At 70.6% G+C, this 55,946-nt stretch carries 55 protein-coding genes (2 of these 55 running past the window's edge); 32 read left to right on the top strand and 23 right to left on the bottom strand.

The features are described from left to right. Positions 1-613: the 5' portion of an ATP-dependent 6-phosphofructokinase gene (locus tag NW895_RS12385; RefSeq protein ID WP_289935480.1), read on the bottom strand. Its footprint begins 413 nt before the window's first position; 613 of the gene's 1,026 nt are visible here — the first part of the coding sequence; it begins with the start codon at positions 611-613; its stop codon lies off the left edge, out of view. Between the two features lie 304 nt (positions 614-917). On the opposite strand from NW895_RS12385, the gene pta reads away from it, so the two are divergent. The 3 genes from pta to pyk all read left to right on the top strand — a co-directional run bounded on the left by pta (position 918) and on the right by pyk (position 5,733). Continuing rightward, positions 918-3,011 carry a phosphate acetyltransferase gene (pta, locus tag NW895_RS12380; RefSeq protein WP_289935479.1) on the top strand — a complete coding sequence of 698 codons (2,094 nt, stop codon included), beginning with the start codon at positions 918-920 and terminating at the stop codon, positions 3,009-3,011. Beyond that, positions 3,008-4,228: an acetate kinase gene (locus NW895_RS12375; RefSeq protein ID WP_289935478.1), complete on the top strand. Its 1,221-nt coding sequence runs from the start codon at positions 3,008-3,010 to the stop codon at positions 4,226-4,228. The genes pta and NW895_RS12375 overlap by 4 nt, the downstream gene beginning before the upstream one ends. Before the next feature lie 74 nt (positions 4,229-4,302). Further along, on the top strand, positions 4,303-5,733 hold the full coding sequence (gene pyk / locus NW895_RS12370) for a pyruvate kinase (protein WP_289935477.1): 1,431 nt from the start codon (positions 4,303-4,305) through the stop codon (positions 5,731-5,733). Between the two features lie 79 nt (positions 5,734-5,812). Here the strand turns inward: pyk and NW895_RS12365 are convergent, their stop codons facing one another. The 4 genes from NW895_RS12365 to NW895_RS12350 all read right to left on the bottom strand — a co-directional run bounded on the left by NW895_RS12365 (position 5,813) and on the right by NW895_RS12350 (position 10,162). Next, positions 5,813-7,027: a hypothetical protein gene (locus NW895_RS12365; RefSeq protein ID WP_289935530.1), complete on the bottom strand. Its 1,215-nt coding sequence runs from the start codon at positions 7,025-7,027 to the stop codon at positions 5,813-5,815. Between the two features lie 94 nt (positions 7,028-7,121). After that, positions 7,122-7,715: a DUF6114 domain-containing protein gene (locus tag NW895_RS12360; RefSeq protein ID WP_289935476.1), complete on the bottom strand. Its 594-nt coding sequence runs from the start codon at positions 7,713-7,715 to the stop codon at positions 7,122-7,124. Positions 7,716-7,902: 187 nt separating this feature from the next. Next, on the bottom strand, positions 7,903-8,544 hold the full coding sequence (locus tag NW895_RS12355; protein WP_289935475.1) for a DUF6230 family protein: 642 nt from the start codon (positions 8,542-8,544) through the stop codon (positions 7,903-7,905). 646 nt (positions 8,545-9,190) lie between these two features. Continuing rightward, positions 9,191-10,162 carry a tetratricopeptide repeat protein gene (locus NW895_RS12350; protein WP_289935474.1) on the bottom strand — a complete coding sequence of 324 codons (972 nt, stop codon included), beginning with the start codon at positions 10,160-10,162 and terminating at the stop codon, positions 9,191-9,193. A 234-nt stretch (positions 10,163-10,396) separates the two neighbouring features. Between NW895_RS12350 and NW895_RS12345 the strand changes: the two genes are divergently transcribed. Further along, entirely contained in the window at positions 10,397-11,056 is a 660-nt protein-coding gene (locus tag NW895_RS12345) for a TetR/AcrR family transcriptional regulator (RefSeq protein WP_289935473.1), read from the top strand. 46 nt (positions 11,057-11,102) lie between these two features. Here NW895_RS12345 and NW895_RS12340 read toward each other — a convergent pair whose 3' ends face one another. The 3 genes from NW895_RS12340 to NW895_RS12330 all read right to left on the bottom strand — a co-directional run bounded on the left by NW895_RS12340 (position 11,103) and on the right by NW895_RS12330 (position 13,790). After that, positions 11,103-12,803, bottom strand: a complete 1,701-nt coding sequence (locus tag NW895_RS12340; RefSeq protein WP_289935472.1) for a methylmalonyl-CoA mutase family protein — start codon at positions 12,801-12,803, stop codon at positions 11,103-11,105. A gap of 76 nt (positions 12,804-12,879) precedes the next feature. Further along, complete coding sequence (locus NW895_RS12335; protein ID WP_289935471.1) at positions 12,880-13,218, bottom strand: DUF3817 domain-containing protein; 339 nt, start codon at positions 13,216-13,218, stop codon at positions 12,880-12,882. A gap of 62 nt (positions 13,219-13,280) precedes the next feature. Further along, complete coding sequence (locus NW895_RS12330) at positions 13,281-13,790, bottom strand: MarR family transcriptional regulator (RefSeq protein ID WP_289935470.1); 510 nt, start codon at positions 13,788-13,790, stop codon at positions 13,281-13,283. 517 nt (positions 13,791-14,307) lie between these two features. Between NW895_RS12330 and NW895_RS12325 the strand changes: the two genes are divergently transcribed. From NW895_RS12325 to NW895_RS12295, 7 genes are all read left to right on the top strand, one after another. Continuing rightward, on the top strand, positions 14,308-15,435 hold the full coding sequence (locus NW895_RS12325; protein WP_289935469.1) for a SchA/CurD-like domain-containing protein: 1,128 nt from the start codon (positions 14,308-14,310) through the stop codon (positions 15,433-15,435). A 60-nt stretch (positions 15,436-15,495) separates the two neighbouring features. After that, complete coding sequence (locus NW895_RS12320; protein ID WP_289935468.1) at positions 15,496-15,960, top strand: cupin domain-containing protein; 465 nt, start codon at positions 15,496-15,498, stop codon at positions 15,958-15,960. Continuing rightward, positions 15,957-17,225, top strand: coding sequence for a beta-ketoacyl-[acyl-carrier-protein] synthase family protein (locus tag NW895_RS12315; RefSeq protein ID WP_289935467.1), 1,269 nt, complete (start codon positions 15,957-15,959; stop codon positions 17,223-17,225). Before NW895_RS12320 ends, NW895_RS12315 begins: the two co-directional genes overlap by 4 nt. Continuing rightward, the gene (locus NW895_RS12310) at positions 17,222-18,469 is read left to right on the top strand and encodes a ketosynthase chain-length factor (protein ID WP_289935466.1); all 1,248 of its coding nucleotides are present in this window, start codon (positions 17,222-17,224) and stop codon (positions 18,467-18,469) included. Before NW895_RS12315 ends, NW895_RS12310 begins: the two co-directional genes overlap by 4 nt. A gap of 82 nt (positions 18,470-18,551) precedes the next feature. Then, positions 18,552-18,809 carry an acyl carrier protein gene (locus NW895_RS12305; RefSeq protein WP_289935465.1) on the top strand — a complete coding sequence of 86 codons (258 nt, stop codon included), beginning with the start codon at positions 18,552-18,554 and terminating at the stop codon, positions 18,807-18,809. Between the two features lies 1 nt (position 18,810). After that, positions 18,811-19,290, top strand: coding sequence for an SRPBCC family protein (locus NW895_RS12300; protein ID WP_289935464.1), 480 nt, complete (start codon positions 18,811-18,813; stop codon positions 19,288-19,290). A gap of 30 nt (positions 19,291-19,320) precedes the next feature. Next, positions 19,321-19,656: a TcmI family type II polyketide cyclase gene (locus NW895_RS12295; protein ID WP_289935463.1), complete on the top strand. Its 336-nt coding sequence runs from the start codon at positions 19,321-19,323 to the stop codon at positions 19,654-19,656. A gap of 72 nt (positions 19,657-19,728) precedes the next feature. Here the strand turns inward: NW895_RS12295 and NW895_RS12290 are convergent, their stop codons facing one another. Both NW895_RS12290 and NW895_RS12285 read right to left on the bottom strand, forming a co-directional pair. Then, positions 19,729-20,712, bottom strand: coding sequence for an amidohydrolase family protein (locus NW895_RS12290; protein ID WP_289935462.1), 984 nt, complete (start codon positions 20,710-20,712; stop codon positions 19,729-19,731). A gap of 14 nt (positions 20,713-20,726) precedes the next feature. Next, positions 20,727-22,370, bottom strand: a complete 1,644-nt coding sequence (locus tag NW895_RS12285) for an FAD-dependent monooxygenase (protein ID WP_289935461.1) — start codon at positions 22,368-22,370, stop codon at positions 20,727-20,729. 234 nt (positions 22,371-22,604) lie between these two features. On the opposite strand from NW895_RS12285, the gene NW895_RS12280 reads away from it, so the two are divergent. Both NW895_RS12280 and NW895_RS12275 read left to right on the top strand, forming a co-directional pair. After that, positions 22,605-23,864: a cytochrome P450 gene (locus NW895_RS12280; RefSeq protein ID WP_289935460.1), complete on the top strand. Its 1,260-nt coding sequence runs from the start codon at positions 22,605-22,607 to the stop codon at positions 23,862-23,864. A gap of 1 nt (position 23,865) precedes the next feature. Continuing rightward, positions 23,866-24,222, top strand: a complete 357-nt coding sequence (locus NW895_RS12275) for an antibiotic biosynthesis monooxygenase family protein (RefSeq protein WP_289935459.1) — start codon at positions 23,866-23,868, stop codon at positions 24,220-24,222. Here the strand turns inward: NW895_RS12275 and NW895_RS12270 are convergent. Both NW895_RS12270 and NW895_RS12265 read right to left on the bottom strand, forming a co-directional pair. Further along, a complete protein-coding gene (locus tag NW895_RS12270; protein WP_289935458.1) occupies positions 24,167-24,472 on the bottom strand; it encodes an MTH1187 family thiamine-binding protein in 306 nt (101 codons plus the stop codon). The two genes, NW895_RS12275 and NW895_RS12270, sit on opposite strands and share 56 nt — an antisense overlap. After that, positions 24,469-24,813, bottom strand: coding sequence for a DUF3817 domain-containing protein (locus NW895_RS12265; RefSeq protein ID WP_289935457.1), 345 nt, complete (start codon positions 24,811-24,813; stop codon positions 24,469-24,471). Before NW895_RS12265 ends, NW895_RS12270 begins: the two co-directional genes overlap by 4 nt. Before the next feature lie 189 nt (positions 24,814-25,002). Between NW895_RS12265 and NW895_RS12260 the strand changes: the two genes are divergently transcribed. The 4 genes from NW895_RS12260 (at position 25,003) to NW895_RS12245 (ending at position 27,653) form a co-directional block, all read left to right on the top strand. Beyond that, positions 25,003-25,635, top strand: coding sequence for an AIM24 family protein (locus NW895_RS12260; RefSeq protein ID WP_289935529.1), 633 nt, complete (start codon positions 25,003-25,005; stop codon positions 25,633-25,635). 1 nt (position 25,636) lies between these two features. Then, the gene (locus NW895_RS12255; protein WP_289935456.1) at positions 25,637-26,287 is read left to right on the top strand and encodes an AIM24 family protein; all 651 of its coding nucleotides are present in this window, start codon (positions 25,637-25,639) and stop codon (positions 26,285-26,287) included. After that, positions 26,284-27,081 carry an AIM24 family protein gene (locus tag NW895_RS12250; protein ID WP_289935455.1) on the top strand — a complete coding sequence of 266 codons (798 nt, stop codon included), beginning with the start codon at positions 26,284-26,286 and terminating at the stop codon, positions 27,079-27,081. Before NW895_RS12255 ends, NW895_RS12250 begins: the two co-directional genes overlap by 4 nt. A 95-nt stretch (positions 27,082-27,176) precedes the next feature. After that, positions 27,177-27,653, top strand: a complete 477-nt coding sequence (locus tag NW895_RS12245; RefSeq protein ID WP_289935454.1) for a MarR family transcriptional regulator — start codon at positions 27,177-27,179, stop codon at positions 27,651-27,653. A gap of 12 nt (positions 27,654-27,665) precedes the next feature. Here NW895_RS12245 and NW895_RS12240 read toward each other — a convergent pair whose 3' ends face one another. Both NW895_RS12240 and NW895_RS12235 read right to left on the bottom strand, forming a co-directional pair. Further along, on the bottom strand, positions 27,666-29,096 hold the full coding sequence (locus NW895_RS12240; RefSeq protein WP_289935453.1) for a HAMP domain-containing sensor histidine kinase: 1,431 nt from the start codon (positions 29,094-29,096) through the stop codon (positions 27,666-27,668). Next, a complete protein-coding gene (locus tag NW895_RS12235) occupies positions 29,093-29,761 on the bottom strand; it encodes a response regulator transcription factor (protein WP_289935452.1) in 669 nt (222 codons plus the stop codon). The genes NW895_RS12240 and NW895_RS12235 overlap by 4 nt, the downstream gene beginning before the upstream one ends. Positions 29,762-29,878: 117 nt before the next feature. Here NW895_RS12235 and NW895_RS12230 point away from each other — a divergent pair, with 117 nt between their 5' ends. Further along, positions 29,879-30,535, top strand: a complete 657-nt coding sequence (locus NW895_RS12230; RefSeq protein ID WP_289935451.1) for a PepSY domain-containing protein — start codon at positions 29,879-29,881, stop codon at positions 30,533-30,535. 351 nt (positions 30,536-30,886) lie between these two features. Here NW895_RS12230 and meaB read toward each other — a convergent pair whose 3' ends face one another. Together meaB and NW895_RS12220 are read right to left on the bottom strand one after the other, a co-directional pair. Further along, on the bottom strand, positions 30,887-31,846 hold the full coding sequence (gene meaB, locus NW895_RS12225; protein WP_289935450.1) for a methylmalonyl Co-A mutase-associated GTPase MeaB: 960 nt from the start codon (positions 31,844-31,846) through the stop codon (positions 30,887-30,889). A 45-nt stretch (positions 31,847-31,891) separates the two neighbouring features. Beyond that, complete coding sequence (locus NW895_RS12220) at positions 31,892-33,097, bottom strand: acetyl-CoA C-acetyltransferase (RefSeq protein WP_289935449.1); 1,206 nt, start codon at positions 33,095-33,097, stop codon at positions 31,892-31,894. A 148-nt stretch (positions 33,098-33,245) separates the two neighbouring features. Here NW895_RS12220 and mce point away from each other — a divergent pair, with 148 nt between their 5' ends. The 7 genes from mce to NW895_RS12185 all read left to right on the top strand — a co-directional run bounded on the left by mce (position 33,246) and on the right by NW895_RS12185 (position 43,011). Beyond that, on the top strand, positions 33,246-33,686 hold the full coding sequence (gene mce / locus NW895_RS12215) for a methylmalonyl-CoA epimerase (protein ID WP_289935448.1): 441 nt from the start codon (positions 33,246-33,248) through the stop codon (positions 33,684-33,686). Positions 33,687-33,920: 234 nt separating this feature from the next. After that, complete coding sequence (gene scy / locus NW895_RS12210) at positions 33,921-37,835, top strand: polarized growth protein Scy (protein WP_289935447.1); 3,915 nt, start codon at positions 33,921-33,923, stop codon at positions 37,833-37,835. Between the two features lie 183 nt (positions 37,836-38,018). After that, positions 38,019-38,954 (top strand): cellulose-binding protein, encoded by a 936-nt coding sequence (locus tag NW895_RS12205; protein WP_289935446.1) that lies wholly within the window; start codon positions 38,019-38,021, stop codon positions 38,952-38,954. 102 nt (positions 38,955-39,056) lie between these two features. After that, positions 39,057-40,007 (top strand): ABC transporter ATP-binding protein, encoded by a 951-nt coding sequence (locus tag NW895_RS12200; RefSeq protein ID WP_289935445.1) that lies wholly within the window; start codon positions 39,057-39,059, stop codon positions 40,005-40,007. A gap of 2 nt (positions 40,008-40,009) precedes the next feature. Further along, positions 40,010-40,780, top strand: a complete 771-nt coding sequence (locus NW895_RS12195; RefSeq protein WP_289935444.1) for an ABC transporter permease subunit — start codon at positions 40,010-40,012, stop codon at positions 40,778-40,780. 141 nt (positions 40,781-40,921) lie between these two features. After that, positions 40,922-42,142, top strand: coding sequence for an ABC transporter ATP-binding protein (locus NW895_RS12190; protein ID WP_289935443.1), 1,221 nt, complete (start codon positions 40,922-40,924; stop codon positions 42,140-42,142). Beyond that, positions 42,139-43,011 (top strand): ABC transporter permease subunit, encoded by an 873-nt coding sequence (locus NW895_RS12185; protein WP_289935442.1) that lies wholly within the window; start codon positions 42,139-42,141, stop codon positions 43,009-43,011. The genes NW895_RS12190 and NW895_RS12185 overlap by 4 nt, the downstream gene beginning before the upstream one ends. A gap of 7 nt (positions 43,012-43,018) precedes the next feature. Here NW895_RS12185 and NW895_RS12180 read toward each other — a convergent pair whose 3' ends face one another. Further along, a complete protein-coding gene (locus NW895_RS12180) occupies positions 43,019-43,351 on the bottom strand; it encodes an ATP/GTP-binding protein (RefSeq protein WP_289935441.1) in 333 nt (110 codons plus the stop codon). Positions 43,352-43,593: 242 nt separating this feature from the next. On the opposite strand from NW895_RS12180, the gene NW895_RS12175 reads away from it, so the two are divergent. Further along, complete coding sequence (locus tag NW895_RS12175) at positions 43,594-44,622, top strand: LLM class flavin-dependent oxidoreductase (RefSeq protein WP_289935440.1); 1,029 nt, start codon at positions 43,594-43,596, stop codon at positions 44,620-44,622. 103 nt (positions 44,623-44,725) lie between these two features. On the opposite strand, the gene NW895_RS12170 is transcribed toward NW895_RS12175, so the two are convergent. Continuing rightward, positions 44,726-45,118, bottom strand: coding sequence for an SCO5389 family protein (locus NW895_RS12170; RefSeq protein WP_106412402.1), 393 nt, complete (start codon positions 45,116-45,118; stop codon positions 44,726-44,728). A gap of 244 nt (positions 45,119-45,362) precedes the next feature. On the opposite strand from NW895_RS12170, the gene nucS reads away from it, so the two are divergent. After that, entirely contained in the window at positions 45,363-46,034 is a 672-nt protein-coding gene (nucS, locus tag NW895_RS12165) for an endonuclease NucS (protein WP_289935439.1), read from the top strand. A 218-nt stretch (positions 46,035-46,252) separates the two neighbouring features. Here the strand turns inward: nucS and NW895_RS12160 are convergent, their stop codons facing one another. The 4 genes from NW895_RS12160 to NW895_RS12145 all read right to left on the bottom strand — a co-directional run bounded on the left by NW895_RS12160 (position 46,253) and on the right by NW895_RS12145 (position 51,199). After that, complete coding sequence (locus NW895_RS12160; RefSeq protein ID WP_289935438.1) at positions 46,253-48,787, bottom strand: ATP-binding protein; 2,535 nt, start codon at positions 48,785-48,787, stop codon at positions 46,253-46,255. A gap of 290 nt (positions 48,788-49,077) precedes the next feature. After that, positions 49,078-49,401: an STAS domain-containing protein gene (locus tag NW895_RS12155; protein ID WP_289935437.1), complete on the bottom strand. Its 324-nt coding sequence runs from the start codon at positions 49,399-49,401 to the stop codon at positions 49,078-49,080. A gap of 161 nt (positions 49,402-49,562) precedes the next feature. Next, a complete protein-coding gene (locus NW895_RS12150) occupies positions 49,563-50,411 on the bottom strand; it encodes a 3-hydroxyacyl-CoA dehydrogenase family protein (RefSeq protein WP_289935436.1) in 849 nt (282 codons plus the stop codon). Positions 50,412-50,557: 146 nt separating this feature from the next. Then, a complete protein-coding gene (locus tag NW895_RS12145; protein WP_289935435.1) occupies positions 50,558-51,199 on the bottom strand; it encodes a TetR/AcrR family transcriptional regulator in 642 nt (213 codons plus the stop codon). 79 nt (positions 51,200-51,278) lie between these two features. Between NW895_RS12145 and NW895_RS12140 the strand changes: the two genes are divergently transcribed. From NW895_RS12140 to NW895_RS12130, 3 genes are read left to right on the top strand one after another with little or no spacing between them, the layout of a single operon-like run. Next, positions 51,279-52,061 (top strand): ATP-binding cassette domain-containing protein, encoded by a 783-nt coding sequence (locus tag NW895_RS12140; RefSeq protein ID WP_289935434.1) that lies wholly within the window; start codon positions 51,279-51,281, stop codon positions 52,059-52,061. A 16-nt stretch (positions 52,062-52,077) separates the two neighbouring features. Further along, on the top strand, positions 52,078-52,827 hold the full coding sequence (locus NW895_RS12135; RefSeq protein WP_289935433.1) for an ABC transporter permease: 750 nt from the start codon (positions 52,078-52,080) through the stop codon (positions 52,825-52,827). Between the two features lie 13 nt (positions 52,828-52,840). Continuing rightward, positions 52,841-53,413, top strand: coding sequence for a cob(I)yrinic acid a,c-diamide adenosyltransferase (locus tag NW895_RS12130; RefSeq protein WP_289935432.1), 573 nt, complete (start codon positions 52,841-52,843; stop codon positions 53,411-53,413). Positions 53,414-53,447: 34 nt separating this feature from the next. Here NW895_RS12130 and NW895_RS12125 read toward each other — a convergent pair whose 3' ends face one another. Next, a complete protein-coding gene (locus NW895_RS12125) occupies positions 53,448-54,035 on the bottom strand; it encodes a hypothetical protein (protein WP_289935431.1) in 588 nt (195 codons plus the stop codon). 152 nt (positions 54,036-54,187) lie between these two features. Here NW895_RS12125 and NW895_RS12120 point away from each other — a divergent pair, with 152 nt between their 5' ends. Further along, positions 54,188-55,372: a histidine kinase gene (locus NW895_RS12120; protein ID WP_289935430.1), complete on the top strand. Its 1,185-nt coding sequence runs from the start codon at positions 54,188-54,190 to the stop codon at positions 55,370-55,372. Further along, positions 55,369-55,946: the 5' portion of a response regulator transcription factor gene (locus NW895_RS12115; RefSeq protein ID WP_289935429.1), read on the top strand. The gene runs 73 nt beyond the window's last position; the window shows 578 of its 651 coding nt (coding positions 1-578); it begins with the start codon at positions 55,369-55,371; the stop codon falls past the right edge of the window. The genes NW895_RS12120 and NW895_RS12115 overlap by 4 nt, the downstream gene beginning before the upstream one ends.

Raw genomic sequence — 55,946 nt, 5'->3', positions numbered from 1 at the left:
CCATCTTGACCAGGTCGGCGGGGTCGAAGGGACGCTCGGGCAGGCAGATGCCGTGCGCGCCGGCCGCCATGCCGGACTCCAGGGCGATCCACCCGGCGTGGCGGCCCATGACCTCGACGACCATCACCCGCTGGTGGGACTCGGCGGTCGTCTTCAGGCGGTCCATCGCCTCCGTGGCGACCCCGACCGCCGTGTCGAAGCCGAAGGTGCGGTCCGTGGAGGAGATGTCGTTGTCGATCGTCTTCGGGACGCCCACCACCGGCAGGCCCGCGTCGCTGAGCATCCTGGCCGCGGTCAGCGTGCCCTCGCCGCCGATCGGGATCAGCGCGTCGATGCCGAAGTCGCTGACGATGTCGGCCGCGTTCTCGCAGGCCTCGCGCAGACGGTCCCGCTCCAGCCTCGACGACCCCAGGATCGTGCCGCCGCGGGCCAGGATGCCGCTGACCCCGTTGAGGTCGAGGGTGCGGTAGCGGCCGTCCAGCAGACCCGCGTAGCCGTCCTCGAAGCCGATGACCTCGTCGTCGTACTGGGCCACCGCCCGGTGCACGACCGACCGGATCACGGCGTTCAGGCCGGGGCAGTCGCCGCCTGCGGTGAGAACTCCGATACGCATCGTGCTGTGTCTCCTGCTCGCTGTTGATACCGGTGAGCCAGTCCGATTCTTTCACGTCCCCCAAGGCGGTGCCGCTTCCGCGCCCTCCGCTCCGGCGCACCTCCACCACCCCCCGAGACGGGTGGGCGCCTTATCCATCGGCGGAGGTATTGTCAAGAGGGTTCTGCTCACCTCGGTGGGCGATTTTTGTGCCCCCGCGGGGGGAACCCGGATGCCCTCTCAGGGGACCCTGAAACCGGCTGAACCGGTCTGCATCCCCCGAAGGCCGCACGGACCATACCGACAAACGGAACGGAGAGCACGCGTGACGCGCAGCGTGTACGTGACCGGTATCGACCGCGGCGACGGCCGCCAGGTCGTCGAGCTGGGGGTCATGGAGCTCCTGACCCGGCAGGTCGACCGGGTGGGCGTCTTCCGGCCCCTCGTCCACGACGGCCCGGACCGGCTGTTCGAGCTGCTGCGTGCGCGCTACCGGCTCGCCCAGGACCCGGCGACCGTCTACGGCATGGACTACCACGAGGCGTCCGCCCTCCAGGCCGAGCAGGGCACCGACGAGCTGGTGTCCACGCTGGTCGACCGGTTCCATCTCGTCGCCCGGGACTACGACGTCGTCCTCGTCCTGGGGACCGACTTCGCGGACACCCAGCTGCCGGACGAGCTGTCGCTGAACGCCCGGCTCGCCAACGAGTTCGGCGCCTCCGTGATCGCGGTGGTGGGCGGCCGGAAGCAGTCGGCGGAGTCGGTGCTCGCCGAGACCCGCAACGCCTTCCGCGCCTACGACTCGCTGGGCTGCGACGTCCTCGCCATGGTCGCCAACCGGGTCGCCCGCGGGGACCGGGACGAGATCGACGGGCAGCTCGCCTCCCGGCTGCCGGTGCCGTGCTACGTCCTGCCCGACGAGCCCGCGCTGTCCGCCCCGACGATCTCCCAGATCGCGCACGCCCTCGGCGCCAAGGTGGTGCTCGGCGACGACTCCGGGATGGCCCGGGACGTGCTCGACTTCGTCTTCGGCGGCGCGATGCTGCCGAACTTCCTGGGCGCCCTGACGCCCGGCTGTCTGGTCGTCACCCCGGGCGACCGCGCCGACCTGGTCGTCGCCTCCCTCGCCGCGCACAGCGCCGGCACTCCGCCGATAGCCGGTGTGCTGCTCACCCTGAACGAAGTGCCCGGCCAGGACATCCTCACCCTCGCCGGCCGCCTCGCCCCCGGCACCCCGGTGCTCTCCGTGTCCGGCACCAGCTTCCCGACCGCCGAGCAGCTCTTCTCGATGGAGGGCAAGCTGAACGCGGCCACCCCGCGCAAGGCGGAGACCGCGCTCGGCCTCTTCGAGCGGTACGCGGACACCGCCGAGCTCGCGAGCCGCGTCTCCGCGCCGAGCAGCGACCGGCTGACACCGATGATGTTCGAGCACAAGCTCCTGGAACAGGCCCGCTCCGACCGGCGCCGCGTGGTGCTGCCGGAGGGCACCGAGGAGCGCGTGCTGCACGCCGCCGAGGTGCTGCTGCGCCGGGGCGTGTGCGACCTGACCCTCCTCGGGCCCGTCGACCAGATCCGCAAGAAGGCCGCCGACCTCGGCATCGACCTCGGCGGCTCCCAGCTGATCGACCCGGCCACCAGCGAGCTGCGCGACACCTTCGCCGAGCAGTACGCGGCGCTGCGCGCCCACCGGGGTGTGACCGTGGAGCTGGCGTACGACGTCGTCTCGGACGTGAACTACTTCGGCACCCTGATGGTGCAGGAAGGTTTCGCTGACGGCATGGTGTCGGGGTCGGTGCACTCCACGGCGGCCACCATCCGCCCCGCCTTCGAGATCATCAAGACCAAGCCGGACGCGTCCATCGTGTCCTCCGTCTTCTTCATGTGCCTGGCCGACAAGGTCCTCGTCTACGGCGACTGCGCCGTCAACCCGGACCCGGACGCCGAGCAACTCGCCGACATCGCCGTCCAGTCGGCCGCCACGGCCCGGCAGTTCGGCGTGGAGCCGCGGATCGCGATGCTGTCGTACTCGACCGGCACGTCCGGCTCGGGCGCGGACGTCGACAAGGTGCGCGAGGCGACCGAGCTGGTGCGCTCGCGGCGGCCCGACCTGAAGATCGAGGGGCCGATCCAGTACGACGCCGCCGTGGAGCCGACGGTGGCCGCCACCAAGCTGCCGGACTCCGAGGTCGCCGGTCAGGCCAGCGTGCTGATCTTCCCCGACCTCAACACCGGCAACAACACCTACAAGGCCGTGCAGCGCTCGGCCGGCGCGATCGCCGTCGGCCCCGTGCTGCAGGGTCTGCGCAAGCCGGTCAACGACCTGTCCCGGGGCGCCCTCGTCCAGGACATCGTCAACACCGTCGCCATCACGGCGATCCAGGCCCAGACCTCCCCCAACGAGAAGGCGACCGCCCAGTGAGCCCGTCCCGCGTCCTCGTCCTCAACTCCGGCTCGTCGTCGGTGAAGTACCAGCTGCTCGACATGCGCGGCAGCAGCCGGCTGGCCGTGGGCCTCGTCGAGCGCATCGGCGAGGAGATCTCCCGGCTCAGGCACACCCCGCTGCACGGCGGCGGCGAGACCCGGGAGTGGACCGGCCCGATCGCCGACCACGAGGCCGCCCTGAAGGCCGTCTCCGCCGAGCTGGCCAAGGACGGGCTCGGGCTGGACTCGCCGGAGCTGGCCGCGATCGGGCACCGGGTGGTGCACGGCGGGAAGTCCTTCACCGAGCCGACCGTCATCGACGACGCCGTGCTCGCCGAGATCGAGCGGCTGATCCCGGTGGCCCCGCTGCACAACCCGGCCAACCTCACCGGCATCCGCACCGCCCGGGCGCTGCGGCCCGACCTGCCGCAGGTCGCCGTCTTCGACACCGCCTTCCACACCACGATGCCGGAGTCGGCCGCCCGCTACGCCATCGACGTGCAGACCGCCGACGAGCACCGCATCCGCCGGTACGGCTTCCACGGCACCTCGCACGCGTACGTCTCCCGGGCCACCGCGCGGCTGCTGGGCAAGGCGCCGGAGGAGGTCAACGTGATCGTGCTGCATCTCGGCAACGGGGCGTCCGCCTCCGCCGTGCGGGGCGGCAAGTGCGTGGACACCTCCATGGGGCTGACGCCTTTGGAGGGGCTCGTGATGGGTACGCGATCGGGAGACATGGACCCGGCCGTCATCTTCCATTTGATGCGCGTTGGCGGAATGTCCACGGACGAGATCGACACTCTTCTCAACAAGAAGAGCGGCCTGATCGGTCTGTGCGGCGACAACGACATGCGGGAGATCCGCCGCCGGATCGACGAGGGTGACGAGCAGGCACAACTGGCCTTCGACATCTACATTCACCGCCTGAAGAAGTACATCGGCGCCTATTACGCGGTGCTCGGACGGGTGGACGCGGTGGCCTTCACGGCCGGGGTCGGGGAGAACGCGGCGCCGGTACGGGAAGCCGCCGTGGCGGGCCTGGAGGGGCTGGGCCTGGCCGTCGACGGCGAACTGAACGCCGTGCGCGGCGACGAGCCGCGGCTGATCTCGCCCGCGGGCGCGCGGGTGGCGGTGGCGGTGGTGCCCACCGACGAGGAATTGGAGATTGCCACCCAGACCTACGCCCTGGTGAATGGCTCAAAGAATCTCAACTGAGCGGCCTTGCGCCCTTTTGTAATTTCCGCCAGACGGAATATTCCGTTGCGAAACAAACCGATAGGATCGCCCCCATGCGCCGTTCGAAAATCGTCTGTACTCTCGGCCCCGCGGTCGACTCCCATGAACAGCTGGTCGCGCTGATCGAGGCCGGCATGAACGTGGCCCGCTTCAACTTCAGCCACGGCACGCACGCCGAGCACCAGGGGCGGTACGACCGTGTCCGGGCCGCCGCCAAGGAGACCGGCCGGGCCATCGGTGTCCTCGCCGACCTGCAGGGCCCCAAGATCCGTCTGGAGACCTTCGCCGAGGGCCCGGTGGAGCTGGTGCGCGGTGACGAGTTCACCATCACCACCGAGGACGTGCCGGGCGACAAGACGATCTGCGGCACGACCTACAAGGGCCTGCCCGGCGATGTGACCAAGGGCGACCAGATCCTCATCAACGACGGCAACGTCGAGCTGAAGGTCACCGAGGTCGAGGGTCCGCGGGTGCGGACGATCGTCATCGAGGGCGGCGTCATCTCCGACCACAAGGGCATCAACCTGCCCGGCGCGGCCGTCAACGTCCCCGCTCTGAGCGAGAAGGACGTCGAGGACCTCCGCTTCGCCCTCCGCATGGGCTGCGACCTGGTCGCCCTGTCCTTCGTCCGCGACGCCAAGGACGTCCACGACGTGCACCGCGTCATGGACGAGGAGGGCCGCCGCGTCCCCGTCATCGCCAAGGTGGAGAAGCCGCAGGCGGTGGAGAACATGGAGGACGTCGTGATGGCGTTCGACGGCGTGATGGTCGCGCGTGGCGACCTCGCCGTCGAGTACCCGCTCGAGAAGGTCCCCATGGTGCAGAAGCGCCTGATCGAGCTGTGCCGACGCAACGCCAAGCCGGTGATCGTGGCGACCCAGATGATGGAGTCGATGATCACCAACTCCCGTCCGACCCGCGCCGAGGCCTCCGACGTGGCCAACGCGATCCTGGACGGCGCGGACGCGGTGATGCTGTCGGCGGAGTCCTCGGTCGGCGCGTTCCCGATCGAGACCGTCAAGACGATGTCCAAGATCGTCCAGGCGGCCGAGCAGGAGCTGCTGTCCAAGGGCCTGCAGCCGCTCGTGCCGGGCAAGAAGCCGCGTACGCAGGGCGGTTCGGTGGCCCGGGCCGCCTGCGAGATCGCGGACTTCCTCGGCGGCAAGGGCCTGGTGGCCTTCACCCAGTCCGGCGACACCGCACGTCGCCTGTGCCGCTACCGCGCCGCCCAGCCGATCATCGCCTTCACCACCGACGAGGGCACCCGCAACCAGATGGCACTCAGCTGGGGCGTGGAGCCGTACGTCGTCCCGTTCGTGAACAGCACCGACGAGATGGTCGACCTGGTGGACCAGGAGATGGTCAAGCTCGGCCGGTTCGACGAGGGCGACATCGTGATCATCACCGCCGGCTCGCCCCCCGGGGTTCCGGGGACGACGAACATGGTCCGGGTGCACCACCTGGGCAGCGGCCCCCGGGACTGAGGGCCCGGCAAAAGACTGTGCCCCGCCAGGCATCGGCCCGGCGGGGCACGGTCTTGTGCGGCTCCCGGAAGGATCGGGATCAGTCGGTGACGTACTGACGCATCCCCGGCACGGTCAGCGTGCCGCCGAACTGGCCGGCCTGGGTGACCTTCACGTTGGTGAAGTAGATCTGCGGGATGTTCAGGGGCGGCGGGTGCTCCGGGTCGAACGTCAGCGGGATCAGGCCGAGCAGATTGCCGGAGATGCTCTCGGTGTACATCACCGTGGTGCCGTCGGTGATCGTGGACTTGGAGCCCTTGGCCGCCTGCACGTGGTAGGTCTTGCCGGTCCGCTTGTCCTTGACGAGCTGGTGCAGGTCGCCGATGTCGGTGCCGTCGGATATGACGTACTTCAGCACCTTCTTGACGGTGCCGTTGGCCGTCCTCACCTTGACGACGCCCTTGTAGTCGGCACCCTTGAGCGTCAGCGAGCTGGCTTCCAGGTACCAGGGGTCGTCGGGCAGCAGGATCTTGTTGTCGACGCCGCCCTCGGCGTCCGTGGCGGCCGGGCAGTCCTCGGGGTTCGTGGTGGAGCTCGCGGACGGGCTCGGGCTGGAGGTGGCCTTGTCCGCCGCGTCCTCCGCCGCCTTCTCGACCGCCTTGGTGGTGTCCTCGGCCGCCTTGGACGCCGTGTCGGTGGTGTCCTTCACGGTGTCCTTGACCGTGTCGGTGACCTTGCCGGTGGTGTCCTCGACGGTGTCGGACGCGTCCTTGCCCGCGGAGTCGGAGCTCTCGGACGCCGAGGCGGAGGCGGACGGGGTCGGGCTCGGGCTCGCTGTGGACTTGCCGTCGAAGATGCCGGTGATCGCGTCGCCGATGTCCTCCAGCAGGTTGCCGCCGCTCTCGGAGGCCGAGGGGGACGGCGTGGCGGCCTTGTCTCCGCCCTCCGAGGCGGACGTGCTCGCGGACGGGCTCGGCGTGGGCTCGGCCTTGTCGCCGGAACCCGAATCCGACGAGGAGGACCCGCCGGACGAGGAGTTGCCCGAGTCCGCCGTCGCGGAAGGGCTCGGCTCCGCGGGGGCGTCCTGGCCGGCCTCGCTGTCGGACGTGTCATCGCTCGCGGAGGGCGACGGTGTCGGCGAGGCGGACGCGCCGCCCTTCAGTGCCTCGACGCAGGCCTTGTACTCGTCGGCCGACAGGCTGTTGGACGTCGAAGGCGAGTTGTCGTCGGCGAGGGCGAGCGTCGGTGTGAACCCCATCCCCATCAGCACGGCCGTCGGCATCGCCGCCATGGCTATCGCCTTGCCGGCCGGCATCTGGAACCTGGTGAACAGCGGCTTCTTCGGGGCCGCGTGACGCGGCCCCGTTCTCGCCCGTCCCGGGGCCGCAGGGTTCTTGTCGCGGGCCTCGTCAGCCGACACGGTTCCCCCCGAAGCGGTCCTCGGTCCGGAAGCCGTCCATCCCGCCCTCGTGGGCCGTGCCGCCGCCGGCGGGCCCGTACGGCGGGCTCGGCTCGACGGCGGTGCCCTCGGGAGCGGTTGGGGTGGCGCCCTCGCCCGCAGGCCCCGCTACGGCGTCCTGCGACCCGTTCTCCACAGGCTCGGCGCCCTTGCCCGGCGCCCAGGAGACGGCGAGCCCGCCGCCGATCAGCGCGAACAGGAAGCCGATGATGAAGCCACCGATGTTGGAGACCACCAGGGACACCAGGGCGAGGATGATCGCCGCGATGCCGGCGAAGACACGCGTCGCCTTCTGGAACCACATGGTCAGGCCCAGAGTGAACAGCAGGACGCCGATGATGAGGGAGCCGGCACCCGCGGTGGTCGCCATGGTGAGCGACATGGTTCCCAGCTTGAGCGTGGCGTAGGGGAAGTAGGCGATCGGCACCCCGCCGAGCAGGGTGAACAGGCCTGCCCAGAACGGCCGGGTGCCCCGCCAGTCACGGAATCGCAGACGCAGCCGGGTGAAGGTCCCGGCGCTCTGGACCGGAGTCTCGGCACTCATGGAAAACAGCTCCCTGGGTCCGGTGGAAGTACGTACCGGCTCGGCCGTAGGCATGGAGAAGCCGGAAGTCTGAGTCTGTGAGGGTGCCCGACGCCGGTGGGGCCGGGCCAGCGGGGCGGAGAAGCGACCGCTTCCCCGCCCCCTGGGGCAGCTCAGCTACCCCAGGAAACCCCGGTGACGGAAGCCGTCAGTAGCACTCCATCTTGGGGTCGGTGCCGAGACGCATCGACAGGCCGCTGAGCTTGAACGTGCCGGCCGTCGTCGCCCACGCCGTCTGCTCGACGCCGTAGAGGTCGGCCGACTGCGCCTGCTGGGCGAAGCCGCCCGGCAGGACGCTCTCGCCCTGCTTCACGTCGGGACCGCGGGTCTTGTCCTTGACCGCGACACCGATGTCGATGTTCTTGAACTCCGCATCGGCGTCGAGCTGGGCGACATCGATGTAGAGGTTGTGGGCGGTGACCGGCGTGCCCTTGTTCCCCGCGTCAAGACGGAGGTAGAACGTCTTGTTTATCAGCGGGATCTCGGTCTTGACCGACTGACACATCTTCGTGATCGTCGCGTCGTCGAACGACGAGATCGCGACCGGAACCTGTGTCTTTTCCTTGCCGTCGGTCTTGGTGTAAACGGTGTCGATGCCGCCGTACTGGGCGAAACCCTCACCGTGCAGGTGACCGGCCGTCACCTTGAACTGCTGGCCGGAGACACTGAACGACGCGGCCAGCGCACCCTGCGCGAGCCCGACACCCACCGCCGCGGCCGCGGCGACGCTGGGCACCATGACCACGGCGAACCGCTTCCATCTGGTCCCGCCACGCACCTGGGACTCCATATTTCCTCCTTCTCGGACGTACATCTCCTGGCCGGGTCGCCGCCAGTCGGCAGCTCGGCCCGGCAGGGATGGGAGAAGTGCTACGTCCTCGGGAAGGAGAGCGCCTGCGCTCGGTGGCGCACAACGCGCCCGAATCACCGGCGATCACCCCCGAGCGACAACCACTGGTCGCGCCTGACACGCATCACGCACAACCTTGCCGGACAGGCTTCGCCGGGAAGGCGAAGACCCCCCTGTCCAAGAGTCGGCGCCACTGCCGCCGGCTCTGCTCGGTGGGGACCCAGGAAGTCCCGCGACCCAACCGGCTGTCGGGGTACGGGAATGGACCGAGCGTGGCCGATCCTGGTGCATTCTCGCCGCACCCACAAGGGGCTTCGTTACTCACTAGTAACGACCGGATAACCGAACAACGACCCGCCGGTCTCGGTCGACGACGCTCGGTGTCAGTCAAGGCCAGAACAAAACTGTTGATCGCTGGACAGAATCCGACAGATCGACGCCCGCGACTTACTAGCAGTAACAGCGGCCGCGATTACCAAGTTTTGGTAAAGCGCGGCCGCCCTGACGTTCCGTCGGCAAATCTTTCACTCGGGCATCACATGCACCCGCGTTTAGCGACTGGTCAGAACCGGGGCTCCCGCCCCGCTCAGAACAGGGCGCGCGCGAGCGCCCTGCGCGCCGCGATCACCCGGGGATCCTCCGCTCCGACCACCTCGAACAGCTCCAGCAGCCGCAGCCGTACGGCGTCCCGGTCGTCGCCCGCCGTGCGCCCCACCGTCTCGATGAGCCGCCCGAACGCGTCCTCGACGTGCCCACCCACCAAGTCCAGGTCGGCGGCGGCGATCTGCGCCTGCACGTCGGCCGGCTTCTCGGCGGCCTCCTTGCGCACCCGCTGCGGGTCCACACCCTGCACGCGCTGGAGCAACTCGGCCTGGGCGAGGCCGAGTTTGGCCTCGGGATGGGCCGGGTCGTCGGCAAGTACGTTCTTGTACGCCTGGATCGCCCCGCCGAGGTCACCGGCGTCCAGGGCCTGGGCGGCCGCGTTCAGCGCGGCGTCGTAGGGGCCGGCCGGCTGAGCGGGGGCCTGCTCGCCACCCGGTTCGGCGTCCGCGTCGACGGTCAGGCCGGTCAGACCGAAGCGCTGTTCGGCGACGGTCACCAGCTGGTCCAGGGTCTGCCGGATCTGTGCCTCGCCGGCGGCCCCCTGGAACAGCGGCAGGGCCTGCCCGGCCACCACCGCGAAGACGGCCGGGATCCCCTGGATCCCGAACTGCTGCATCAGCATCTGATTGGCGTCGACGTCGATCTTGGCGAGGACGAAGCGCCCGTTGTACTCGACGGCGAGCTGCTCCAGAACGGGGCTCAGCTGCTTGCAGGGCTGGCACCACTCGGCCCAGAAGTCGATGACGACCGGGACCTCGGTGGACCGCTGCAGGACGTCGCGCTCGAAGGTGGCCTCGTCGACGTCGATGACGAGATCGGCCGGGGAGACGGCCCCCGCCCCGCCCTGCCGGGCCGCTTCGGCCCGCGCCTGCTCCGCCTTGGCCTTGGCCTCCTGGGCCGCCTTCACCGCGGCGAGGTCGACGACTCCGCTCATGGACATGTTCCGTGGCTGCATGCGTCTATCCTCCCCCGTTCCGCGCGACATGTGAAAAGCGGTGTGAAACCAGGCCGGTCCGTGTGTGTTCGGCGCCGGGTCCCCACCCCACGCCGGTGGTCATCGCTCGCGCACGTGGCTGTCGTACGCGCTTACGCTACGAGTCGTAGCGTAATGGCACTCAGTGCCTCTGGAAAACCATGCCCCGGTGATCTGCCTCATAGCTTCACACGTATGGCCGGTTATGGTCGGGACATGCAGAGCCGTCGACCCGCCGGCCGTGCCGGGCGCCCGCGCAGTGCCGCCGCGGACGCCGCGATCCTGGCCGCGACGCGGGCGGTCCTGGTCGAACTCGGCTGGTCGAAACTCACGTTGGGAGACGTGGCGGCGCGCGCCGGGGTTGCGAAGACCACCCTCTATCGTCGCTGGGCGGGCAAGAACGAGCTGGTCGTCGACGCCGTGGCGGAACTCTTCGACGAACTGGAACTCCCCGACCGCGGCACCCTGGCCGCCGACATCGAGGGCGTCGTGCTGCAGTTCGCCGCGATCCTGGCCCGCCCGGAGGCCAGGAGCGGCCTGATGGCGGTGGTGGCCGAGGCCACCCGCGACGACGCCCTGCGCGAACGCATCCGGGCCTCGATCGTCGACCGCCAGAAGCGCCTGGTCCTGGAGGGCCGGGCCCGCGCCCAGAAGCGCGGCGAGCTCCCTTGGGAGGCGGGCCCCGAAGAGGCCTCCCGCACGGTCGACCTGATCTTCGACATGGTCGCCGGTGCGGTGGTCCACCGCACGCTGGTCAGCGCGGAGCCGGCGGACGAGGAATGGGTACGGGACTTCACGCGGATCCTGCTGCTGGGACTGACCCGTCCGGCCGCCGAGCGGCTCGGGGAGTGCGGCTCCCCGGGACGGGACAGGTAGGGGCGGCGGGAGCGAGGCCCCGCCGCCCACACCGGCGCCGGGCGCCTCAGAAACCGGCAGGCTCCGTGTAGACGCCCCACTCGTCCCGCAGCGCCCCGCAGATCTCCCCCAGCGTCGCCTCCGCCCGTACGGCGTCCAGCATCGGCTCGATCATGTTGGCCTCGGACCGCGCGGCCGCCACCATCCCGTCCAGTGCGGCCCGCACCCGCGCGTCGTCCCGCCCCGCCCGCCGAGCGGCCAGCGCCCGTACCTGCTCCCGCTCCACCTCATGGCTGACCCGCAGTATCTCCAGGTCCCCGGTGACGGACCCGGTGTGGACGTTGACGCCCACCACCTTCTTGTCCCCCTTCTCCAGAGCCCGCTGGTAGCGGAACGCGGACTCGGCGATCTCGCCCGTGAACCACCCGTCGTCGATCCCGCGCAGGATCCCGGAGGTGATCGGCCCGATCGGGTGCCGTCCGTCCGGGTGCGCCCGCAGACCCCGCTCCTTGATCTGCTCGAAGATCTTCTCCGCGTCCGCCTCGATCCGGTCCGTCAGCTGCTCGACGTACCAGGAACCGCCCAGCGGATCGGCCACGTTGGCGACCCCGGTCTCCTCCATCAGCACCTGCTGGGTGCGCAGGGCGATCTCCGCCGCCTGCTCGCTCGGGAGTGCGAGGGTCTCGTCCAGGGCGTTGGTGTGCAGCGAGTTGGTGCCGCCGAGCACGGCCGCCAGTGCCTCCACGGCCGTACGGACGACGTTGTTGTACGGCTGCTGGGCGGTCAGCGAGACACCGGCCGTCTGCGTGTGGAACCGCAGCCACTGCGCCTTCTCGCTCCGCGCGCCGTACACGTCCCGCATCCAGCGGGCCCAGATCCTGCGGGCCGCCCGGAACTTGGCGATCTCCTCGAAGAAGTCGACGTGCGCGTCGAAGAAGAAGGACAGCCCCGGCGCGAACACGTCCACGTCCAGCCCGCGGCTGAGCCCCAGCTCCACGTATCCGAAGCCGTCCGCCAGCGTGTACGCCAGCTCCTGCGCGGCCGTCGCCCCGGCCTCGCGGATGTGGTAGCCGGAGACGGACAGCGGCTTGTAGGCGGGGATGCCTGCGGCGCAGTACTCCATCAGGTCGCCGATCAGCCGCAGATGGGGCTCCGGCTGGAAGAGCCACTCCTTCTGCGCGATGTACTCCTTGAAGATGTCGGTCTGCAGCGTGCCGTTGAGCACGCCCGGGTCGACACCCTGCCGCTCGGCGGCCACCAGGTACATGCAGAAGACGGGCACGGCCGGCCCGCTGATCGTCATCGACGTCGTGACGTCGCCGAGCGGGATGTCCTTGAACAGGACCTCCATGTCGGCGGCCGAGTCGATGGCGACACCGCAGTGCCCGACCTCGCCCAGTGAGCGCGGGTCGTCGGAGTCGCGGCCCATGAGCGTCGGCATGTCGAAGGCGACCGAGAGCCCGCCCCCGCCGTTGCCGAGGATCATCTTGTACCGCTCGTTGGTCTGCTCGGCGTTCCCGAATCCGGCGAACTGCCGGATGGTCCACGTACGCCCTCGGTAGCCGGTCGGGTACAGGCCGCGGGTGAAGGGGTACTCCCCCGGCCAGCCGATCCGCTCGAAGCCCTCGTACCTGTCCCCGGGCCTCGGTCCGTACACCGGCTCCACGGCGTCGCCGGAGAGCGTGGTGAAGTCAGCGTCGCGCTTGCGCGCGGCGTCGTACCGGGCCTGCCAGCGTCGGCGGCCCTCCTCGATGGCGTCTGCGTCCATACCCTCGAATTTACTAGGACGTCCTAGTAATTGTCGATGGGAGACCGCCGCACGCTGGTCCGTACGGCGGTACCGGTTACGCCTTGGCGACCGCGGGCGACTCGTCCGCGGTCTTCGCCTCCAGCTCGTGGCTGACCTTGCGCTCCACGAAGAAGGCGGCGGTCGGGATCGTCCCGGCCAGCAGCACCCACAGCTGCTTGCCGACCGGCCACTTCGCCTTGGAGCCCAGATCGAAGGCGAAGACCAGGTACACGACGTACAGCCAGCCGTGCGCGATGCCCACGACGCGGGTGAAGCCCGCGGCGCCGTTGATGTCGAGCACGTACTTGGCGATCACGCCGAGGGTCAGCAGGACCAGCAGCACACCGGTCACGTAGGCCATGACGCGGTAGCGGGTCAGCACGCTCTTTTTCATGCGTACGAGCGTAACCACCCGTTTCGGCGATCTTCCGGCGGCCCCGTCCGCACCCGAAGGGGCTACTCCTCCTGGAAGTCCCCCGCCGCGACCCGCAGCGGCCGCAGCATCGCGAAGATCTCCGCGCACTCCTCGGCGTCGTACACACCGAGCCCGAAGTCCATCGCCATGAGGTCGCGGGTGGCCGCCTCGACCACCTCGCGTCCCTTGTCGGTGATGCTGGCGAGCGTGCCGCGCCCGTCGTTCGGGTTCGGGCGCTTGTCGACCAGACCCGACCTGACCAGCCGGTCGACGGTGTTCGTCACGGACGTGGGGTGCACCATGAGCCGCTCGCCGATCTTGGACATCGGCAGTTCGCCGGACTTGGAGAAGGTGAGCAGCACCAGCGCCTCGTACCGCGCGAACGTCAGTCCGTACGGCTTGACCACCGCGTCGACCTCGGCGAGCAGGATCTGGTGCGCGCGCATGATCGAGGTGATCGCTCCCATGGACGGCACGCTTCCCCAGCGCTGCTTCCAGAGTTCGTCGGCGCGGGCGATGGGATCGAAGGAGAGACTGAGGGGCTTCGGCACGGCACCAGACCTTACCGGCCGGTCATATGCGGGTCAGCCCCGTCTCGTCCATCGGTCGCTTCCCGGCAACAAAGGCACCGCGCCCGGGACCCCGCACACACACCCCACCCACCCGCACCCGCCCACGGCGAGAAGGGGCCGTGTCGGGGGGTGTCCGCCCGCAGCGGCCGGCGTCCATCACCCTCCACCTCCGTAGGAGACAGCCCCGCCGGACCGAGGACGGACACCCCCCGGCGCGGCCCCGACCCACAACCACCCGTAGGCGCAACGCGCACCCCCACCACCCCGCACAGGCCGCCGCAGGCACAGACGCGCACCCCCACCACCCCGCACAGACCGCCGCAGGCATCCGCAGGCATCCGCAGGCATCCGCAGGCGTCCCGCCCGTTCCCTCCATTGGCCCGCGCGGCTCGCGGCGCCTGCCCCACCGCCCCACGATGAAGGCTCAGGGCCGACCGTCGTCGCACTCCCGGACACGGCGGCCGCCGCTTGCTCTCGCGAAGGAAGGGCCTGCCGGATGAGCACTTCGAAATGCATATCTCAGTCGGCGTTCGACGGCTCCAGGCTGCGAGTCATCCTCCTCGTCGATCTCCACGAAGGCGCCCAGCAAGAGTTCCTCGACGCGTATGAGCACATGCGCAGCCACGTCGCGTCGGTTCCCGGTCACCTCAGTGACCAACTGTGCCAGTCCGCCGAGAACCCGTCCCAGTGGCTCATCACGAGCGAATGGGCCGGTGCGCCCCCGTACCTGGCCTGGGTGAACAGCGAAGATCACCTGGAAACCGTCAAACCCATGCAGAACTGCGTCCGCGACCTCCGCTCGATGCGCTACAACATCCTCCGAGAGACCGGCCACGCCGCCCCGCTCGCCCCGGCCACCGCCGACCGCTTCCTGAGCTCACCCCGCACGGGCGACGGAGTCACCCGCCACGCCCTGACGTTCACCATCAAGCCCGGCTCCGAGTCGAAGGTCGCCGAGATCCTCGCCGGATACGCCCCACCGGAGTCCCGCGTCGACGACTCCACACGCCTGCGCCGCACCACCCTCTTCATGCACGGCAACCGAGTCGTACGCACCGTCGAGGTACAGGGCGACCTGATGGCAGCCCTCCGCCACGTCTCCCGCCAGCCGGAGGTCCGCGCCGTCGAGGAGGCCCTCAACCCGTACCTGGAGCTGAGCCGGGATCTGACCGACCCCGCCTCCGCCCGGGCCTTCTTCATCCGCGCGGCCATGCCCGCCGTACACCACGTGACCCGTGGCGAACCGGAACCGGCCGACCTGCGGCGGCACGCGCTGTACTACCCGGCCCGCGAGGGCTGCGGTATGGCTCTGGCCCGGCTGCTCTCCCAGCAGGACGAGACGGCCGCGGACACCCCCGGGAGCATCGTCCACCGCAGCACCGTCTTCCACCGCGACGACCTCGTCGTCCGGCTCGTCGACGTGGCGGGCGACCCCGAGACCGACCCGGTCATGGCCCTCGGCATCCACGGCCGCAGGAAGGCAGCCGTGCTGGCCCGCCTGCTCGACGGTGCCGCACTCGGCGTGGACGGACCGCTCACGAGTGAACGGGACGCGACCCGCCTCCTGGCGCACGCCGACATGACGCTGATCACCGATCGCAGGGCTCCGTCATCGCAGTCCTGACGCGCCAGGCGACAGCACCCGGACGACAACCCCCCGCACTGCCCAACCTGGAGAGGGACCATGGACAAGACGCGCCCGCGCATCGTGGACCTGAGCGAAACCGAGCCCAACCGCAAGCGCGGCGGCGACCTGCGCACCCTGCTCACCCCCGTCACGGTGGGTTCCACGAGCGGTTTCATGGGCCTGGCCATCATGCAGCCCGGCGAACGCATCAGCGAGCACTACCACCCGTATTCCGAGGAGTTCATCTTCGTCGTCCGGGGCGACCTGGAGGTCGACCTGGACGACGAAACGTTTCCCCTGCGCCCCGACCAAGGCCTCATGATCCCCATCAACATGCGGCACCGCTTCCGCAACGTCGGTGACGAGGAAGCCCGCATGGTCTTCCACCTCGGTCCCCTCGCTCCCAAGCCGAGCCTCGGCCACGTCGACACGGAGGCCACGGAGCACAGCGAGGACCTCAAGCCGTACCCGCTCGTCCAGGAGGAGGGCGCGCGGCCCGAACGACGCGGGGTCCCCTCGTGACCCGGCGGGTGGCGGTCACCGGTATAGGCGTCGTCGCCCCCGGCGGGATCGGAGTGCCGGCGTTCTGGGACCTCCTCTCGAACGGCCGCACCGCCACGCGCGGCATCAGCCTGTTCGATCCCGAGGGACTGCGCTCCCGTATCGCGGCGGAGTGCGACTTCGACCCGTTCGCGCACGGGCTCGAGCCCGAGCTGGTCGAACACGCCGACCGGTACATCCAGTTCGCCGTGGCCGCCGCGGCGGAGGCGGTGGCCGACTGCGGCATCGAGTTCGGCAAGGAGGACCCCTGGCGCGTGGCCGTCTCCCTCGGCAGCGCGGTGGGCGGCACGACCCGCCTGGAGCACGACTACGTCCTGGTCAGCGAACGAGGACAGCGCTGGGACGTCGACCATCGCGCCGCCGAACCCGAGCTGCACCTGGCGTTCTCCCCCAGCTCACTGAGCTCGCTCGTCGCCGAGCGGTTCGGTGCCCAGGGGCCGGTGCAGACCGTCTCCACCGGCTGCACCTCCGGGCTCGACGCGGTGGGCTACGGCTTCCACACCATCGAGGAGGGCCGCGCCGACATATGCATCGCCGGAGCGTCGGACTCCCCGATCTCCCCGATCACCATGGCCTGCTTCGACGCCATCAAGGCGACGTCGCCCAACAACGACGACCCGGCACACGCCTCCCGTCCCTTCGACGCCCACCGGGACGGCTTCGTCATGGGCGAGGGCGCCGCGGTGCTCGTCCTGGAGGAGCTCGAACACGCCCGGGCCAGGGGGGCGCACGTCTACTGCGAGATAGGCGGCTACGCCACGTTCGGCAACGCCTACCACATGACCGGCCTGACCAGCGAGGGCCTGGAGATGGCCCGGGCCATCGACTGCGCGCTCGACCACGCGCGCGTGGACCCCTCGGACATCGACTACGTCAACGCGCACGGCTCCGGCACCCGCCAGAACGACCGTCACGAGACCGCCGCGGTCAAGCGGTCCCTGGGCGCCCACGCCTACGAAACGCCCATGAGCTCGATCAAGTCCATGGTGGGCCACTCGCTGGGAGCGATCGGCGCGATCGAGGTCGTCGCCTGCGTCCTGGCCCTGGCCCACCAGGTGGTGCCGCCCACGGCGAACTACGAGACCCCGGACCCCGAGTGCGACCTGGACTACGTACCGCGTACGGCACGCCCCCGCAGGCTCGACAAGGTGCTCTCCGTCGGCAGCGGTTTCGGCGGCTTCCAGTCCGCGGTGCTCCTGACGGGACCGAGCGGGAGGAAACGATGAGTGGTCAAACCACCCGGCGCACCGCGGTCACGGGAATCGGTGTGGTCGCGCCCAACGGCCTGCGTGCGGACACCTACTGGAAGTCCGTCAAGGAGGGCGCGAGCGTGCTGGACCGGATCACCCGGGACGGCTGCGGGCACTTTCCGCTCCGAGTCGCCGGCGAGGTCCGGGGTTTCGACGCGTCGGCGCTCATCGAGGAGACCTTCCTCGTCCAGACCGACCGGTTCACCCACTTCGCGCTGGCCGCCGCCGACGCCGCCCTGGAGGACGCGGGACTGAGCAGCACCGCCGCGGACTCGCCGTACTCGGTCGCCGTGGTCACCGCTGCCGGGTCCGGCGGCGGTGAGTTCGGCCAGCGGGAACTGCAGAAGCTGTGGGGACAGGGATCCCGGTTCGTCGGTCCCTACCAGTCCATCGCCTGGTTCTACGCGGCCAGCACGGGCCAGATATCCATCCGCCGCGGCTTCAAGGGCCCCTGCGGGGTGGTGGCCTGCGACGAGGCGGGCGGCCTGGACGCGGTCGCGCACGCCGCCCGGGCCGTGCGGCGGGGAACCGACGTCGTGGTGGTCGGGGCGGCCGAGGCGCCCCTCGCCCCGTACTCGATGGTCTGCCAGCTCGGCTACCCCGAGCTCAGCACCGTGGAGGACCCGTCGCGCGCCTATCGCCCCTTCACCTCGGCGGCCTGCGGCTTCGTGCCCGCCGAGGGCGGTGCCGTGCTGGTCGTCGAGGACGAGGACCGCGCGCACCGCCGGGGAGCGGCCGTCCGCGCCAGCGTGGCGGGACATGCCGCCACGTTCACCGGTGCCTCGCGCCGGGACCGGTCACGGGAGGGACTGGCCCACGCGATCCGTGGTGCCCTCGACGAGGCCGGCTGCGCACCGGAGGAGATCGACGTGGTCTTCGCCGACGCGATGGGCACCCCGGAGGCGGACCGCGCCGAGGCCCTCGCACTCGCCGACGCCCTCGGGCGGCACGGCACCCGCGTGCCCGTCACGGCCCCCAAGACCGGCATCGGGCGGTCCTACTGCGGGGCACCCCTGCTGGACATCGCGGCCGCGGTGATGGCCATGGAGCAAGGGCAGATACCGCCGACCCCGAACGTCTTCGACATCTGCCACGACATCGATCTGGTGACCTCCACGGCGCGCCCGGCCGAGCTGCGCACGGCCCTGATCCTCAGCCGGGGGCTGATGGGCTCCAACGCGGCGCTGGTCCTGCGCCGCGGCCCGGGATCCGCCGCCTGAACGGGTGCCGTCCGGCCGGCGCCGTGCGCCGGCGCTCCCGGCGGCACCACCTTTCGCACCTGGTACGACAAGGAGAACCCGTATGACCACCGAAGTGACCGTGGCGGAACTGGCCACGCTGATGAAGAAGGCCGCCGGTGTCACCGTCGACCCGCACGACCTTCAGGGCCGGGTGGACACCCCCTTCGCCGAGTTCGGGCTGGACTCGCTCGGCCTCCTCGGCATCGTGGGCGAGCTGGAGAACCGGCACGGCCGGGCGCTCCCCACCGACGCGGAGCGGTGCAAGACGCCCCGCGACTTCCTCGACCTCGTCAACGGCGCCCTCACGACGGGAGCCTGACATGGCGGGACACACCGAGAACGAGATCACCATCGCCGCCCCCGTCGACCTCGTGTGGGAGATGACGAACGACCTGGAGAGCTGGCCGCAGCTGTTCAGCGAGTACGCGTCCTGCGAGGTGCTGTCCCGGGAGGGCGACACGGTGACCTTCCGCCTGACCATGCACCCCGACGAGAACGGCAAGGTGTGGAGCTGGGTGTCGGAACGGGTCGCCGACCGCGAGAAGCTCACCGTCCGTGCCCGCCGGGTCGAGACCGGCCCCTTCGAGTACATGAACATCCTGTGGGAGTACGAGGAGACCCCCGACGGCACTCGCATGCACTGGACGCAGGACTTCGCCATGAAGCCCGACGCCCCGGTCGACGACGCCGGGATGACGGAGATCATCAACCGCAACTCGCCCATCCAGATGGCCCTCATCCGCGACCGCATCGAGCAGGCCGCCGGCGAGCGGCGGACCGCACCCAGCCGGCCCGCCTGACGGCCGCGGTCGCGTAAGGAGAGCTCACTCATGCACCATGCCCTGATCGTCGCCCGGATGGCCCCGCAGTCGGCTCCGGACATCGCCGAGGTCTTCGCGGCCTCGGACCGCGGTGAACTGCCGCGCCTCGTCGGGGTGACCCGGCGTTCCCTCTACCAGTTCGGCGACGTGTACATGCACTTCATCGAAGCCGACCAGGACCCGGGGCCCGCCGTCGCACGCGTGGCCGACCACCCCGAGTTCCTGGACATCAGCAGGAAGCTCGCAGCGTACGTCAGCCCGTACGACCCGCAGACCTGGCGCGGTCCGAAGGACGCGATGGCGCAGTGCTTCTACCACTGGGAGAGAGACGCGGGCGCCCGCTGAAGAAGGAGGAACGGGAAAGGGGGCCGCCGTCCGTACGGACGGCGGCCCCCTTTCCCGTGCACCGACTCGCTTTCAGCAGGGGAGTCCCGGCATCAGGCGCAGGGCGTTGTCCCGGTTGATCCCCTTCAGTTGCCGGTCGGAGATGACGGGGTCGTTGTCCAGGGCGGGGGTGGTGATGTCGGCGACGACCTGTGCGGGAGTGGGCGGCCAGTCCGTGCCGAAGAGGATGCGGCCGGGATCCACGGTGGCGAGCAGGGTGGGCGTGGCCGAGGGAGACATGGGGCCCGCCGTGTCGAAGTAGAACCGGTGCAGATAGTCACGGACCCGGCCCGGCTCGATCTCGGGAGTGAGCTGCCCGCCGAAGAGTTCGAGCCGGGCGGCGATGTAGGGCAGGAAGCCCCCTCCGTGCGGAAGGATGAAGGTGAGGTTCGGATAGCGGTCCAGGGTGCCGTTCTTGATGAGGTTGATGGCGGCACGCGTGGTGTCCATCAGGAAGTCGCACACGAAGGGCGGCATTCCCGGCAGTCCCATGGCGGGATCGTGTCCCGCCGGTACCTCCATGGGGTGCGTGCTGACGATCGCGGACCGGTCGTTCAGTTCGTTCAGCAGGCGGTCGTGGGTGTCGTCGCCGAGGTAGACCCCGTCCATGCTCGTTCTCGTGCTCACCCCGACGGCACCGAGTTCGTCGAGGCCGTACTTGAGGCTCCACCGGGAGAGTTCCAGGTCGTCGAGGAAGACAGGCACGAAGAACCTGAAGCGCGTGGGGTGGCTTTCGACGACGTCGGCCGCCGCCTGCAGGGCGACCCGCGCGCTCTCCTGGCGCGCCGCGCGCTCACGGAACCGGCCGAGCATCGCCACCGTCATGACGGCCGTGCCGATGCCTGCCTTGTCCATGAGCTCCAGGGCCGCGTTCACATCCCAGCGCGTCCACCAGGGCAGTTTCTCGCGGTTGACGACCCCTCGTTGCTCCGCCCAGTCCAGCCAGGCCGGCGCGGTGAAGTGGTGGTGGACGTCTACGCGGCCCGCGGCGGTGCCGTCGGGGGCTGCTGCTGTCATCGCCATTCCTCTTCTCAGGTGCGGCAGAGCACCGTCTGCAGCACGTTCGTCAGCACGCGGTCCGCGTGCGGCATTTCGGCGTGCGCCCGCCACGCGACGAAGCCGTCCGGGCGTACCAGGACGGCGCCGTCCTCGGCTGTGCCGTGCGCCTTCGCCCAGTCGGCATCCGCCTCGGGAACCAGGTCGCCATCAGGGCCGTGGCCCACGAGATACGCCTCGACGGGAACGCCGGTCTTCTCGGCGGCCTTCTTCGCCGCGTCCCGCCACACCTGGCCCGCGGGCCCGGCGAGGACGACGAAGGAACGCTCGTACAGGTCCAGCGTGGAGATCTCGGCGCCTTCCCTCCTGACCCACATATGAGGTGCGCGGCTGCCGGGATCGCCGCCGAGCTGGAAGTCGTCCGGGACCACGGGCAGCTCCGGGGAGGCGCCCATCACGGCGTTCGACGCATAGCGGTAACAGAGCGCGACGGTCATGAGGTCCGCGGGGTCGTTGTTGCGTCCCGCCGCGGGACTGAATCCCGGGTGCTGCTCCTCGGCGGCCTGCAGGCACGCCCGTGCGCTGGTCGCCACGGCGGCCGGACGTCGTTCCTGCTGGTAGGTGTCGAGCAAGGGCATGCCCGCCCATCCGCGCAGGACGGCGGCCAGCTTCCAGGCGAGGTTATGGGCGTCCTGAATTCCGGTGTTGGAACCGAACGCCCCGGTGGGCGGCATTTCATGGGCCGCGTCACCGGCCAGGAAAACCCGGCCCCGCCCGTAACTGTCCGCGACACGGTTCGCGGCGTGCCAGGGCGCCTTCCCGGTGATCTCCACATCGATGTCCGAGGCGCCGGCGGCCGCGCGGATATGCGCCGCACAGCGTTCGTCGCTGAAGTCCTCCAGGGTTTCTCCACGGTCCGGGAACCACGGAACGTGGATCACCCATCGTTCCTCGTTGTCCACCGGCAGCAAAGCCCCTTCGCCCAGCGGGTCGGTGATATAGCAGACCACGAACCGCTTGTCTCCGACGTAATCCTTGAGTGCTTTGCTGCGGAAGGTGATGCTGACGTTGTGGAAGAGTTCGCCGGGCCCTGACTGGCCGATTCCCAGAGATCTGCGGACCGGGCTTCTGGGGCCGTCGGCAGCCACCAGGAAATCAGCGTGCACGGTACGGGTCTCACCGGTGTCCCGGTGCATGATCTGCGCCTGGACGCCTTCCCGGCTCTGTGTGAAGGACAGCATTTCCGTGCCGAAACGGATGTCTCCGCCCTGCCGGGCACGGCTCAGCAGTACCGGTTCGAGGTCGTTCTGGCTGCACAGGCACCAGTTCGAGGAGCTGACCCGGGACACGTCCATGCCTGCGGAGATGTCCCGGATGATCCAGCGGCGCCGGCCCCTGGCGAGGGTCTCCACCTGAAGAACGCCGTCGTTGCCGGCGAGCGCGGAGGCGGCCTCGCGGATGTCCGGCTCCAGTTGGGCGGTCCGGAAGAGCTCCATGGTGCGCACATTGTTCCCACGGCCACGTGGGTGCGTCGACGTCCCGGCATGCCGTTCCACGAGCATGTGCTCAATTCCGAGGCGCCCCAGGAAAACCGAGGTGGAAAGCCCCACCAGGGATCCGCCTACGATGAGAACTGGTACAGATTCCACTGCGCTTACGCTCACTGATTTCCTACCCATCCGGCGGTGCTCAGTCCGGGGCGTCGAGGACCGGTCTGTTCATCAGTGTGTACCGCGGGAGTTGAGCATGCGATGTGGAGCGCACTGTGCTGGGCCGGCTGGGTCAACGAAGCATTGCGCACACGTCATCCGGCGGCCCGCCCCATATGGCCCAGCAGCGTTTGCCTCACCGTTCCGCACGGGAAACCGTTGCCACTGAACCGCTGGAATCCACCCTCGACCCCGGGACCAGTCATGACGCAAGCGTTCGCATCTGAGGAAATGTCATCCGAAGAGGCCGCGGCCGCGGCCTCGTCCTGCAGCCGGGAGTTTCGCGCCAATCCGCATCCCGTCTACGCGAAGCTCAGGGAGACAGCCCCCGTATGCCCGCTGTCGCCTCCCCACGGGGTCGAGACGTACCTCATCACCCGGTACGACGACGCGCGTGCCGCCCTGGCCGATCCCCGGCTGAGCAAGGACATGTACGGCGCCCTCGACGCCTACCACCGCATCTTCGGTGACTCGTCGATCGCTCTGGACGACAACATGCTCTTCTCGGATCCTCCGAAGCACACCCGCCTCAGGAGGATCGTCGGCAGCACGTTCACCCCGAAAAGGGTGGAGTCACTGCGTCCGCGCGTTCAGAAGGTCACCGAGGAACTGCTGGACCGATGCCCGGCGTCGGAGTCCGTGGACCTGCTGCCGGAGTTCTGCTTCCCGCTGCCGCTCGTGGTGATCTGCGAGCTTCTGGGCGTCCCGGAGAACGAACGCAAGCAGGCCCAGGAATGGTCCGCCACCGTCGCGCAGACCGGTTTCGGACCGGAGGCGCGAAAGGCGCTGGAGGTGGCCGAGGGCAACCTGCGCGACTACCTGGTGGACCTGTGCGCACGAAAGCGGACGGAGCCCGACTCGGGCCTGCTCAGCGCACTGGTCACGGCCAAGGACCAGGAGGGCGCGCTCACCGACCACGAACTCGTCTCGACGGCCTGGGTGCTCCTTTTCGCGGGCCACAAGTCGACGGCGTACCAGATCGGCAATGCCGTCTACCACCTGCTCAGCCGGCCGGATCAGAAGGAACTGGCGCTGCGGGACGCGAACGCCATGAGCGCGGCCATCGAGGAGATCTTCCGGTTCGAGACCTCCGTGGAGAACTCCACCTTCCGCTACGCCACGGAAGACCTCGTGATCCGGGACACGCTCATCCCCAAGGGGGCGCTCGTCCAGATCTCGATCACCGGGGCCAACCGCGACCCGGAGATGTTCGCCGCACCCGACGAGATGGACGTCCGGCGCCCGAACGTGCAGGCCACCCATCTCGCGTTCGGCTTCGGCCCGCACTACTGCATCGGCGCGCCGCTGGCCCGTCTGGAGATGCAGATCGCCCTCACCACGCTCTTCGGGCGGTACCCCCGGATGGCCCTGGGCGTGGCGCCCAAGGACGCACGCTGGCTGACCGTGCCGTTCCCCGCCTTCCGCGGGCTGGCGGAACTCCCCGTCGTCCTCGACCCGTCCTGACGTGACCGGTTCCCCGCCTCAGGCACGTGTGCGAGTCGTGCGGCTGCTCCGCGTGCGCGAGGGAATGGAAGCCGACTTCGTGACGTCCTATCGCGGTGTGCAGGAACGCGCCGTGCGCTGTCCCGGACACCTCGGCGAGCAGCTCTGCCGCTCCGTCGACGATCCCACCCGCTGGCTGCTCACCAGCGAGTGGGAGAGCCTCGACGCCATCAAGCGGTGGCGCACCGATCCCGATCACACGGCTCTGGTCGAACCGATGAACGCCTGTCTGCACGACGACCGCTGGACAGCGGTCTTCGAGGTCACGGACGTGGCGGACGGGCCAGATACCGCTCGACGGTCTCCACCTTCGAGGTGAGGCCGTTCTCCACACCGGGGCGGATGTCCGCCTTGAGGACCAGGGAGACGCGCGGTGCCCGCTCCTCCACCGCGGCCACCGCACGCCTGACGACGTCCATGACCTCGTCCCACTCGCCCTCGACGGAGGTGAACATCGCGTCGGTCCGGTGGGGCAGCCCCGACTCGCGGACGACCCGGACGGCGTCGGCGACGTACTCCCCCACCTCTTCGCCGACGCCCAGCGGCGTCACGGAGAAGGCGACGATCATGCCTTCGCCACCTTTTCCTGGCGGGCGCGGGAGGCGATGACCGCGTCCTCGGCCTCGCGGCGCAGCTTGCGCTCGGCGAAGAAGCCGCCCGTGGGCAGGACCGACAGGACGAAGTAGAGGGCGGCGGTGCCCAGCGACCACTTGGTGCGGTTCCAGGCGTCCGCCCAGAAGATCACGTAGAGGATGAAGAGAACGCCGTGGATCATGCCCATCACCGGCACGGCGTTGAAGTCCGTGGTCCGCTTCAGCACCGAGCAGACGAGCAGGAGGAGGAAGGAGATCGCCTCGGGGCCCGAGACCAGGCGCAGGCGGCGGAGGGCGGTGGCGGTCTTGATGTCCACGGGTCACCTTCGGTTGGGAGATACGTCGAATGTACGTCGATGTACGTCGATGGTCCGGCCGTTTGTGAACGCACGCACAAGCGTGCGTCCATTGAAGCAAACGGTGCCCCTAGGGGTGCGGTCAGGGTCGATCTCCACCCGCGGGACCTGTCGGAGGTGCCTCGCTGCGGCTACCTTCGCTGCGTGGCGATGTTCCGACTTCAGAGCAGCAAGGTGCTCGCCGTCGACATGACCGGGGATGCCGTCAAGGCCAAGAACGGCTCGATGGTCGCGTACGACGGGCAGATGGCCTTCAAGAAGCTGAGCGGCGGCGGTGAGGGCATCCGGGGGATGGTGACCCGGCGGCTCACCGGAGAGCAGATGACGGTGATGGAGGTGAAGGGTCAGGGGACCTGCTGGTTCGCCGACCGGGCCAGTGAGATCAACCTCGTGACCCTCCAGGGCGACACGCTGTACGTCGAGTCGAGCAATTTCCTGGCGGCCGACGCCGGGCTGCGGACGGGGACCAGCTTCACGGGGCTGCGCGGGGCCTCGCAGGGCAACGGGCTGTTCACGACGACCGTCGAGGGCCACGGCCAGGCGGCGATCATGTCGGACGGGCCGGCGGTGGTGCTCCGGGTCAGCCCGCAGTACCCGCTGACGGTCGACCCGGGGGCGTATGTCGCGCATCAGGGGAATCTGCGGCAGTCCTTCCAGTCCGGTGTGACGTTCCGCACGCTCATGGGAGAGGGCGGCGGCGAGGCCTTCCAGATCCGGTTCGAGGGGGACGGACTGGTGTACGTACAGCCGAGCGAGCGGAACACGATCGCGGGGGACGTCTGACATGCCCTTCCGGGAGATCAACTCCAAGATGGTCGAGGCGACGGTGGCACCCGGCCTGCGATTGTTCAGTCAGCGCGGGGCGATGCTCGCCTACCGGGGCGAGGTGTCGTTCACGCCCAACACGGCCGGCGGCCAGGGCGGTCTCATGTCGATGATCGGGCGCCGGGTGGCCAACGAGGACACGCCGCTGATGACCGTCGAGGGCAACGGCACCGTCCTGTTCGGACACGGCGGCCACCACGTCCAGGTGATCAACCTCACCGGCGACACCCTCTGCGTCGAGGCGGACCGGCTCCTCGCCTTCGAGGGCACGCTCCAGCAGGGGACCCTGTTCCTGGGCTCCCAGGGCGGGGTCATGGGGATGGTGCGCGGGCAGGTCAGCGGCCAGGGCCTGTTCACGACCACCCTGACGGGGCACGGCGCGGTGGCCGTGATGGCCCACGGCGGCGTCTTCGAGATACCGATCACCCCGCAACGCCCGGTGCATGTCGACCCGCAGGCCTACGTCGCCCACCACGGCGACGTACGCAACAAGCTGTCGACGGCCCTGGGCTGGCGCGACATGGTGGGCCGCGGCTCCGGCGAGGCGTTCCAGCTGGAGCTCAGCGGCAGCGGCGCGGTGTACGTCCAGGCCTCGGAGGAGAAGCTGTGAGCGCGTACGGAGTCCCGGGCGGACCGGCGGTCTTCGACCCGATGACCCTGCCGTCCGACGACAACGTCAACCCCTACACCTTCTGCGTGGAGCTCAAGGGGAGCCAGTGGTTCCTGCAGAAGGGGAAGATGATCGCCTACTACGGGTCGATGGAGTTCAACGGCATCGGGCACGGCCGGCTGGACCGCCTGGTCCGTACGTCCTTCCATTCGCCTCTGCACGCGAGCGACTGGGTCGTGGCGGAGGGCTCGGGCAAGATGCTCCTCGCCGACCGGGCCTTCGATGTGAACTCTTACGACCTGGACGACGGCAATCTGACCATTCGCTCGGGCAACCTGCTCGCTTTTCAGCCAACTCTGTCACTGAAGCAGTCGATTGTGCCGGGCTTTCTGACACTGATCGGAACCGGAAGGTTCGTGGCCGCGTCCAACGGCCCTGTGGTGTTCATGGAACCCCCGATCCGGGTGGATCCGCAGGCGCTCGTCGGCTGGGCCGACTGCCCCTCGCCCTGCCACCACTACGACCACGGGTACCTGACCGGCGTAATGGGCGGTCTACGTGCGATGACGGGCCTCGGCGGGGTCTCCGGGGAGGAGCATCAGTTCGAGTTCGTGGGGGCGGGCACGGTGCTGCTCCAATCGAGCGAGACCCTGATGGCGGAGCAGGCCACGGGAGCGGTTCCGCAGGCTGACGGCGTGCCCGGAGGCGGGGGGCACGGCCCGCAGGGACAGCAGGCCGGGATACCGCGCCTTCCCGGACAGCTGGGGGACCTCCAGCGTCGCTTCGGGCTGTGAGCGGTAGTCTGCGGAGTGTGACGTCGAACGCGTGCGCACTGTCACAGAAAAACCCTCACTAGTTCGCCTTTCAACCTTTTAGGTAGACTTCATTCATGGAGACCGAGACGGCCACGCGCTGGCTGACCGATGCGGAGCAGTGTGCTTGGCGCACCCACCTGGAGGTCAACAGGCTGTTGACGTACCAGCTAGAGAAGGACCTGCAGCCGTTCGGCCTGACAATGAACGACTACGAGATCCTGGTGAACCTCTCCGAGTCGGAGGACGTACGGATGCGGATGAGCGACCTCGCGTCCGCCACCCTCCAGTCCAAGAGCCGGCTCTCGCACCAGATCACCCGGATGGAGAACGCCAACCTGGTGCGGCGGGAGAACTGCGAGTCCGACCGCCGCGGGCTCTACGCGGTCCTCACCGAGCACGGCATGGAGACGATGAAGAAGGTCGCGCCGCATCACGTGGCGTCCGTGCGGAGGCACTTCATCGACCTGCTGCCGCCCGAGGCCCTGACAGAGCTCGACAAGGCCCTCAAGCCCATCGCGGAACACCTGCGGGGGCAGCGCGGACGTCCATGACCCGGACGCCCCTCACGTCCGGGCGAGCGGCAGGCGGAGTTCGAACAGGGCTCCACCGGCCGGCGCCGCACCGACGGTGAGCGTGCCGCCGTGCCGGGCGGCGACATCGCGGGCGATGGCGAGGCCCAGACCGGCGCCGCCGTCGTCGCGGCTGCGGGCGGCGTCGAGCCGCACGAACCGTTCGAAGATGCGTTCCCGGTCGGCCTCGGGCACCCCGTCCCCGTCGTCGGCGACCCCCAGTACCGCCCGGTCGCCCTCCCGGCGCACGGTCACGTCCACCGCCGAACGGGCGTGCCGCCGCGCGTTGTCGAGCAGGTTGGTGAGCAGCCGCTCCAGCTGCCCCCGGGAGCCGGTCACCTCGGCCGGCTCCGCGCGCACGGTCACGCCGGTCCGCCCCTCGGCGGCCTCCCGGGCCAGTGCGGCGAGGTCGAGCCGCGCGTCGGCGGGCCGCTCCCCCGCGTCCAGCCGGGCGAGCAGCAGCAGGTCGGCAGCGAGGTGCTGCAGCCGTACGGTGTCCTCGACGGCGCCGTCGAGGTCGAGCAGCTCCGGGTGGGCGGCGGCCACCTCCAGCTGGGTGCGCAGGGAGGCGATGGGGCTGCGCAGCTCGTGGGAGGCGTCGGCGACGAAGCGCCGCTGGCGTTCCACCGAGGTCTCCAGGGCGGCCAGCGTCTCGTTGGTGGTGCTGGCGAGCCGGGCGATCTCGTCGTGTGTGTCCGGCTCGGGCACACGGCGCGCGAGGTCCTCCGACGCGGTGATCGCGGCCATCTCACGGCGGATGGACTCGACCGGGCGCAGCGCGCGGCGGGTGACCAGCCAGGTCACGCCCGCGACGACGCCGAGCAGCAGCGGGAAGCCGACGAGCATGGCCGTCAGCGCGGTGCTGACGGCGCCGTGTTCGGCCGACAGCGGTGCACCGGCGTAGACGGTGAGCCGGCCCTGGGCCGGGGTCTCGACGGTCACGGCGGCGAACCGGTAGTCCTCCGTGTCGCCGTCGATGGTCGCGGACCCCTGGGTGAAGCTGGTCTCCTCGCCGATCTCACCGGGTTCCAGGGACTCGTCGGCGTTGTGGGCGTCATCGGCGTCGTCTGCGTCGTCGCCGGTGTCCTCGCCGCCGCCCCTGCGGGGCTGCGGTTTCACCCTGTCGGTGCTCGTGCCGCTGATGCGTTCCAGGTCCTCGCTGACCGCGACCAGTGTCCCGCCGTCGTCGACGATCTGGACCGGGCCGTCGTCCGTGTCCAGGGACAGCTTGCCGTACGGCGTGCCGGCGGCGAGATCGGCGGCGACCGTCCGCGCGGAGCGCTCGGCCTGGGTGCCGGCCTCGCCGAGCAGGTTGGAGCGCAGGGACAGCAGGACGGCGGCGCCGGCGGCCACGAGCGCCACCGCGACCACCAGGGTGGCGCCGAGCGTCGCCCGGGCCCGTACGGACCCGAAGAGACGCCTCATCGGGCCGTCTCCAGCCGGTAGCCGGCGCCGCGGACGGTGCGGATGAGCTCGGCGCGCAGTTTGCGGCGCAGGGTGCTGACGTAGACCTCGACGATGTTGGGGTCGCCCTCGTAGGCGAAGTCCCAGACGTGTTCGAGGATCTCGCCCTTGGACACCACCTCGCCGGCCCGCACCACGAGATGCTCCAGCACGGAGAACTCCCTGGCGGTCAGGGTGACCTCGGCGTCGCCGAGGAAGACGCGGCGGGCCGCGGTGTCGACCTTCAGGTCGCCGTGCACGTGCACGGGTGAGGCTCCGGCGCCCTGGCCGCGGCGGCGCAGCAGCGCCTTGATGCGGGCGACGAGGACGACGTAGGAGAACGGCTTGGTGAGGTAGTCGTCCGCGCCCGTGTCGAGGCCCTCCGCCTCGTCGTACTCGCCGTCCTTGGCGGTGAGCATCAGGATCGGCACGTCGTGGCCCGCGGCGCGCAGGGCGGCGCAGACGCGGTAGCCGTTGAGGCCGGGCAGCATGATGTCGAGGATCACGAGGTCGTACGACCCCTCGGTGGCCTGGTGCAGGCCCTCCCGGCCGTCATGGACGACGTCCACGGCGTATCCCTCGGCCGTCAGGCCCTTGGCGAGCGACAGGGCGAGCCGCTTCTCGTCCTCCACGATCAACAGGCGCATGGGTTAAAGGATCGCAAAGCGAAGCTGAAGATCGTTTCAGGCGGTTTCAGGTTCCTCTCAGCGTCGGTCGGCGAGAGTCGTTCCCGTCGAAAACGAAGCGACTCAGGAGGAAACCGCATGAAGCGCAACATCGTGATCGCCGCTGTGACCGCTGCCGCTCTGATCGGGGGCGGTACGGCGACGGCTCTCGCGGTCTCGGGGGACGACGGGGGCGTGGCGCGGCAGGCGGATGCGCGGCTGTCGGACGACGGTGTGCGGGACGACGACGGGGGTCGGGACGACGACGGTCGGGACGACGACGGGGCGCGGGTGGACTCCGCCTCGGTGACGGCGGCCGACGCGATCGCCTCCGCCCTGCGGCACACGCCGGGGACGGCCGTCTCGGCCGAGCTGGACGACGAGGACGACGGCGGCAAGGTGGTCTGGAAGGTCGACGTGCTGTCCGGCGGCGACAGCCGGCACAGCGTCCGGGTCGACCCGGGGACCGGCAAGGTGCTCGGCTCGTACGCCGATCAGGAGGACGACACGGCTCAGGTGCGGGGGGCGCTGAAGGGGGCGTCCGTGACGGCCGCGGAGGCCGCTGAGGCGGTGGCCGGCAAGGGCGAGGTCACCTCGGTGGACCTGGACGAGGACGGCCGGTCCCAGGCCTGGGAGGTGGAGTCGTACGGCTCCGGCAAGGCCGAGCAGGACTGGCGGGTGGACCTGAAGACGGGCAAGGTCACGGCGGACCGTGCCGACGGCTCGGACGACGCGGACGGTTCGGACGACGACTGACGCCCCGGTACGGCGGAATCCGGACCGGCGTGGGGGCCGGCGCCGGGGGTTCCTCGCCCCCGCCGCCCCTACCCGTCCCACCCCCAGGGGCTCCGCCCCTTCAACCCCACCAGGGGCTCCGCCCCTCGACCCCGGCGGGGACTCCGTCCCCTGCACCCCTGGAAAGGCCCCTTGCACCTCAAGGAACCCGCCCAGGAACCCAGCGGAGACCACGCGCCCTGCACCACCGGACGGGGAAGAGACCGCGTCCCCTGCACCGCTGGACAGGGCTGCCCCTGCCCCCCGGCAGGCACCACGCGCCCGCTCTGGAGGGACGCAGGGGATCCGCCCCCGCGTTCGTGGGCTGGGCGGTCAACCTGCCTGCGTGAGGCCCGCCACCAGTTCGTCCGCCGCCCGGTACGGGTCCAGTTCGCCTGCCGTGATGCGTTCCGCCAGGGCGCCCAGGCGGCGGTCGCCGTGGAGGTCTCCGATGCGTTCTCGCAGGGCCGTGACGGCGATGGTCTCGACCTCGCGGGCGGCTCGGGAGAGGCGGCGTTCGGTGAGGACGCCGTGTTCCTCCATCCAGGCGCGGTGCTTCTCCAGGGCTTCCACCACCTCGTCGACGCCCTCGCCGCGTGCGGCGACCGTCTTGACGATGGGCGGGCGCCAGTCGCCGGGGGCACGGGACTCGCCGAGGCCCAGCATGTGGTTCAGCTCGCGCGCCGTCGCGTCGGCGCCGTCGCGGTCGGCCTTGTTGACGACGTACACGTCGCCGATCTCCAGGATTCCGGCCTTCGCCGCCTGGATGCCGTCACCCATTCCGGGCGCCAGCAACACCACGGACGTATCCGCCTGGGAGGCGATCTCGACCTCCGACTGGCCCACTCCGACCGTCTCCACCAGGATCACGTCGCAGCCCGCCGCGTCCAGGACCCGGATCGCCTGGGGCGCGGCCCACGCGAGGCCGCCCAGGTGGCCTCGCGTCGCCATCGAGCGGATGTAGACGCCGGGGTCGGAGGCATGCTCCGACATGCGCACGCGGTCGCCGAGCAGGGCCCCTCCGGAGAACGGGGAGGACGGGTCCACCGCCAGGACGCCGACCCGCTTGCCCTGCTTGCGGTACGCCGTCACCAGCGCCGACGTGGATGTCGACTTGCCGACGCCGGGCGAGCCCGTCAGGCCGACGACGTACGCCCCGCCCGTCAGCGGCGCCAGGGCCGCCATGACCTCCCTGAGCTGTGGGGACGCCCCCTCCACCAGGGAGATCAGCCGGGCCACGGCCCGCGGCCGGCCCTCCCTGGCCTGGGCCACCAGTGTGGAGACGTCCTGCATCACAGCTCCGTTCACGAGAAGAGACCGGCAGAAGAGCCCGGAAAGCTACGCCTTGGGTACCCGCACGATCAGCGCGTCACCCTGACCGCCGCCACCGCACAGCGCCGCCGCGCCGACTCCGCCGCCGCGCCGCTTCAGCTCCAGCGCCAGGTGCAGCACGAGACGGGCACCGGACATCCCGATCGGGTGACCCAGGGCGATGGCACCGCCATTGACGTTCACCTTTTCGGTGGATACCCCGAGATCCTTCATTGACTGCACGGCGACGGCCGCGAACGCCTCGTTGATCTCGATCAGATCGAGGTCGGAGACCTCCAGACCCTCCTTCTTCAGCGCGTGCAGAATCGCGTTGGAGGGCTGGGACTGCAGGGAGTTGTCCGGGCCCGCCACGTTGCCGTGGGCGCCGATCTCCGCGATCCACTCCAGGCCGAGCTCCTGCGCCTTGGCCTTGCTCATCACGACCACGGCCGCCGCACCGTCCGAGATCTGGGAGGCGGAGCCCGCGGTGATCGTGCCGTCCTTGGCGAAGGCGGGGCGCAGCTTGCCCAGCGACTCCACCGTGGTGTCGCCGCGGACGCCCTCGTCCTTGCTGAACAGGACCGGGTCGCCCTTGCGCTGCGGGATCTCCACGGGGGTGATCTCCGCCTCGAAAATGCCGTTCTTCTGGGCCGCCGCCGCCCGCTGGTGGGACAGGGCCGCGATCTCGTCCTGCTCCGCACGGCCGATGCCGAGGCGCGTGTTGTGCTTCTCCGTCGACTCGCCCATGGCGACGCCCTCGAAGGAGTCGGTCAGGCCGTCGTGCGCCATGGCGTCGAGCATCTGGACCGCGCCGTACTTGAAGCCCTCGCGGGACTTCGGCAGCAGGTGAGGGGCGTTGGTCATGGACTCCTGGCCGCCGGCGACGATCACGTCGAACTCACCCGCGCGGATCAACTGGTCGGCCAGCGCGATCGCGTCGAGACCCGACAGACACACCTTGTTGATCGTGAGCGCCGGCACGCTCATGGGGATGCCGGCCTTGACCGCGGCCTGGCGTGCCGGGATCTGCCCTGCACCGGCCTGGAGCACCTGACCCATGATCACGTACTGCACCTGGTCGCCACCGATCCCCGCACGGTCGAGGGCGGCCTTGATCGCGAAGCCGCCGAGGTCGGCTCCGGAGAAGGACTTCAGCGAACCGAGCAACCGCCCCATCGGGGTGCGGGCACCCGCGACGATGACGGACGTCGTGCCGTTCGTTGCAGAAGACATGAGCTGCGATCCCCTTCCGGCCTGTTCAGCCGAGGAGTGAACGAGGGTTTACTTCGAATGTACTTACCGGTAGTCCACCCCGTCACCTGGCTGTCGGTGTGATCGCTCGCACGTTGCGTAACCACCCGATGAGCGCTGCACTGTTTCCATGCTGACGCGAATCGACCACATCGGGATCGCCTGCCACGACCTCGACGCGACCGTCGAGTTCTACCGGGCCACGTACGGCTTCGAGGTGTTTCACACCGAGGTCAACGAGGAGCAGGGCGTGCGCGAGGCCATGCTCAAGATCAACGATACGTCCGACGGCGGATCCTCGTACCTGCAACTGCTGGAACCGACCCGCGAGGACTCCACGGTCGCCAAGTGGCTGGCGAAGAACGGGGAGGGCGTGCACCACATCGCCTTCGGCACGGCGGACGTGGACGGCGACGCGGACCGGATCAGGGACAAGGGCGTACGCGTTCTGTACGAAGAGCCCCGACGCGGCTCCATGGGGTCACGGATCACCTTCCTGCACCCCAAGGACTGCCACGGCGTACTGACCGAACTCGTCACTTCGGCGCCCGTTGAGTCACCTGAGCACTGACCGCCGTACATAAGGGCCGGTAGGGTTGGGTGCGGTCGCCGCTCAATCCAGGGTGACCGGGTCCTGGCGTCTTGGCGGCAGGACCTACCGGGGTCCGGGTTTCGGGGGACGAGCGCCGGGGCAGCAGCCCATGCTCCGCCGTTGATCTGACACCATTCCCCGGGGGCACCGTCCGGCGGATGGACGGAGCTCGTTTGGAGAGACTTGCGACCAGGGGACGGATGGGACCGCGCAGTGCGGGGCTACGAGAGCCAGGAGCGAGAGCCGGCGGCTGACGTCGACCACCTCTCTCGGTTCGAGGCCGAGATGAAGCGGCTGAAGACCGAGCGGGAAAAGGCGATCCAGCACGCCGAGGACCTCGGCTACCAGGTCGAGGTGCTGCGCGCCAAGCTGCACGAGGCGCGGCGCACCATCATGTCCCGGCCCTCCTTCGACGGGGGCGACATCGGCTGGCAGGCCGAGCAGTTGCTGCGCAACGCGCAGATGCAGGCCGACCAGATCCGCGCGGACGCCGAGCGCGAGCTGAGCCAGGCCCGGGCACAGACCCAGCGGATCCTCCAGGAGCACGCCGAGCAGGCCGCCCGGCTCCAGGCCGAGCTGCACCAGGAGGCGGTGACCCGGCGCCAGCAGCTCGACCAGGAGCTGGCCGAGCGCCGGCAGACCGTCGAGTCGCACGTCAACGAGAACGTGGCCTGGGCGGAGCAGCTGCGCGCCCGCACCGAGCAGCAGGCCCGCCGGCTGCTGGAGGAGTCGCGTGCCGAGGCCGAACAGGCCATGGCGGCCGCCCGCGCCGAGGCCGAGCGGCTGGCCACCGAGGCCCGGCAGCGGCTGCAGAGCGCGGCCGAGGAAGCCCGCGCCGAGGCCGAGCAGATTCTGCGCCGGGCCCGCACGGACGCCGAGCGGCTGCTGAACGCCGCCTCCACGCAGGCGCAGGAGGCCACCGACCACGCCGAGCAGCTGCGTACGTCCACGGCGACGGAGTCGGAGTCCGCCCGCCGCCAGGCGCAGGAGCTGAGCAAGGCCGCCGAGCAGCGCATGGCGGAGGCCGAGACGGCGCTGCGCGAGGCCCGCGCCGAGGCGGAGAAGCTGGTCACCGAGGCCAAGGAGGCCGCCGCCAAGGCGCTCTCCAGCGCCGAGGCCGCCAACGAGACGCGTACGCGCACGGCGAAGGAGCAGGTCGCCCGGCTGGTCGAGGAGGCCACCAAGGAGGCCGAGAACACCAGGTCCGAGGCCGAGCAGCTGGTCGCGGACGCCCGCGCCGAGGCCGAGAAGATCGTCGCCGAGGCCGCCGAGAAGGCCCGCACGATCACCGCCGAGGAGTCCGCCACCCAGCTGTCCAAGGCGGCCAAGACCGCCGAGGACGTGCTCACCAAGGCGTCGGAGGACGCCAAGAAGACCACCAAGGCCGCCGCCGAGGAGGCCGAGCGGATCCGCCGGGAGGCCGAGGCCGAGGCGGACCGGCTGCGGGCCGAGGCGCACGACATCGCCGAGCAGCTCAAGGGCGCGGCGAAGGACGACACCAAGGAGTACCGCGCCAAGACGGTCGAGCTGCAGGAGGAGGCCCGCCGCCTGCGTGGCGAGGCCGAGCAGCTGCGCGCCGACGCGGTCGCCGAGGGCGAGAAGATCCGCGCCGAGGCCCGCAAGGAGGCCGTCGCGCAGATCGAGGAGGCCGCCCGCACCGCCGAGGAGTTGCTCGCCAAGGCGAAGGCGGACGCGGACGAGCTGCGTACGACCGCCCAGACCGACAGCGAGAAGGTCCGCACCGAGGCCATCGAGCGGGCGACGACGCTGCGCCGGCAGGCCGAGGAGACCCTGGAGCGCACCCGCAAGGAGGCCGAGCGGCACCGCGCCGAGGTCGCCGAGCAGGTCGAGGCGCTGCAGGCGGACGCCGAGCGGGCCGCGCGCGAGCTGCGCGAGGAGTCCGAGCGGATCGTCGCGGCCCGGGAGGCGGAGGCCGCCGAGGAGCTGACGCGGCTGCACACGGAGGCCGAGGAGCGCCTCGCCGCCGCCGAGCAGGCGCTGGCCGACGCGAGGGAGGAGGCCGCCCGCATCCGGCGCGAGGCCGCCGAGGAGAACGAGCGGCTGCGCACCGAGGCCGCCGAGCGGATCCGCACCCTGCAGCAGCAGGCCGAGGCGGAGGCCGAGCGGCTGCGCACCGAGGCCGCTTCGGACGCCTCCGCCTCCCGCGCGGAGGGCGAGGCCGTCGCCGTACGGCTGCGGTCGGAGGCCGCTGCCGAGGCGGAGCGGCTGAAGTCGGAGGCGCAGGACACCGCCGACCGGGTGCGCGCGGAGGCGCAGGCCGCCGCCGAGCGGCTCGCCACCGAGGCGTCCGAGACGCTGGCCGCCGCCCAGGAGGAGGCCAACCGGCGCCGCCGCGAGGCCGAGGAACTCCTCGGCGCGGCCCGGCAGGAGGCCGACCAGGAGCGTGAGCGGGCCCGTGAGCAGAGCGAGGAGCTGCTGGCCTCGGCGCGCAAGCGCGTGGAGGAGGCCGAGGCCGAGGCCGTCCGTCTGATCGAGGAGGCCGACCGGCGCGCCACCGAGATGGTGTCCGCGGCCGAGCAGCACGCCCAGCAGGTGCGCGACTCCGTCGCCGGGCTGCACGAGCAGGCGCAGGAGGAGATCGCCGGGCTGCGCTCGGCCGCCGAGCACGCGGCGGACCGCACCCGGCGGGAGGCCCAGGACGAGGCGGACCGGGTCCGTTCCGACGCCTACGCCGAGCGGGAGCGGGCCGGCGAGGACGCCACCCGCCTCAGGCGCGAGGCGCAGGAGGAGTCGGAGGCCGCCAAGGCGCTCGCGGAGCGCACGGTGTCCGAGGCGCTCGCGGAGGCCGAGCGGATCCGTGCGGACGTCGCCGAGCACGCCCAGCGGGTGCGTACGGAGGCGTCGGACGCGCTCGCCGAGGCCGACCAGGCCGCGGCCCGCACCCGCGCGGACGCCCGTGAGGACGCCAACCGCATCCGGTCGGACGCGGCGACGCAGGCGGACACGCTCATCACCGAGGCGCGCAACGAGGCCGAGCGGCTCACCTCCGAGACGATCGCGGAGACCGACCGCCTGCGGTCGGAGACGGTCGCGGAGGCCGAGCGCGTCCAGACGGAGGCTCTCCACGAGGCCGAGCGGGTGCGGGCCGAGGCGGTCGCCAAGGCCGACAAGCTGCTCGCGGACGCCGGCGGGGAGGCGGAGCGGCTGCGCGCCGAGGCCGCCGAGACGGTCGGGTCGGCGCAGCAGCACGCCGAGCGGGTGCGCAGCGAGGCCGAGCGGGTCAAGGCCGACGCGGAGGCGGAGGCGGAGCGTCTGGTGAGCTCGGCGCGCGAGGAGGCCGAGCGCACCCTCGACGAGGCCCGCAAGGACGCCAACAAGCGGCGCTCCGAGGCCGCCGAGCAGGTCGACAAGCTCATCACGGAGACCACGGCCGAGGCCGACAAGCTGCTCACGGAGGCGCAGAAGCAGGCCCTGAAGACGACCGCGGAGGCGGAGGCGCAGGCCGACACGATGGTCGGCGCGGCCCGCACGGAGGCCGACCGGATCGTCTCCGAGGCGACAGTCGAGGGCAACTCGCTGGTGGAGAAGGCCCGTACGGACGCGGACGAGCTGCTCGTCGGCGCCCGCCGGGACGCCACCCAGATCCGGGAGCGCGCCGAGGAGCTGCGCGACCGGATCACCACGGAGATCGAGGAGCTGCACGAGCGGGCCCGCCGCGAGGCAGCCGAGACGATGAAGTCGGCCGGCGACCGCTGCGACGCGCTCATCAAGGCCGCCGAGGAGCAGCTGGCCAAGGCCGAGGCGAAGGCCAAGGAGATCGTGTCGGAGGCCAACTCCGAGGCCGGCAAGGTGCGCATCGCGGCCGTGAAGAAGGCCGAGGGCCTGCTGAAGGAGGCGGAGCAGAAGAAGTCCGCGCTCATCAAGGAGGCCGAGGAGCTCAAGGCCGAGGCGATCCGCGAGGCGCGGCGCACGGTGGAGGAGGGCAAGCGCGAGCTGGAGATCCTGGTGCGGCGCCGCGAGGACATCAATGCGGAGATCTCCCGTGTCCAGGACGTCCTGGAGGCGTTGGAGTCTTTCGAGGCCCCGTCGGCAGGCAAGGACAGCGGGGTCAAGGCGGGTGCCGCGGCGGGAGCAACTCGTTCGGGTGGCAAGTCGTCGGAGAGCTAGCGAGGAGGGCCGATTCTGGTGTCTGCTGGGACCTTTGACCAACTATTTGGCAAGTCGTCCGGCGGTTAGCCACCCAAAAGGGGTGTCATTCTCCAGATCAAACACGCATACGCTCGATGACACGCCGCTTTGGCCCCTAGGATTCCACCTATCACCTCACCGGTCTCATTCGACAGGAACCCCATGAGCGACACTTCCCCCTACGGCTTCGAGCTTGTGCGGCGTGGATACGACCGCGCTCAGGTGGACGAACGTATCTCCAAGCTCGTCTCCGACCGTGACAGTGCTCTCGCCCGCATCACCGCTCTGGAGAAGCGCATCGAGGAGCTCCACCTCGAGACGCAGAACGCCCAGGCTCAGATCACCGACTCCGAGCCGTCGTACGCGGGTCTCGGCGCACGGGTCGAGAAGATCCTCCGACTCGCCGAGGAAGAGGCGAAGGACCTGCGCGAGGAGGCCCGGCGCGCGGCCGAGCAGCACCGGGAGCTCGCCGAGTCCGCGGCCCAGCAGGTGCGCAACGACGCCGAGTCGTACGCCGCCGAGCGCAAGGCCAAGGCCGAGGACGAGGGCGTACGGATCGTCGAGAAGGCCAAGAGTGACGCCGCCCAGCTGCGGGCCGAGGCGCAGAAGGACGCGCAGTCCAAGCGCGAGGAGGCGGACGCCCTCTTCGAGGAGACCCGCGCCAAGGCCGCGCAGGCCGCCGCCGACTTCGAGACGAACCTCGCCAAGCGCCGCGAGCAGTCCGAGCGCGACCTCGCCTCCCGTCAGGCCAAGGCCGAGAAGCGGCTCGCCGAGATCGAGCACCGTGCGGAGCAGCTGCGCCTGGAGGCGGAGAAGCTGCGCACCGACGCCGAGCGCCGCGCCCGCCAGACCGTCGAGACGGCGCAGCGCCAGGCCGAGGACATCGTGGCCGACGCCAACGCCAAGGCCGACCGCATCCGCTCGGAATCCGAGCGTGAGCTCGCCGCGCTGACCAACCGCCGCGACTCGATCAACGCGCAGCTCACCAACGTGCGCGAGATGCTGGCCACGCTCACCGGTGCCGCGGTGGCCGCCGCCGGTACGCCGAGCGAGGACGAGCCGATCTCCCGCGGGGTGCCCGCGCAGCAGTCCCGGTAACCGGCTGATCCACGGCTGAGGCCCGTGGTCCCTTCGGGGACGCGGGCCTCTGTCGTGAGCCCACGAGTGGCACTCCCCCACCGGCCGTCCTAGCGTGGCTGCATGATCGAGCTGGAGGGACTGACCAAGCGGTACGGCGAGAAGGTGGCGGTCAACAATCTCACCTTCGCCGTCAGACCGGGCATGGTCACCGGCTTCCTCGGTCCCAACGGCGCCGGTAAGTCGACCACCATGCGCATGATCCTCGGGCTCGACCGGCCCACCGCCGGCGACGTCCGCATCGACGGGCGGCACTACGACCGGCTGCGGGACCCGCTGAAGTACATCGGCGCCCTGCTGGAGGCCAAGGGCGTGCACGGCGGCCGGAGCGCGTACCACCATCTGCTGTGCCTCGCGCAGAGCAACGGCATCCCGAAGAAGCGGGTGCACGAGGTGCTGGACGTCGTCGGCCTCACGGCCGTCGGGCGCAAGAAGGCCAAGGGGTTCTCGCTCGGCATGGCGCAGCGGCTCGGCATCGCCGCCGCGCTGCTCGGCGACCCGCGGATCCTGATGTTCGACGAGCCGGTCAACGGCCTCGACCCCGAGGGCATCCACTGGATCCGCACCCTGATGAAGTCCCTGGCCGCCCAGGGGCGGACGGTCTTCGTGTCCAGCCACCTCATGAGCGAGATGGCGCTGACGGCCGACCATCTCGTCGTCATCGGTCAGGGCCGGCTGCTCGCCGACACCTCCATGGCCGACTTCATCGAGCGCAACTCACGCAGTTACATCCGGGTGCGCACGCCCCAGCGCGAGCAGCTGCTCGACGTGCTGCACGGGGCCGGGATCACGGCCCGGGCGGGCGGGGACGGCACGCTGGAGGTCGACGGCGGCAAACCCGAGCACATCGGTGAGCTCGCCGCGCAGCACCGGATCACGCTGCACGAGCTGAGCCCCCAGCAGGCCTCGCTGGAGGAGGCGTTCATGCGGCTGACCGCGGAGTCGGTGGAGTACCACGCACACGCCGGGACACAGGCCGGGCCGCAGTGGGGCGCCGGCTGGAGGAGGAGCTGAGCATGGCGGTGACCCAGGTCATCCGCTCCGAGTGGACCAAGATCCGGTCGGTGGCGTCCACCGTGTGGACGCTGTCGGTCGCCGTGGTGGTGACCGTGGCCCTCGGCATGCTGATCTCGGCCCTGTCGAAACACGAGTTCGACCGGATGAGCGCACGGGAGCGGCTCGCCTTCGACCCGACGTTCATCAGCTTCGCGGGCATGAGCCTGGGGCAGCTGGCGATGATCGTGTTCGGGGTGCTCGTCGTGTCGAACGAGTACAGCACCGGCATGATCCGCACCTCGCTCGCCGCCGTTCCGCAGCGCGGCACCTTCCTGTTCGGCAAGATCGCGGTCGCCACCGTCCTCGCCCTCGCCGTCGGCCTCGCCACCAGCTTCGTCACCTTCTTCGTCGGGCAGGCCATGCTCGGTGACCTGAAGGCCTCGATCAACGATCCGGGGGTGCTGCGCGCGGTCATCGGAGGCGGGCTCTACATGGCCCTCATCGCGATGTTCTCCATGGGCGTCGCCGCCATGCTGCGCTCGCCGATGCTGTCGCTCGGCGTCCTGATGCCGTTCTTCTTCCTCATCTCCAACATCCTCGGCAACGTCGACGCGACGAAGAAGGTCGGCCGGTTCCTTCCCGACCAGGCCGGCAGCACGATCATGCAGGTGGTGCCCCCGGTCGACGACGACACCCCGTACGGCCCCTGGGGCGGGCTCGGCATCCTGGTGCTGTGGGTGATCGCGGCGCTCGCGGGCGGGTACGTGCTGCTGAGGAAACGCGACGCATGACAGGCGGCATGTGACGGGCGGCGCATCACGGGCGGAACCTTTTACCCGCCCTTGTATGGAACCGTCAGCGCCCCGATATCCTCCTAACCCTTACGGGGGGCGTGTGCCCCGCTGTCCTGAACCTTTCGATGGGTGCGGAGCATGATCGAGGCAGTCGGCCTGACCAAGCGCTACGGCGACAAGACCGCTGTGTACAACCTTTCCTTCCAGGTGCGGCCCGGTGCCGTCACCGGCTTCCTCGGGCCCAACGGCTCGGGCAAGTCCACGACGATGCGGATGATCCTCGGCCTGGACAACCCCACCTCGGGGCACGTGACGATCGGCGGCTACCCGTACCGCAGGCTGCCCAACGCCCCCCGTCAGGTCGGGGCCCTGCTCGACGCCAAGGCGGTGCACGGCGGCCGGTCCGCCCGCAACCACCTGCTGAGCCTCGCCCAGCTGTCCGGCATCCCGGCCCGGCGCGTGGACGAGGTGCTCGGCGTGGTCGGGCTCCAGGAGGTGGCGAAGAAGCGGTCCAAGGGCTTCTCCCTCGGCATGGGCCAGCGGCTCGGCATCGCCGCCGCGCTGCTCGGCGACCCGCAGGTGCTGCTGTTCGACGAGCCGGTCAACGGCCTCGATCCCGAGGGCATCCTCTGGGTGCGGAACCTGATGAAGTCCCTCGCGGCGGAGGGCCGCACGGTCTTCGTCTCCTCCCACCTGATGAGCGAGATGGCGCTGACCGCCGACCAGCTCATCGTCATCGGCCGCGGTCAGCTGCTCGCCGATATGAGCGTGAAGGACTTCATCGCCGCCAACTCCGCCGGCTTCGCACGCGTACGGACGCCCGACACCGAGCCGCAGCAGCGCGAGAAGCTGTCGGCCGCGCTCACCGAGGCGGGCGGACACGTACTGCCCGAGCAGGACGGCGCGCTGCGCGTGACGGGGCTGCCGCTGCCCCGCATCAGCGACATCGCGCACGACACCGACGTACGGCTGTGGGAGCTGTCGCCGCACCAGGCCTCGCTGGAGGAGGCGTACATGCGGATGACGCAGGGCGCCGTCGACTACCGCTCGACGATCGACCAGAAGGAGGGGCTCCAGCAGCCGCTGCCGCCCGGCGCGCAGCCTCCGATGCCGGTGCCCGGGCAGGGCCAGCCCGGCTGGTACGCCCCGCCACCGCCCCAGCAGGGCGGGCAGCCGCACGCGGCACCGCAGGGCGCCCCCGCGGGCCCGTACGGTGCCCCGGCCGCGCCCGGCGCGGATACGGCCAACCCGTACGCACAGCCGGCTCCCCAGGCGCAGCCGCCGCAGGCGCCCCAGCAGCCGACCGCCGCACCCGCCGCCCCCGCAGTCGACCCGACCAAGTCCGAGGACGCCCGATGAGCACCCCGCAGCCCCCGATGCCGCAGGCCTCGCCCGCACCCAACTGGCAGGCGGCGCCCGGTTCTTCGTACCCCACCTACACCTCGCCGATCCCGGTCGTGCGCACGCATCTCGGGCACGCCATCGCCTCCGAGTGGACGAAGATCAGGTCGGTGCGCTCGACCATGTGGACGCTGGGCGTCTTCGTCCTGCTCGTCGTCGGCATCGGTCTGCTGACCGGCGTGGTGGTGGCCTCCTCCGAATCGAGCCTGGAAGGGGAGAGCCCGCTGGGCCTGGGCTTCTTCGGGCTGCTGCTGGGCAGCATGTGCATCATCACGCTCGGCGTGCTGACCACGGCCTCGGAGTACGGCACCGGCATGATCCGGACCACGGTGACCGCCTGCCCGAGCCGTGGCCGGGTGCTCGCGGCGAAGGCGATCGTGTTCTTCCTGGTCTCCTTCGTGGTGACGCTGGTGTCCGCCGCCCTCGTCGCCTTCCTGCACGTCGCCATGCTGGAGGGCAACGCCCGGGAACCCTCCGGCGGGGAGTGGCTGCGGGGGACGCTCGGCGTCGCGCTCTACATCGCGCTGCTCGGCATGCTCTCGCTCGCCGTCGGCTCGATCATCCGGCACTCGGCGGGCGCCATCACCATCATGATCGGTATCCTGCTCGCACCGCTGGTGATCGCCCTGTTCATGTTCTCCTCCTCGCTGGAGGACGTGCGCCAGGCCCTGTTCGAGTACTCGATCCCGAACCAGCTCAGCGTCTTCTACTCCAACTCCCTCAGCCAGTCCGGCCCGTCCGGCTGGGACCCGCTGTGGATCATCCTCGGCGTCACCGCCGTGGTGTTCGCCGGCGCCTTCGCGCTGCTGGAGAAGCGGGACGTGTAGAACTCGCTCAGAATCCGGGCGCGTTACGGGACCGCCGCACCCCCGGGGTGCGGCGGTCCTTCGCGTTCCAGCACGCCTTGTGCCAGTGCCGGCGGTCGTCGACGCCCGCGTGCTCGGGCCAGGCCACCACGTGCGGCACACCGTCGGGGATCATCTGGTCGCAGCCGGGGCAGCGGTACGCCTTGCCCTGCGCGCTCGCGCCGGCCACGTGCCGCACGCTCCAGTCCTCGCCCCGCCAGCTCTCCGAGGACTGCCAGCCGCCGTAGCGGCCGGGGCGGTCGTCCTCGGCGCTCCGGCCGGACGAGCCGGAGCCCTTGGGTCGGTTGCGACGCGGGGACACGGAACACCTCACGGGGCTATACAGGAAGCACGGGCCGTGTCCAGCCTACGCGGCGCGGACGGGGGTAGGCGTACGGCGGCGAACGCCACAAGCCCCGCTACGACTCGACGCGCACCCCCCACAGCAGCCGATTCCGCAGACAATCCGCAAATCTCTTTGCGAGGCCGTGTCCTCGGCACGTGTCAGACGGTTATGCCGGGTGGGGGAGCTCCGTGTCGGAGCCGAGGAAGCAGGAAAAAGCAATGCGCGTAGGAAGTTTCGTGTTGGCGGCCCAGTTCCCTGGGCAGGGCGAGGGAGAGGCGCTGCACCGCGCGATCCGCTCCGCCGAGGTCGCGGAGGAGTCGGGGCTCGACACGGTCTGGCTGGCTGAGCACCACTTCGTGCCGTACGGCACCTGTCCGTCGGCCGTCACCCTGGCCGCGTTACTGCTCGGCCGCACCCGCCGCATCCGGGTCGGTACGGCGGTCAGCGTGCTGCCCACCACCCACCCCGTGGCGCTCGGCGAGCAGGCCGCGCTGCTGCATGTGACGAGCGGCGGGCGGTTCACGCTGGGGGTGGGCCGCGGTGGGCCGTGGGTCGACCTGGAGGTGTTCGGCGCGGGTCTGGAGGCGTACGAGAAGGGGTTCCCGGAATCACTCGATCTGCTGGTGCGCTGGCTGCGCGAACCCTCGGTCGCGGCCCAGGGGGAACGGTTCAGCTTCCGTGAGGTCCCCGTCGTCCCCCGGCCGTCGGAGGCCCTGACGGACGCCGAAGGCCCGGAGGTCGTCATCGCGTGCACGTCCCCGGCGAGTGTGCGGCTGGCCGCCGGGCGCGGGCTGCCGATGCTGCTCGGAATGCACGTCGGGGACGAGGAGAAGGCCGAGATGGTCGCCCTGTGGCGCAAGGAGGCCCGTGCGGCGGGACGATCCGCGGACGAGATCGACGGCGCGGCCCATGTCTCGGCCGGCGTCTGCCAGATCGCGGACCGGCGCCAGGACGCGGCGGAAATGCTGCTGAAGGCGATGCCGGGCTGGCTCAAGCACGGACTGGAGTCCCATGTCACGGTGGACGGCCGGGCGCGGCAGATGCGGGACCCGCTGGCGTACACCGAACTGCTCTGCGGGCTGCACCCGGTGGGCACCCCGCGGCTGTGCGTGGACCGGCTCGCGGCGACCAGCGAGCGGACCGGCATCTCCCGTTTCGCCCTGCTCGTCGAGGGCTCCGGAGACCTGGCGGCGACCGAGGAGAACGTACGGCGGCTGGGAGCCGAGGTACTGCCCCATCTCCGCTGAGGGTCCGGCGCCGGGGAACTGCGGTGTCCCACAGGGAGCTTGCCGCTCCGGTACCAAGTGCACCTCCCGCGTACGGGAGCGGCAAGCCGGCGACCGACAAGCGTCAGCAGTCCCGGAGCTCCGGCGACTGGTTCAGCAACTGACCGCGCACCGAGGTGAATCGGGCCAGCGTCTCGTCGACCGAGGAGTCCAACGGGAACACCGCCACCCGGTGGCAGTTCTGGAAGGCCAGCCGCACACCGAAGTGCCGTTGCAGCGCGCCGCGTATCGCGTCACTCGCAAGCGCACGCAGCAGCTGACCGCGTGCCTGCTCGTCCGGCGGGGGCGTCTGGTTGTCGGCGAACGCTCCGCCGTCGACCTTCAGCTGTGCCACCAGGGAGCTGATCATCTCCCATGCGTAGGGCAGGGAGGTCCGGACGCAGTCGACGAAGGCAGCTTCATCGACCTCGCCTCGCTCGGCCTGTTCCAGTAGGGCCGGTGAGACGTCGAGCGACATGGGTTCTCCTCTCGCACCCCCGACCAGCAGGGGTTGCCGGACAGTAAGGGGAGTTCGCGGTGTCGAACACGCTGAGTACACATCCCGCGACCTCCCGTTCACTACCGTAGGCAACGGACGGTGACGGCACCAGGCGAATGGGCAGATGAGCAGGGCTTGTTGGGCACACAATCGGCCATCGCGGAACAGGGGTCTAACAGGGCGAATCGCGTGCACCCGGGCCCGTCGAGTAGCGTTGCCGACCATGCGTCTCGTCATTGCCCGCTGCTCCGTGGACTACGCCGGGCGGCTCACCGCCCACCTCCCCTCGGCCCCCCGCCTGATCCTGGTGAAAGCGGACGGCAGCGTCTCGATCCACGCCGACGACCGGGCCTACAAGCCCCTGAACTGGATGTCGCCGCCCTGCACCCTGAAGGAGGGCACCGGCGAGGAGGAGGGCGTCTGGACCGTCACCAACAAGGCGGGCGAGAAGCTCATCATCACGATGGAGGAGATTCTCCACGACTCCTCGCACGAACTGGGTGTCGATCCCGGGCTGATCAAGGACGGCGTGGAAGCACACCTTCAGGAACTGCTCGCCGACCGCATCGAGACGCTCGGCGAGGGCTACACCCTCATCCGCCGCGAGTACATGACCGCCATCGGCCCGGTCGACATCCTGTGCCGGGACGCCGAGGGCCGGACCGTCGCCGTCGAGATCAAGCGGCGGGGCGAGATCGATGGTGTGGAGCAACTCACGCGCTATCTGGAGCTGTTGAACCGCGATCCCCATCTCGCCCCGGTGCGCGGCATTTTCGCCGCCCAGGAGATCAAACCCCAGGCCCGCGTCCTCGCCACCGACCGCGGCATCGGCTGCCAGGTGCTGGACTACGACGCCCTGCGGGGCATCGAGGACGACAAGCTGCGGTTGTTCTGAGAAGACGGTACGGAGAAGAGGGCCGGGTCCGGGAGGCGGACCTGGCCCTCTGGTGTTTCCGGGGCTCGTGGGGGCCCCACCCAGCTGTCCGGTCCCCAGCCGATGACGACCCGCCCGGGGTTTCCGCTCGCGCCGGGGTATCCGCGCTCGTCCTGCTGGGGGTGCGTAAGACGTACTGGTCGCCGTGGAGCAGGGCCGGGAGAGGGCGCAGGGCCCCGCTAGATCAGCGGACCGGAACTCTTCGGCGTCCCCGTCTCGCTGCTCTGCGGCGCGCTGGCGCTGCTGCTCGCCGGGGCGCTGGAGGAGGCGGGGCCGCTGGCCGAGGTGGACGTGGACGGGGTGGACGACGGCGGGGGCGTCGTCGTCGGAGAGGGCGACGTCGACGTGCTCGGAGAGCTCGATGGCGGGTTCGACGGCTTCGTGGGCGACGTCGACGGCTTCGAGGGCGAGGCAGACGGCTTCGTCGGGGACTTGGACGGCGAGCTCGACGAACCGCCGCCCGTGCCCTGCGTGCCGCTCGGGTCGTCCGACGGCTCCGCCGACTCCGACGGTGTCGGGTCGTCGGTGGTGCCGGGGGTGCCGTCCGGGCCCGGGTCGGTCGGGCGGCTGGCGGGTACGCCGGTGTCTGAGGAGCCGCTGTCGTCGTTCTCCGGCACGTCGGCGCCCAGGCTGCCGTCGTCGGCGCCCTGGCTGGCGGACGGGTTGACCTGGTCGGACGGGTTGCGCGCGTCATTGTCGGACGTGGCGCCGAGGGTCACCACCGTGCCGAGCACGGCGACGAGCAGCGCGCCCGCTCCGGCCGCCGCGAGGTTGCGCCGGGCGAAGCCCCGGATGCCGCCCCGCGCCTTGTGGGACTGGCTGGAGGACGGGGTGTGGTGGGTGACGAGGCCGACGGGCTCCGCGGGCCGCTGCAGCGAGGGGAACGGGGCGGGCACACCGCCCGGCGGCGACGCCGACTCGTCGTGGCGTGCGTCGGGCACCTCCTCGCCCGCGGTGGAACCGAAAACGCCGACGGACGAGCTGACGGCATCGAAGGCGGGGGTGATGCCGGAACGGTCGGCGACCAGGGCGAGGGCGCGGCGGCCGGCCACGGTGCCGCGCTTGTCGGCGAGCGCACCGCGCAGGCCGATGGAGGCCTCCAGCTCTGTGCCGGCCCGGTCGAGCTGCCCGCCGCACAGCGCGAGGATGCCGAGTTCGTGGTGGAAGTAGGCCTGTTCGGCGACGTCCCCGGCGAGCCGGGCGGCCTCGACGCCGGAGCGCAGCGCCCGCTCCCAGGCGCTCCAGTGCAGCCCGGCGGCGAACGCGGGAGCTGCGGTGCGGGCCAGCCGCACGGCCGGGCTCTCCTCGCCGTCCTCGGGCGTGACCGGCGCCAGCACGGCGAGGGCGGCGAGTACCGAGTCGGCCTCGGCGCACACGCGTTCCGGTGTGACCGAGGGGTGCCCGGCCCACCAGGCGTAGTGCTGGGCGGCGGTGAGGGCCCCGGCCTGGACGTCGTCGTCGTATCCGGCGGCCTCCAGCTGGGTGAGCACACCGGCGGCGAGGCGGTAGCGGGAGCCGACCGGGGAGACCAGGCCGCAGCCCGCCAGCTCGCCGAGGGCGGCGTCCGCGTGGGTGTCGCCGACCAGGGCGGGCAGGTGTGCCTGGTGCGGCACCTCACCGCCGAGGGCGACGGCGAAGCGCAGGGTGGCGCGTGCCGAGGCGCTCAGCCGGGAGGCGAGCAGCGGCGCGGGGGCGGCGGCCTCGCCGAGCGACGGCAGGGGGACGTCGTCGCCCTCGGCGGGATCGTAGAGGGAGTCGTCGGGAATCGCGTCCGCGAAGACGCCGAACTCGTCGACCGCCTCGGCGCCGGCGCGCAGCCGGTCGCGCTGGCGCAGCAGGGCGCCGGCCTGGACGAAGCGCAGCGGCAGGCCCTCGGACTCGAACCAGAGGTCGCCCGCCCAGTTCGACTCCTCCTCGGTGAGGACCCGGCCGACGGCGCGTTCGAGGAGCTCCACGCCGTCCGCGCGGTCGAGGCCGGTGAGGAAGACCTCCTCGACGGCCGCGTCGGCGGAGGGCGCCGGCACGTCCGGGGTCGCGCCGATCAGGAAGGCGCACTCGGGGGTGGCCTCCAGCAGCTGGTCGAGCGCGGCGCCGCCGAACTCGATGTCGTCGAGCACGACGACCGCGCCGACCTCCCGGACGTACCCGAGCAGTTCGTCCCGGTCCGGGCGGTGCAGGGGCGCGCGGTAGACGGCGTGGAAGAGGTCGTACAGCAGGTCGTCGGTCGTGCGGTGGAAGCCGTTCAGGCGGACGACGCCGTCGGGGGCGAGGTCGGCGCAGTCCTCGGCGACGAGGTCGAGGAGGCTGGTGCGGCCGGAGCCCGCGGGGCCGGTGAGGCGTACGGAGCGGCCGCGGGCGAGCAGCCGGACCAGGCGCTCGCGTTCGTCCTGGCGGGCCAGCAGCGGCAGCGCGGGCTGCGCCGGGCCGGGCGGTACGGGCGGCTTGGCGGAGCGGTCGGCCTCGGCGCGCTCGGCCGCGGTCAGCTTCTCGGGACGCGCGGGCCGCTCGCCCGGCGGGCAGACCTCTATCTCGCTGCCGTCGACGGGGTTGACGGTGAGCAGGAGGTCACCGGAGACGAGCTGCACCGTGCGGGCCGGCGCGGGCGCGTGCTGTCCGAAGTCGGATGTGAGGGATTCCCTGGGCGGGCGCTGGCGTGGCGCGTGGCCTTCGCCGTCGTGGCCGTGCTCCTCGGGTCCCCGGTTGTTCGGGTCCATAGGTCAAGCCCCCCAAAAGCGTCGTGTGCTCCGAAAGCCCCTCCCGGCCTTGCCGCACTCCGCGCTGTCGCTTCTGGTCCGGGCCCGCCTGAGGGTGGTGCTTGGCTGCGGGCAGCCGAACCCTAAACCTTCGCTCAGTATCTCCGACAGCCCGGGGTCCAGCGCTGCCCGAGACGTCACAGTCTCGTGAGGATTGCGCGTCGTACGTTCGCCGAGGCCTCGTACGTTTCACCGAAGAGAGGCCGGCTCTCCCCCCGTCTCTTCCTCAGCGCGCCACACCCCGCCCGGTGTCACACCCTGGGCAACGACTCCACCCCGATGCCGCCCTCGATGGCCAGGATCCGGTGCAGCCGGGTGGCCACCAGCAGGCGCTGCATCTGCGGCGGTACGCCGCGCAGCACCAGCCGCCGGCCGCAGCGGCCGGCCCGCCGGTGGGCGCCCATGATCACCCCGAGTCCGGTGGCGTCCCAGGAGTCCAGCTCTGACAGGTCGAGCACCAGGTCGCCGACTCCGTCGTCGACGGCCGAGTGCAGGACCGTACGGGCGTCCGCCGCGCTGCGAACGTCGAGGCGGCCCCCGACGACCAGCTCGGCGTGGTCGCCCTTGATGTGCATATGCGCTCCCCGGCGTGCGTCTCGTGCCTCGCGTTGTGGTGTCTTGCTGATGTCCGGTGATGCAACCTCTGACTGCGTGGAGCAGTCAGAGGTTGCTCCCTGTAAGCGAACCGATACCGAATTCACCCCGGCGTGTGACGTTTCCCGGGATGCGCGCGGCCTCAGTGCGTGTAAAAGCCCTGCCCGCTCTTGCGGCCGATGTCACCGGCGTCCACCATCCGGCGCATCAGTTCCGGAGCGGCGAACTTCTCGTCCTGGGACTCGGTGTAGATGTTGCTGGTGGCGTGCAGCAGGATGTCGACGCCCGTCAGGTCGGCGGTGGCGAGCGGCCCCATGGCGTGGCCGAAGCCCAGCTTGCAGGCGAGGTCGATGTCCTCGGCGGTGGCGACGCCCGACTCGTACAGCTTCGCGGCCTCGACGACGAGGGCGCAGATGAGCCGGGTGGTCACGAAGCCGGCGACGTCCCGGTTGACGACGATGCAGGTCTTGCCGACCGACTCGGCGAACTCCCGGGCCTTGGCGAGGGTTTCGTCGCTGGTCTTGTAGCCGCGGACCAGTTCGCACAGCTGCATCATCGGCACCGGCGAGAAGAAGTGCGTGCCGACGACGCGCTCCGGGCGTTCCGTCACGGCCGCGATCTTGGTGATCGGGATGGCGGAGGTGTTGGAGGCGAGCACGGTGTCCTCGCGCACGATCTTGTCGAGCGTGCGGAAGATCTCGTGCTTGACCTCCAGTTTCTCGAAGACGGCCTCGACGACGACGTCCGCGTCGGCGACGGCGTCCAGGTCGGTGGTCGCGGTGATGCGGGCGAGGGCCGCGTCGGCGTCGTGCGCCTCCAGCTTGCCCTTGGCCACGAACTTGTCGAACGAGGCCTTGATGCCGTCGGTTCCGCGCGTGAGGGCGTCGTCGGTGACGTCACGCAGGACGACGTCCCAGCCCGCCTGTGCGGAGACCTGGGCGATACCGGAACCCATCAGTCCGGCTCCGATGACGGCGAGCTTCCCTGCCACGTGACGACTCCCCTGGTACGTGTAGTACGTGCTGACCTCAGGCCCTGTTCATGCCTCTCGGGCGGACACTAGCGCTCGTGAGGGGCTGTGTGGCCGGTAAGTAATGCGCGTCACGTCTCACATGACGGACATCACACCTGGAGGAGTCAGGACGCGGCTCGTACGGCGTAGTTGAGCACCTTCTCGCTCAGCAGCTCCTCGATGTCGTCGAGGAGCACCAGTACCTCTCGTGACACTTCGCCCGGGTTGCGCCCCTTGACCATCTCACGGCCGATGGCGGTGAACACGGTGTGGTGGATCCAGGAGATCTGACCGGCCATCAGGCCCGGCAGAGGGTCGTCGGGGGACGCCCCCGTCTCCGTCCGGAGGGTCGCCTCCAGATGATCCTTGACCTCTTGCTGGATGCTCCACAGCCGGGCACGGAGCGCGGGTGCCGCGTGGATGACGGCCATGAAACGGTCGTACCCCTCCATCAGCCCGACCCTCGGCGAGACCGTCTCCACGTCACTGCGCAGCTCGCGCAGGACGGCCCGGGCGGCCGACTCCCCCTCACCGCGGCCGCGCACCCAGCGCGAGAGCAGGGTGCGCACGTCCTCGACGCGATCGAGGAACAGGTCCTCCTTGGCGGGGAAGTAGTTGTAGACGGTGTTCACGGAGACGTCGGCCGCCTCGGCCACCTCCGCGACGGTCACCGCGTCGAAGCCGCGCTCCAGGAACAGACCCGTGGCGACATCCGAGATGTACTGCCTGGTCTGCCGTTTCTTCCGTTCCCTGAGTCCCTCCGCCATGTCCGCATCCTAGCTTCTCTGCACTTCCTCAAAATTTGGGGTCGTTGCAAAATTTCAGGGACTCTGTTTTTCTGGGGGCATGGCAATCATCAGTACGGCCGGTCTGGCCCGTACCTTCCGGACGAAACAGGGCCCGGTGGAGGCCGTGCGCGGCATCGACCTGACGGTCCGCGAAGGCGAGATCCTCGGCTTCCTCGGCCCCAACGGCGCCGGCAAGACCACCACCCTCCGCATGCTCACGACCCTGCTCGCCCCGACCGGCGGCGCGGCCACCGTCGCCGGCTGCGACCTGGCCACCGACCCGGCCGGGGTGCGGCGGGCCTGCGGTTACGTGGCGCAGTCCGGCGGAGTCGACCCACAGATCACCGTGCGGGAGGAACTGGTCACCCAGGGCCGCCTGTACCGCCTGACGAGGACACAGGCGGCCGAGCGCGCCGAGGAGTTGGCCCGCGACCTCGGCCTCACCGAGCTGCTCGGCCGCAAGTGCGCCGCGCTCTCCGGCGGTCAGCGGCGCCGGCTGGACATCGCGATGGCGCTCACCCACCGCCCGAAGGTCCTCTTCCTGGACGAGCCGACCACCGGCCTGGACCCCGGCAGCCGCACCGACCTGTGGGACCTGGTCCGCCGCCTGCGCGACGACCACGGCACGACCGTCTTCCTCACCACCCACTACCTCGACGAGGCCGACGCCCTCTCCGACCGCCTGGTCGTCGTCGACCAGGGCGTGGTCGTGGCCGAGGGCACCCCGAGCGCGCTGAAGCTCGAACACTGCGGCTCGCTCCAGGCCTCCCTCCAGGACACCTTCCTCGCCATCACCGGGCGCGGGCCCGCACCGGCCGACGCCACCCCCATCGCCGTATAGGACGTATGAGAACCCGATGCTTCTTCACGACACCGCGCTGATCTTCGGCCGCTACCTCCGGCAGTCCCTGCGCTCCCGGTTCGCGCTGTTGTTCGGCGTGCTGATGCCGCTCCTCTATCTCCTCTTCTTCGGGCCGCTGCTGACCGACCTGCCGCTCGGCGAGCGGGGCAGCTCCTGGCAGGTGCTCGTGCCCGGTCTGCTGCTCCAGCTCGGGCTCTTCGGAGCCTCCTTCGCGGGCTTCTCGATCATCATCGAGAAGGGCCAGGGCGTGGTCGAGCGCATGCGCGTGACGCCCGTCAGCCGGCTGGCGCTGCTGCTCGGCCGGGTCCTGCGGGACACGACGGTCTTCGTCTTCCAGGCCGTGCTGCTGGTGCTGGTGTCCGTGGCCATGGGCCTCCGGGCGCCCCTGACCGGCGTGCTGATCGGCTTCGCGTTCGTCGCCCTGCTCACCGTCTCGCTGGCCTCGCTGTCGTACGCACTGGCCATGAGGATGAGCACGCCCCAGACCTTCGGCCCCACCATCAACGCGCTGACCATGCCCTCGATGCTCCTGTCGGGCCTGATGCTCCCGATGACGCTCGGGCCGGCCTGGCTGGACGTCCTGTCCCACTTCATGCCGTTCCGCTACCTGGTCGACGCGGTCCGGGACGCCTACGTCGGCACATACACCTCGGCGCACATGCTGTACGGCGCCCTCGTGGCCGTCGGCTTCGCGGTGGCGGCCGTGACGGTGGGCACACGCGTCTTCCGGACGGCCGGGGCGTAACTACGCTGGGTGCATGGTCAATCTGACGCGCATCTACACAAGGACCGGCGACCAGGGCACCACCAACCTGGGGGACATGAGCCGGGTCCCCAAGACCGACCTGCGCATCGCCGCCTACGCCGACGCCAACGAGGCCAACGCGGTGATCGGCACGGCGATCGCGCTGGGCGGACTGGACGAGAAGATCGTCGAGGTCCTCACCCGCGTCCAGAACGACCTGTTCGACGTGGGTGCGGACCTGTCGACGCCGGTGGTGGAGAACCCGGAGTTCCCGCCGCTCAGGGTCGAGCAGTTCTACATCGACCGGCTGGAGGCGGACTGCGACCGCTTCAACGAACAGCTGGAGAAGCTCCGCTCCTTCATCCTGCCGGGAGGCACGCCGGGCGCGGCCCTGCTGCACCAGGCCTGCACGGTCGTACGCCGCGCCGAGCGCTCGACATGGGCCGCGCTGGAGGCCCATGGCGAGACCATGAACCCCCTGACGGCGACCTACCTCAACCGGCTGTCCGACCTGCTGTTCATCCTGGCCAGGGTGGCCAACAAGGAAACCGGGGACGTGCTGTGGGTCCCCGGCGGTGAGCGCTGAGGCCAGGGCCTGCCCTGGTGGCGAGTCGCCCGGCTCATGACCGGACATGCTCCTTGCCGGGCGTGAGCCGCGACTCCTCCCCGGCGCCGGCGGGGGCCTTCTTCGGCCAGATCCAGTACGCGAGGGTGATCAGGCCGTAGATGCCGACCGCGCGCAGGGCCGCCCACTGGAAGGCACGCAGGGAGCTGATGTCGCCCGAGTCGCCGACGTACCAGACGGCGGACTGCAGGAGCGCCAGCGCCACCGCGCCGCCCAGGACCCCCCGGAGCCACAGCTTCGTCTCGTGACGGGCACGGGCGAGGCCGTAGCGCGGCGGCTTGGGCGGGGGCGGGGCACCGCCCAGGCGGTGGGCGGCGTGGCCGTCGATCCAGCGGATCGTGTAGTGGCCGAACGCCACCGTGTAGCCGATGTACAGCGCCGCCAGGCCGTGCTCCCAGCTCGGCTCGGCGCCGTTCTTCAGGTCGATCACCGTCGCCACGAACAGGACCAGTTCCAGAACCGGCTCGCACAGCAGCAGCACGACGCTCGTACGGCGCCACTTCAGCAGGTAGCGCACGGCCAGGCCCAGGGCGAGCAGCACCCAGAAGCCGACCTCGCAGGCGATGATCAACGCGACGATCATGACTCGCTCCCTTCCGTCACCCTTTCAGGCTCCCGGGCGCGCGGGCGTGAAGCGTCGTCGGCGGTGACGAACTCGCGGTACATCGAAAGATGCAGTCCAGGACCGTTCCCGCGGATCAGGCGGTGGGCGCGCGGGCCGTGTTGGATGGAGTCATGGCCGTACGACTCCCCCGCCCGCACCGCCTCGACGTGTACATCGCGGCGGGCGGGCTGCTCGGCGGGCTCCTGCTGTGGGGGATCGGGCTGGCCGCCCGGCCGGCCACCGAACCGATCGTGCTCTTCCCGGGCCGCTGGCCGATCCTGTTACCGCTCGCCGTGACGGCCGGCTGCGAGCTGCTGCGCCGGACCGCCCCGCGCACGGCGCTGCTCACCGCCCTGGCCGCGCTGACCCTGGACACCGTCACCCAGGGCAATCTGGTCACCCTCCTGATGTTCACGGACGTCATCTACGCGGCCGTCCTGTACGGCACGCCCGGTTCGGCCCGGCGCATCCCCTGGATCTCCGGGCTGTTGTCGGTGGCGGCGACGGTGGTGCCGTTCGCGGTGTGGCGGGTGCCCGAGACGCTGCTGATCGGCGTGGCCGTGGGCATCGTGGCGCTGGCGCCCGCGTCCACCGGACTCATCGTCCGCAACCACCGCGACGCCGCCGAGGCCGCCCGGCTGCGTGCCGAGCAGACCGCCCTGCTCGCCGAGATGGACCGCGCCCAGGCCGTGACCGCGGAACGCGCGCGGATGGCGCGGGAGTTGCACGACATGGTCGCCAACCACCTGTCGGCCATCGCGATCCACTCCACGGCCGCGCTGTCGCTGGACGACCCGAGGACCTCGCAGGAGGCCCTCGCCGTCATCCGGGAGAACAGCGTCGAGGGACTCGCCGAGATGCGGCGGCTGATCGGCCTCCTGCGGGACTCCAGCGGCGACATCGAGCCGGTCGCGGCGCCCACGCTCGACGGACTGGCCGCGCTCGTGGACGGCGCCCGGGTCAACGGTCTGGACGTCACCCTCGACGCCGCCCACGGCACCGTGCCCGCCCCCGTCGAACTCGCCGCCTACCGCATCGTCCAGGAGTCCCTCACCAACGCCCTCAAGCACGCGTCCCCCGGACGGGTCATCGTGTCCCTCGCCGAGCGGGACGGTGCGCTGACCGTCGCGGTGACCAGCCGGTACGGCGACCGGGACGGACCGAGCGCCCCCGGCTCCGGTGCCGGCCTCGTCGGCATGCGGGAGCGGACCGCACTGCTCGGCGGCACCTTGGAAGCCGGTCCGGAAGACTCGCCCGACGGCAAGATCTGGGCCGTCCGCGCCACCCTCCCCGTCGTTGAAGGAGACTTCGCATGAGCCGACCCGTCCGGGTCCTCGTCGCCGAGGACCAGTCCGCCGTCCGCGCCGGTCTGGTGCTCATCCTGCGCAGCGCGCCCGACATCGAGGTGGTCGGCGAGGCGGCGGATGGCGAGGAAGCCGTGACACTGGCCCGGGAGCTGCGGCCCGACCTGGTGCTGATGGACATTCAGATGCCGCGGCTGGACGGGGTCTCCGCGACCCGGCAGGTGGTCGCGGAGGGCCTCGCCGACGTGCTGGTGCTGACCACCTTCGACCTGGACGAGTACGTCTTCGGGGCGCTGCGGGCCGGTGCCGCCGGGTTCCTGCTGAAGAACACCGAGGCGAAGGGACTCCTGGAGGCCGTACGGACGGTGGCGCGCGGTGAGGGGATCGTCGCCCCGGCCGTCACCCGGCGCCTGATCGCCGAGTTCGGCGCGAAGCCCGTACGGGAACCCACGGCCGACCCGTCCGTCCTCGACCAGCTGACCCGGCGTGAGCGAGAGGTCCTGTCCTGCCTCGGCGAGGGCCTGCCCAACGCCGGCATCGCCGAACGGCTCGACATGGCCGAGGCGACCGTGAAGACGCACGTCAG

It is taken from the genome of Streptomyces sp. S.PNR 29, from assembly GCF_030386795.1.
GTDB lineage: Bacteria > Actinomycetota > Actinomycetes > Streptomycetales > Streptomycetaceae > Streptomyces.
The sequence above is the reverse complement of the archived record's forward strand: the minus strand, read 5'-3'. Positions and strand labels throughout refer to the sequence as shown.

Coding starts and splice junctions, on each gene's coding strand:
- pyk (WP_289935477.1), top strand. CDS start 4,303: ATGCGCCGTTCGAAAATCGTCTGTACTCTCGGCCCCGCGGTCGACTCC.
- NW895_RS12365 (WP_289935530.1), bottom strand. CDS start 7,027: ATGCCGGCCGGCAAGGCGATAGCCATGGCGGCGATGCCGACGGCCGTG.
- NW895_RS12360 (WP_289935476.1), bottom strand. CDS start 7,715: ATGAGTGCCGAGACTCCGGTCCAGAGCGCCGGGACCTTCACCCGGCTG.
- NW895_RS12355 (WP_289935475.1), bottom strand. CDS start 8,544: ATGGAGTCCCAGGTGCGTGGCGGGACCAGATGGAAGCGGTTCGCCGTG.
- NW895_RS12350 (WP_289935474.1), bottom strand. CDS start 10,162: ATGCAGCCACGGAACATGTCCATGAGCGGAGTCGTCGACCTCGCCGCG.
- NW895_RS12345 (WP_289935473.1), top strand. CDS start 10,397: ATGCAGAGCCGTCGACCCGCCGGCCGTGCCGGGCGCCCGCGCAGTGCC.
- NW895_RS12340 (WP_289935472.1), bottom strand. CDS start 12,803: ATGGACGCAGACGCCATCGAGGAGGGCCGCCGACGCTGGCAGGCCCGG.
- NW895_RS12335 (WP_289935471.1), bottom strand. CDS start 13,218: ATGAAAAAGAGCGTGCTGACCCGCTACCGCGTCATGGCCTACGTGACC.
- NW895_RS12325 (WP_289935469.1), top strand. CDS start 14,308: ATGAGCACTTCGAAATGCATATCTCAGTCGGCGTTCGACGGCTCCAGG.
- NW895_RS12320 (WP_289935468.1), top strand. CDS start 15,496: ATGGACAAGACGCGCCCGCGCATCGTGGACCTGAGCGAAACCGAGCCC.
- NW895_RS12310 (WP_289935466.1), top strand. CDS start 17,222: ATGAGTGGTCAAACCACCCGGCGCACCGCGGTCACGGGAATCGGTGTG.
- NW895_RS12305 (WP_289935465.1), top strand. CDS start 18,552: ATGACCACCGAAGTGACCGTGGCGGAACTGGCCACGCTGATGAAGAAG.
- NW895_RS12300 (WP_289935464.1), top strand. CDS start 18,811: ATGGCGGGACACACCGAGAACGAGATCACCATCGCCGCCCCCGTCGAC.
- NW895_RS12295 (WP_289935463.1), top strand. CDS start 19,321: ATGCACCATGCCCTGATCGTCGCCCGGATGGCCCCGCAGTCGGCTCCG.
- NW895_RS12290 (WP_289935462.1), bottom strand. CDS start 20,712: ATGACAGCAGCAGCCCCCGACGGCACCGCCGCGGGCCGCGTAGACGTC.
- NW895_RS12285 (WP_289935461.1), bottom strand. CDS start 22,370: ATGGGTAGGAAATCAGTGAGCGTAAGCGCAGTGGAATCTGTACCAGTT.
- NW895_RS12280 (WP_289935460.1), top strand. CDS start 22,605: ATGACGCAAGCGTTCGCATCTGAGGAAATGTCATCCGAAGAGGCCGCG.
- NW895_RS12270 (WP_289935458.1), bottom strand. CDS start 24,472: ATGATCGTCGCCTTCTCCGTGACGCCGCTGGGCGTCGGCGAAGAGGTG.
- NW895_RS12260 (WP_289935529.1), top strand. CDS start 25,003: ATGTTCCGACTTCAGAGCAGCAAGGTGCTCGCCGTCGACATGACCGGG.
- NW895_RS12255 (WP_289935456.1), top strand. CDS start 25,637: ATGCCCTTCCGGGAGATCAACTCCAAGATGGTCGAGGCGACGGTGGCA.
- NW895_RS12245 (WP_289935454.1), top strand. CDS start 27,177: ATGGAGACCGAGACGGCCACGCGCTGGCTGACCGATGCGGAGCAGTGT.
- NW895_RS12240 (WP_289935453.1), bottom strand. CDS start 29,096: ATGAGGCGTCTCTTCGGGTCCGTACGGGCCCGGGCGACGCTCGGCGCC.
- NW895_RS12235 (WP_289935452.1), bottom strand. CDS start 29,761: ATGCGCCTGTTGATCGTGGAGGACGAGAAGCGGCTCGCCCTGTCGCTC.
- NW895_RS12230 (WP_289935451.1), top strand. CDS start 29,879: ATGAAGCGCAACATCGTGATCGCCGCTGTGACCGCTGCCGCTCTGATC.
- meaB (WP_289935450.1), bottom strand. CDS start 31,846: ATGCAGGACGTCTCCACACTGGTGGCCCAGGCCAGGGAGGGCCGGCCG.
- NW895_RS12220 (WP_289935449.1), bottom strand. CDS start 33,097: ATGTCTTCTGCAACGAACGGCACGACGTCCGTCATCGTCGCGGGTGCC.
- mce (WP_289935448.1), top strand. CDS start 33,246: ATGCTGACGCGAATCGACCACATCGGGATCGCCTGCCACGACCTCGAC.
- NW895_RS12205 (WP_289935446.1), top strand. CDS start 38,019: ATGAGCGACACTTCCCCCTACGGCTTCGAGCTTGTGCGGCGTGGATAC.
- NW895_RS12200 (WP_289935445.1), top strand. CDS start 39,057: ATGATCGAGCTGGAGGGACTGACCAAGCGGTACGGCGAGAAGGTGGCG.
- NW895_RS12195 (WP_289935444.1), top strand. CDS start 40,010: ATGGCGGTGACCCAGGTCATCCGCTCCGAGTGGACCAAGATCCGGTCG.
- NW895_RS12190 (WP_289935443.1), top strand. CDS start 40,922: ATGATCGAGGCAGTCGGCCTGACCAAGCGCTACGGCGACAAGACCGCT.
- NW895_RS12185 (WP_289935442.1), top strand. CDS start 42,139: ATGAGCACCCCGCAGCCCCCGATGCCGCAGGCCTCGCCCGCACCCAAC.
- NW895_RS12175 (WP_289935440.1), top strand. CDS start 43,594: ATGCGCGTAGGAAGTTTCGTGTTGGCGGCCCAGTTCCCTGGGCAGGGC.
- NW895_RS12170 (WP_106412402.1), bottom strand. CDS start 45,118: ATGTCGCTCGACGTCTCACCGGCCCTACTGGAACAGGCCGAGCGAGGC.
- nucS (WP_289935439.1), top strand. CDS start 45,363: ATGCGTCTCGTCATTGCCCGCTGCTCCGTGGACTACGCCGGGCGGCTC.
- NW895_RS12160 (WP_289935438.1), bottom strand. CDS start 48,787: ATGGACCCGAACAACCGGGGACCCGAGGAGCACGGCCACGACGGCGAA.
- NW895_RS12155 (WP_289935437.1), bottom strand. CDS start 49,401: ATGCACATCAAGGGCGACCACGCCGAGCTGGTCGTCGGGGGCCGCCTC.
- NW895_RS12145 (WP_289935435.1), bottom strand. CDS start 51,199: ATGGCGGAGGGACTCAGGGAACGGAAGAAACGGCAGACCAGGCAGTAC.
- NW895_RS12140 (WP_289935434.1), top strand. CDS start 51,279: ATGGCAATCATCAGTACGGCCGGTCTGGCCCGTACCTTCCGGACGAAA.
- NW895_RS12135 (WP_289935433.1), top strand. CDS start 52,078: ATGCTTCTTCACGACACCGCGCTGATCTTCGGCCGCTACCTCCGGCAG.
- NW895_RS12130 (WP_289935432.1), top strand. CDS start 52,841: ATGGTCAATCTGACGCGCATCTACACAAGGACCGGCGACCAGGGCACC.
- NW895_RS12125 (WP_289935431.1), bottom strand. CDS start 54,035: ATGATCGTCGCGTTGATCATCGCCTGCGAGGTCGGCTTCTGGGTGCTG.
- NW895_RS12120 (WP_289935430.1), top strand. CDS start 54,188: ATGGCCGTACGACTCCCCCGCCCGCACCGCCTCGACGTGTACATCGCG.